This is a genomic window from Vibrio sp. ECSMB14106 (assembly GCF_000972265.1).
Taxonomy (GTDB): Bacteria; Pseudomonadota; Gammaproteobacteria; order Enterobacterales; family Vibrionaceae; genus Vibrio; species Vibrio kanaloae.
This window is the reverse complement of the sequence record NZ_LAUM01000009.1, coordinates 115,343-173,013: the sequence shown is the minus strand read 5'-3', so window position 1 is coordinate 173,013 and position 57,671 is coordinate 115,343. Positions and strand designations below refer to the sequence as shown.

Genomic DNA, 57,671 nt, shown 5'->3' with positions numbered 1-57,671 from the left:
ACGCTGGACACAGAGAAAACGAAATGTGTGATGATTTAGCACGGACCGCAGCTGAAAGTCCAACTCAAGAAGATACGGGGTATCAGCCAAGCTAACGACCTGCTTTAGTTAGTACACTGAGTTAGACACTCGCTTCAGAGCCATATTTAAAATGAGAAGCCGACTGCTAATCGGCTTTTTCTGTTTTTATCGGGTATGAAGTCTTAGCTGAACTCAACGTACGGCGACTGTGTGTTCTGAAGCTTGCTCCAACCGGAGAGAAACGTCGCTTGAGGTGCCAATGTGGCTTAATCGGTTTGAGTGGATAAGTACGCTTACGAGCGACAATAAAATATTGGCTTCCCGCAAATGATGCACAACCACCCAAACCGTTCTCCAGCCACGTCCATATTGCTCGATATTTACTCATAGGAAACAGTGCGTAAGTATCACAATGAATCACTTCATAATTAAGTACACCTAGCCAGTCTTTTACTCGACTTGGAGTGTACATACGGCCACTCCAAGGCAAGCTTTTCTTACGCCAAGGCATCAAACTAGCAAGGCCTATTAGGCTGAACGGGTTAAAACCTGTGATGATGATATAGCCATCATCCATCATCACTCGGTCAACTTCTCTCAATAATCTATGTGGGTCATTGCTATAATCTAATTGATGACTAAACACCACAACGTCGAAGCTTTTCTCTAAAAAGGGTAAATTATAGCCATCCGCTATCACATTATGTAATGGGTTCTGGATATCTAGGTTTACTTGATGTTGAATGTTGCATGTGCAGCTAGAAATCTCACTGCTGAGGCCTCCAAGTTTGAGCATATGGTAACCAAATAACTTAGGGCACCACTCATCCAGTCGAGTTTGAATTGATTCTCTCGACCAGTCTCCATTGTGCAACTGTGCCCAAGTGTAGGGACGCTCAAACTTCTTTCTGCTACGCGCTGGCTTCATCAATAATCTGTCTCACTTATTCTGTCTCACTAAAAGTGACTGGAGAACCAATAATGTTATATATCAAAAGCATACCTGCATTTAATGACAATTACATCTGGCTGATTGAAAATAGCGATCGCCGTTGTGCTGTCGTCGACCCTGGTGATGCATCTCCAGTATTAGAGTACTTAGCACACCATGAGCTAACTTTAGATGCAATCTTGATTACACACCACCACCACGATCACATTGGTGGCGTTCCAGAACTGGTAAGACAATTTCCAGATGTGGATGTCGTTGGCCCAAGAAATGAACCGATTCCGACATTGACCCACCCTGTTGATGACGGTGACCAGTTAGAGCTGTTTGATGAAATCTTCCTTGTGCTTGGACTGAGTGGGCATACTGCTGGCCACATAGGGTACGTAGGTGACGCCAAGTTATTTTGTGGCGATGTGTTGTTTTCAGCAGGCTGTGGCCGAATCATGGAAGGCACACCACAGCAAATGTTTGATGCACTCAATAAGGTAACCGCTCTTCCTCAAGAAACAGAGGTTTACTGTGCACATGAGTACACAGCGGCCAATATCGCATTCGCGCTTGCGGTTGAGCCTGATAACCAACACCTTCAGCAATATCGAGATCAAGTTAACCGACTGCGAGCACAAAATAAACCGACCATCCCCACAAATTTACGCCAAGAGAAATTAGTTAACCCTTTCTTGCGCTATACCGAGCCAAGTGTCGTGAAATCAGTGTCTAATCGCACCGAACAGACTGATGCTTTATCAGTTTTTACCGCTTTACGTACATGGAAGAACGAATTTTAACAAATACAGACTTGTCACTTATAGGGAGTGACAAGTATTATCAGCAGCCGTTTATTAAAAAGGCTGTAACATGCGAGTTAAGTACAGCTGGGCTTTGGTATTACTACTTTCTGGTTGCCAATTAACTCAGTCAGAGAATCCAGACCAAGCTCCCGAGCAAACCAACACATCACAGACTAAAGAAGCTTCGCAAACGAACGTTTCATCAGAAGCGACCAAAGAAGAACCAAAAGTTGAAGCACCTGTTGTTACTCCAAAAACACAAGAAGATGTTTGGAAACGTATTGCGATGCAACTTGAAATGGAAGTACCCGACCAAAAGAAGGTCAATTACTACCGAACTTGGTATCTAAAGCACCCTAGTCACCTCAAAACCGTCTCACAACGTGCTGAACCTTTTCTTTATCTGATCACGACTAAAATTGAAGAAAAAGGCTTACCACTAGAATTAGCACTATTACCCGTTGTAGAGAGTTCTTTCGATGCGTTTGCCTACTCACATGGTAGCGCTGCAGGTCTATGGCAATTCATTTCTGGCACAGGTAAAGACTACGGGCTAGAACAGAACTTCTGGTACGACGGCCGTCGTGATGTCGCCGCTTCTACCGATGCTGCATTAAATTTCCTATCAGATCTCAACAGACGTTTCGATGGCGATTGGAACCATGCCATTGCTGCCTATAACAGTGGCGGTGGTCGTGTGAACAGAGCAATCCGTAAGAACAAGAAACTTGGCAAGCCAATCGACTTTTTCTCTTTGGATCTACCAAAAGAGACCAGTAGCTATGTACCTAAACTGCTTGCCTTGGCTGATGTCATTGCTAACCAAGAAAAGTATGGCATCGACATTCCAGCAATTCCTAACAAGCCAGTATTGACTCTAGTTAACCCAGATGAACAACTTGATTTAGCTATTGCGGCTAATTACGCAGGCATTCCGGTAAAAGAACTGCAAGGTTACAACCCGGCTTACAACCAATGGGCCACAGCACCAGAGAAACACCAACAGCTATTACTTCCTTTAACTACCATTGATAAATTCAATAAAGAATTGGCAGCCAACAAAGGTAAGGGTATGAAGTTGGTGCGCTACAAGGTTCAGTCTGGTGACAGCATCAGCGTACTGGCAAGCAAATATAACACCACCAGCAAAGTTATCCGCACTGCAAACGGTTTGAGCAACAACAATATTCGTATTGGCCAGCACCTGCTTATCCCAACATCAACCAAAGACGACAAGACCTACGCATTAAGCGCATCAAATCGCCTAGCAAGCACACAGTCGAAGAGTCGGGGCCAATATAAGCTCAGCCATACAGTAAAAAGTGGTGACAACTTATGGACAATTGCACGCGCGAATAAGGTATCACACCAATCACTGGCTAAGTGGAATGGCATGGGGCCACGTGACACACTTAGAGTTGGCCAAGAATTGGTCATCTGGAAAAATAGCTCAGACGGCTCAATTATTCGCACTATCTTCTATAAAGTAAGATCTGGTGACACAGTCAGCGGTATTGCATCAAAGTTCAAAGTAAAAAGTGCAGATGTTGTAAAATGGAACACTTTACAGAACAAAAAATACCTACAGCCAGGACAAAAACTGAAGCTGTATGTTGATGTAACTAAGGTAAGTGTATGAACCCGTCAAGTAACCCACTCGTGATGCTGCTGGATATATTCCGATCACCAACAGCTTGTTTCTTAGCGCTTTATCAGCGAAGTGCTTGGGGATGGCAACCCTACGTCGTATTAATACTCAGTCCCTTTTTATTTTGGGGTGCCTATTTTTCGAATGTAGATTTTGCATGGTTAAGCGCAGAGTTGTCACAGCAACTCGCTCAAACTAACCCTGACCAATTGGCGTTACTTGATAGCAACACCCTGCTTGCAAGCGAGATCATCAGCGACGTGTTTGGCCGAACGTTAACCATCGTTTTGTTAGCGTTCTGGTTTAACCTAGCAACCAAACCAAGCCAACATCAGCATAGCTTTTGGCGATGGTTTGCAGCGGCATCGGTAGTGATATTCCCTGCGGTTTTAGGTGACGTAGCGAGCTACGCAAGCCTAATCCTAAAGCACGGTCAGGTGATGAACTACGCGGCAGACTTGAACAGCTTAAACGGCTTGATCAAGTTACCGCTGACCAATGACTGGTCTCAATTTGCTAGCTCATTACCACTGCTGCTTCCATGGTACATTGTACTAGGTTATGCAGCTGTACTGACTTGGACTGAATTTGAACGTGGGCAAGCACTAGTGATTTCAGGCTTGCCATGGGTTGGCTATTACCTAATCTGGGCTATCTACATTCTAGTTTCGTAGATAACCCATTCAATCTAATTTCTTAGATAACCAAGTTAGTAAGAGCTCGCGGCTATTTCACCTTAAAGGTGACTAACATTGGATTATGATCAGAAGCGTTCGTAAAGGGCGCTTTTGCTTTTTCTACCTCTAACCCTCGATAGAACACGTGGTCAAGTACCAATCCTGTCATAAACTGCGTGCGGTTATCGGGGTCAAAATCCACCTCAGTCAAACCGACCTTTTCCAGCGCATCCTTCAACACCGTAAAGCGAGATTTACTCCAACTGTTAAAATCGCCCGCAAAAAGCACGGGCCCGCGATACTGCTGCAGTTTGTCAGTTAAACTATTGAGTTGCGATGCGTAATCTACGGTGCCAAACGTAAAGTTCACGGCATGGATATTGATAACTGCCAACTCTTCCCCATTACTCAGTAGGTAACGAGACCACAGTGCTGATTTTGGCAGTTGAAGCCAAGGCTCTTCATGAGTATAGGCACAAGCTTCGATCGGTAAGTGAGTCGCTAAATTGAGTACACCCGAACTTTGCTTAAATGCTTCAAAAGCGTTAACGCGAATACTGCCCCACTGGCTACTTGTGACCCACAATCGAAAATCATTAGTCACACGTGCTTCTTGCAGTAATACTAAATCACTTCCTGCCGAAAGTTTGTTCAATTCGCTCTGCCAATTACTGCGGTTCTGCTTGTAGATGTTCCACACAGTGATGCTCAATCCATCAGACACATCAATCGCTTTCGGTGTTGAATTCTGGTAGCAGCTATAGATATCGCTGCTGATACTTTGAGAGGAAGTGATCAGGTTAGGCTGACTCGGGATCACGAAGATAAGATGAAAACTAGCAACAGCAAATGTCACCAATAATGTGATGACAATGGTGATTTTCTTAAACATACAACACCCTACCTAAAATGAAAAAGGAGCGATAAACGCTCCTTTTAGGGTAATCGCTTTTTTATACGGCGTCTTCGTCTTCTTCGCCAGTACGAATACGTACCACACGTTCAACGTCAGTAATGAAGATCTTACCGTCGCCAATTTTACCCGTTTGCGCCGTTTCGATAATGGTATCAACACATTGGTCAGCCACTTCGTCGGTCACAACAATTTCTAACTTCACTTTAGGTAAAAAGTCGACCATGTACTCAGCGCCACGGTATAACTCAGTATGGCCCTTCTGGCGTCCAAAGCCTTTCACTTCAGATACTGTCATGCCCGTAATACCCACTTCTGCAAGTGCTTCACGTACATCATCAAGTTTGAATGGCTTGATAATGGCTTCAATCTTTTTCATGTTCATCCCTTAAACTGTATGAATGACTCATTATCGGTTAGCTATAGTAAACATTCAATGAAAAAAGCCAGAGCTTTAAAGCTCTGGCTCGAAATTTATCATCTTGTTTGATCAGCGCTTTTAGAACACTTTACTTAAGACTTGCGTAGTAAGCCGCTAGATTCGCGATATCTTCATCATTCAGCATTGATGCTTGAGCCTGCATAACAGCAGCCAAGCCACCGTTACGCTGCTTTGTTTTGTACGCATTAATCGATGAAACAAGGTACTGCTCGTTTTGTCCTTTCAGGTTGGGATAACCTGGGATCACTGCGATACCATCTGCGCCATGACATGCCGCACAGATTGCTGCTTTAGCCTGACCCGCAGCAACATCCCCCGCCAGGGCGTTACCACTCAATAGTCCAAATCCAAGAACTAATCCTAGTGTAATTTTCTTCATTGCATATTCCATTAATTATTTTTATTAAAGTAACGTCGAATTGTGACACAAACTTTTTCTACTTGCTCCAAAGTGCTTCACAATCTTGACCTTGGTAATTTTTATCTACGAATAAGCCTAAAACAGCGATCACTCGATCACCATCCATTAATATTGGCGTTCTGCGCCGTAACCAGCTGGGCACTTGGTATTCCTGAAAGAGTTTTTTGAGCTTTCTACTGTGCCCACGCCCAATTGGATGAGCCGATAATCCTTCCGGGTTAAAGGTAATTCGTAGTACTCCACTTGTATCCTTCAAGCTGAAGTTTTGCGAATTACGACCATTCGATACTGCATCATTCGGTGACGACATTAACTGTAGCTTTCCTAAACTATCGGGCAACTCCAAGTTATCACCAAGCACAACATCAGCTTGCCAACACGACAAGTCTTTAGTCTCCTTCACTATGTACAGGTGATGATTAAAGCGTCTCACTTCGACATCGTTCAGTACTAGCTTAGGATTGGCATCCGCTTGAGCACATGCCACTTCATCCCAGATAAGCTTAAGCTGTTTTTTACTGGGCATCGATTGATTGCAATGGCTGAACCACATCCTTAACAAGCGTGCGCGTAATAGTTCGGAGTGCTGAGATAACGCCTCAATGCTTAATCTCTGGCTATCCCCTAAAGCTTGCTGGAAGTGTGACTCAAGCAACTCATCGAGCAATAACTCTTGCTCTGCACAGAGTTGGGCACTGCGACTGACCGACTCACGAAAGCTTGGCCAACGCTCGGTAAGAACTGGTGTCACTTGATGACGAATAAAGTTACGATCAAAGCGCACGTCCTGATTACTCTCATCTTCGACCCAAGTTAAGCCCATATAATGAGCAAACATTTCAATATCCGTTCGGGTCACTGACAACATAGGTCGAACAATAAAAGCGCCTGCAAACGGGCTCACTTGAGCCATAGAAGAGAGCCCTTTGGGGCCACTGCCTCGCTTTAACGCTAACAAGAACGTCTCCACTTGGTCGTCAATGTGCTGACCAGTAACAAGTAAGTCCCCCTGCCGAAGGTGCTTTTTAAAGACTTGGTATCTAGCATCTCGAGCGAGCTTTTCTACACTTTCTCCGCTGTTGAGATCCAACGACACTCGTTCTATAGCCAATGGAATAGACAAAGCATCACACCATGTTTGGCATTGTTCAGCCCAGAGATCAGCGTTCTTACTCAGACCATGATGTACATGTACCGCACAGCACTCAATGTGATGGGACCTAGCGTATTGCGCAGCCAACTCCAGCAAAACTCGTGAATCGACACCCCCACTGAAAGCGACGATCAATCGACAAGGCTTGAGCGCGCTTTGATTGAGTACAGATGTGAAGGTATCAATTAAGTGTGTCATGAGGCTAATAAACCAGAGATCGTGTGTGAAGGGATAATGTTTTAATAATAAAAAAGGGTTGGCACTGAGTCCAACCCTTTGATCAACTTGTTCGTATGGCTAGCTTTATCGCTAAGGTAATTTATCAGCAGTAGCCGTAGCTCATTAGACGCTGGTAACGACGCTCAAGCAGCGTTTCATTATCAAACTGCTCTAGCTCTTCTAGCTGTTTAACTAACATGTCTTTCATGTTCTGAGCGGTTTGTGCAGGGTCGCGGTGCGCGCCACCTAGAGGCTCAGGAATGATTTCGTCGATAAGCTCAAGCTCTTTAAGACGAGGAGCAATCAGGCCCATCGCTTCAGCGGCTTGTGGTGCTTTATCCGAATCGCGCCATAGGATTGAAGCACAACCTTCTGGAGAGATTACTGAGTACGTAGAGTACTGAAGCATGTTCACGTAGTCACCAACACCAATCGCTAGTGCACCACCAGAACCGCCTTCACCCACAACGTTACAGATAACAGGAACTGAAAGTCCTGCCATCACTTTTAGGTTTTTAGCGATAGCTTCAGATTGACCACGCTCTTCAGCACCAACACCTGGATATGCGCCCGCTGTGTCGATGAAAGTAATAATAGGCATGTTGAAACGCTCAGCGGTTTCCATTAGACGTAGCGCCTTACGGTAACCTTCTGGCTTTGGCATACCAAAGTTACGGATCACTTTCTCTTTCGTCTCGCGACCTTTCTGATGACCAATAACCATAACAGGACGGCCATTTAGACGAGCCATACCACCCACAATAGCTTTGTCGTCAGCGTAAGCGCGATCGCCCGCCATCTCTTCAAACTCTGTGAATGCATGCTCCAGGTAATCTTTGGTATAAGGACGTTGAGGGTGGCGAGCAAGTTGAGCTACCTGCCACGCACCTAAGTCACTAAAGATTTTCTGTTTAAGCTCTAAGCTTTTTTTCTCTAGTTGTTCGATTTCTTTGTCTAGATCTACCGCTGCGTCACCACCGTGACGTGAAACGTCACGTAGCGCTTCGATTTTTGCTTCAAGTTCAGCGATAGGCTTTTCAAATTCTAGAAAGTTCAGGCTCATCTATGAATCCTTGTTGATTCAGCTTCATATGCACGAAGCTAAATTTTAGTTAAATTCGAGTTCTACTTGGCTATTTCCAAGCAGCTGTTTTAATTCGTCTAGTAATGTATCACTTGGCGTCACGCGCCATTCTGTGCCCAATGTTAACCGCGCTCTAGCGTCGGCACGCTGGTAGTATACATTGACTGGGACCGTTCCGGCTCTATAAGGTTCTAAGATTTGACTAAAGCGTTCAAAAAATTGACCGTTAATTTGGGATTGGTCGATAGATATCGACACCCCACGAGCATATTTCTCACGGGCGCTTCCTAAGTCCATGACCTCGCGCGCGGACATTTTAAGCCCGCCATTGAAATCATCAAAGCTGACCTGTCCAGAAACGACCACAATTTTGTCTTTTTCGAGCAATTCAGCATAGCGATCGAGTGCATCAGAGAATAACATCACTTCCATTCGGCCCGATCGATCATCAAGTGTCATCAAACCAATTCGTGTACCACGTTTTGTGGTCATTACTCTCGCCGCAATCACCAAACCAGCAATCGTTAATGACTGGTCACGACGCGTTGGCGTGGCATCCTTCAAACGACAGCTGGTGTATTTCGCTAACTCTTTGATATAAGCATTAACGGGGTGACCCGTTAAATACAAACCAAGCGTTTCACGTTCACCCTCAAGCCAAACCTTCTCTGGCCACTTAGGCACTTGGGTATACTTATGTTCAACCTCTTCTGGAGCATCAGTCAACACACCAAACATATCAGATTGACCAAAAGACTCGGCGTGGTGATGTTGGCTCGCCGCTTTAACTGCATCTTTCAAAGATGCCATCATTGCTGCACGGTGAGGGCCTAATCTATCTAACGCACCGGATAGAATCAACTTTTCGATAACACGTTTGTTGACCTTTTTCAGATCAAGACGCGCGCAGAAGTCGAATAAATCTTTAAAATAACCGCCCTTATTGCGCGCTTCTATGATCGCTTCAATAGGGCCTTCACCTACCCCTTTAATCGCGCCAATGCCATAAACAATCGCGCCATCTTCATCAACATTAAAGCGATATAGGCCAGAGTTGATATCAGGCGGCAGCAGCTTGAGCTTCATACGGAAACACTCATCAACAAGGCCAATAACCTTCTCGGTGTTATCCATATCCGCCGTCATTACCGCCGCCATAAACTCAGCAGGGTAATGTGTTTTCAGCCATAGCGTTTGATAGGAAACCAGTGCGTATGCCGCTGAGTGAGATTTGTTAAATCCGTAACCTGCAAACTTCTCTACCAAGTCGAAGATTTTCATGGCCAGTTCGCCATCAATACCGTTAGCTTCCGCACCTTCTTTGAAAATACTACGCTGCTTTGCCATCTCTTCTGGCTTTTTCTTACCCATTGCACGACGCAACATGTCCGCTCCGCCAAGCGTATAGCCTGCGAGGATCTGTGCGATTTGCATAACCTGCTCTTGGTACAGGATGATGCCATACGTTGGTTCTAGCGTCTCTTTGAGTGAGTCATGTTGCCATGTTTCATCAGGGTACGATACCGCTTCTCGCCCGTGTTTACGGTCAATAAAGTTATCTACCATGCCCGATTGCAAAGGACCCGGACGGAACAGAGCTACCAATGCGATGATATCTTCAAAACAGTCGGGCTGTAGACGTTTGATCAAGTCTTTCATACCACGCGATTCCAGCTGGAATACCGCGGTAGTTTCAGAATTTTGTAATAGGTTAAACGACGCTTTATCATCAAGAGGTATCGACTCAATACGAACCGGCTCTTTGCCTTCTCTCTTCAAGCGAGGGTTGACTAGGCCTAACGCCCAATCAATGATGGTCAGTGTCCGTAAGCCCAAGAAGTCGAACTTAACCAAGCCAGCAGTTTCAACGTCATTCTTGTCGAACTGCGTTACTGGGAAGTGACCTTCCGCATCAGCATAAATGGGCGCAAAGTCGGTAATCGTGGTTGGTGAAATAACAACCCCCCCCGCGTGCTTACCTGCATTTCGCGTACAGCCTTCAAGGATACGACACTTATCAATTAGTTCGCGAACCTCTTCATCACCATCGTAAAGCTCTGGCAATGCAGGCTCAGCAAGGAAGGCTTTTTCTAGCGTCATACCCGGATCTGGCGGCACAAGCTTAGAAATTCGGTCCACAAAACCAAACGGATGACCAAGCACACGGCCGACGTCACGGATTACCGCTTTTGCCGCCATGGTACCAAAAGTGATGATCTGAGAAACCGCATCACGACCGTACATTTCAGCAACGTGATCAATAACTTGGTCACGCTTATCCATACAGAAGTCAATATCGAAATCGGGCATGGATACACGTTCTGGGTTCAAGAAACGTTCGAACAGCAAGTCGTATTCGAGTGGATCGAGATCTGTGATATCCAATGCGTAAGCCACTAGAGAGCCGGCACCAGAACCACGACCCGGACCTACCGGCACATCGTTATCTTTTGACCACTGGATGAATTCCATTACGATCAAGAAGTAGCCAGGGAAACCCATGTTGTTGACAACTTCGAGCTCGATTTTGAGTCGTTCATCGTACTCAGGACGACGCTCTGCTCGAACCTTTTCATCTGGGAATAGGAACGCTAGACGTCGCTCAAGGCCTTCTTCAGATTTCTTGATCAGGAAATCTTCAATCGCCAAACCTTCCGTTGGGAAGTTAGGTAGGAAATATTCACCTAGACGAACGGTTACGTTACAGCGCTTAGCAATCTCAACACTATTCTCAAGAGCTTCAGGAATATCAGAGAAAAGTTCACACATTTCCTCTTCGCTACGAAGATACTGTTGCGCGCTGTAGTTTTTAGGACGACGCGGATCGACCATGGTGTAGCCATCATGAATCGCAACTCGAATTTCATGAGCATCAAACAAGTCTTCAGTTAAGAACACAACTTCGTTGGTCGCTACAACGGGCAAGTCTGCTTGTTCAGCAAGTTCTAACGCAAAGTGTAAGTAAGACTCTTCGTCTGGACGTCCGGTACGAATCAGTTCCAGGTAAAAGCGGTCTGGGAAATACGTTTTGTAAAACTCGACATTACTTGCAACCAGTTCACGGTTACCTTTCAGTAGTGCCTTACCAATCTCGCCTTCTTTCGCGCCCGATAGGATGATCAGACCTTCAGCATGCTCAATTAACCACTCTTTATCAATAACAGGCTGATGCTGTATATGACCACGAAGGTAGGCTTTTGATATCAGCAGCGTTAGGTTGTTATAGCCTTTATTATCGGTTGCAATGACGGTGAGTTTCGTTAACTCATCACCGAAATCTGGAGACTGCATCAAGAAGTCAGCACCAATAATTGGCTTAACCCCGCATCCATGGGCAGTACCGTAGAACTTAACCAAACCACAAAGGTTGGTAAAGTCGGTAAGTGCTAGAGCAGGCATACCCATTTCAGCGACTTTTTTGACCAATGGCGGTACCTTAGATAGGCCATCCACCATCGAAAAGTCACTGTGTACGCGTAGGTGAACAAATTTTGGATCTGACATTATTTTCCCTGAATTCTAGGTTTTAGCCTAGGGTTACAACTGTGTGTATTCTATTTTTTTCTACCGCAAGTAAGCAACTTTAATCGATGCCAAGGATCCGCTTTACTGGCTTAAAGCTCTTACGGTAATGCTCAGTTACACCGTGTTTTTCAATCGCTTCAAAGTGTGCTTTGGTCGGGTAACCTTTGTGCTTAGCAAAACCAAACTCTGGATGTAGCTTGTCGAGCTCTTCCATCTCTTGGTCACGAACCACTTTAGCGATAATAGACGCAGCACTAATTTCAGCCACTCGCAAGTCACCCTTTACAATAGCCAGTCCGGCCATCGGTAGCTCAGGGACTCGGTTTCCATCGATTAGCGCCATATCGGGTTGAACGCTCAACCCTGCAATAGCTCGCTGCATAGCAACCATCGTCGCTTGCAGAATATTCAACTCATCAATTTCTTGTGGGGAACAACGGCCGACAGACCACGCCAAAGCTTTCTCTTTGATTTCAGGAAGCAACGCAAGACGCTTCTTCTCAGATAATTTCTTTGAGTCGTTCAAACCTTCGATCGGATTATTTGGATCGAGGATAACCGCAGCAGTCACAACATCTCCCACTAACGGTCCACGCCCAACTTCATCCACGCCAGCAAACAACTGGTAGCCTTGTGGGTACTCAAACGGAGGAAGCTCTTTTTTCTCTTTTACTGCCATGAAAATTCTCTTTGTAACCAATAAGTCAGTGCTTTATGGATCTGCATTTTATGATTCAATAAACTCTCGACCGATCAATTTCAGCACCGCGTTAGCAGCTTGCTTATCAGCGCCTTTACGGATCCAATGATGCATCTCGGTAAAACATTCGATCAAGCCATTGTTATCGGCAGACAGCATTTTATCGACAGATGGGAACAAGAAATCTGGATGGCACTCTTCAAGAATATGTTCTTTCACGATCTCTTCGCCCGCCAGAATATTCGGCAGTGATACAAACTCAGTGATAGCGAGCTTCTTGACAATGTAGCCCGTCAACTTATTCACTTTATAGCCAACAACCATTGGACGCTTTAGCAGCATACACTCAAGAGCAACAGTACCTGAAGCCAAAAGTACAGAATCAGCCGCAGTAATTACGTTTCTTGCAGTATCTTCCACTAACGTAAATTCAAGCTCTGGCGCTGTCGATTGCCAGATTTCAGTAAACTGTTTTTTACGCTGTTCATTAACGAGCGCAACAACAAAATTAATATCAGGGTATTTTTGCTTAATGCGCTGACAAGTCTCGATAAATGGTTGAGCAATCAACCCCATCTCACCACCACGACTGCCTGGTAATACAGCTAACCATTGCTTGTCTTGCTCTAAACCTAATAGCTCACGAGCGTCTTGTTTGCTTGGCTCCAAGGGAATTGCGTCTGCCAGTGTATGGCCAACAAACTCACAGGCAACGTTGTATTTATCGTAAAACGCTTTCTCGAATGGCAGAAACGCCAGTACCAAGTCGGTTGCTTTATCGATTTTAAAGATACGCTTAGGACGCCATGCCCATACTGAAGGACTCACGTAATGGACCGTTTTAATGCCTGTATTTTTAAGGTCTAGCTCAAGCCTCAGATTGAAATCGGGCGCATCGATACCAACAAATACATCGGGTGGGTTTTGAGTGAAATACTTCACCAGTTCCGCTTTCACTTTTAACAAGCGAGGTAAACGGCCAAGCACCTCAACTAAGCCCATAACAGCCAGCTCTTCCATCTCGAAAAGAGACTCACAGCCTAAGGCTTTCATTTTCGGCCCGCCTATGCCAACGAACTCAGCATTCGGGTATTGTGATTTAATCGCTTTGATAAAGCCTTCACCAAGCGTATCGCCAGACAGTTCGCCGACAACAATGCCTATGCGCAGTGGCTCATTCGAAATGAAGTCCGAGCTATTAGTTGCTGCTTCTTGCTGTGCCATAGTTTTCCAATTCCCGTCTTGCCTAAAACAAAAAAGACCGCCTAACGAGTAGCGATCTTTTTTTATACCAATCACACCAAGTATTAACGAATAATACCGCGCTCAGAGTTCTCTAGCATTTCTAGCATAGGGGCCACCGAAGTAAACTCTTTCGCCATTTCAACTAAAGCCGCTTTCGCTTCTTCAAGTGTTTTGCCTGAACGGTATAACTCTTTGTACGCTTTCTGTAGTGCTCGAATTTCTGGCTTCTCAAATCCGTTACGCTTCAAGCCCACTAGGTTAAGACCGAATGGAGCCGCGTGGTTACCCTGTGCAAGCACGTACGGCAGTACATCTTGAACAACTGCAGAACAGCCACCAATGTAAGCGTAAGAGCCAATCGAACAGAACGGGTGAATCGCAGAAAGTGCCATAACACCAGCGTAATCGCCAACAGTCACGTGACCACCAAGGATAGCGTTGTTACCAATATGAGTATGATTACCAACAATAACATCGTGCGCTACGTGAGCATTAACACAAAGTAAGTTGTCATCACCAATCACTGTGGTTGCTTTGTCTTGAACCGTACCACGGTGGATTTGAACCGCTTCACGAATCACGTTGCGATCACCGATCACAACGGTAGTCTCTTCACCGCCGTATTTCTTGTCTTGGTTTTCTTCACCAATAACAGCGTGTGGGAAGATACGGTTTTCTTTACCAATGGTTGTGTGACCTTTGATCACAACATGCGACATCACTTCAGTGTCGTCACCAATAGTCACGTTACCAGCAATGTAAGTGAAAGGCCCAACCGTCACGTTAGCACCGATAGTTACATCACCTTCGATTACTGCTGCCGGGTGAATTTTCGCTGTTTCATGAATCATATTAAAACTCTCTACGAGCACATTTAAGTTCAGCTGAACATACAACTACGCCATCAACTTTAGCAACGCCGTTAAACGATGCGATACCACGACGCTCTTTTAAGAATTCAACTTCGATAACCAATTGATCACCTGGTACTACTGGCTTACGAAATTTAGCTTTATCTACGCTAGCAAAATAGTAAAGCTCATTACCTGAAGGTGAACCAAAAGATTTAAATGCAAGAAGACCTGTTGCTTGTGCCATTGCTTCTAAAATCAACACACCTGGGAATACTGGAAGCTTTGGAAAGTGGCCCGTAAACTGAGGTTCATTAACAGAAACATTCTTAATCGCGGTGAGTGTTTTTGCTTTTTCAAAGCTAGTCACACGATCAACCATTAAGAATGGGTAGCGATGAGGTAATAGTTCCTGAATTTCAGTAATGTTCATCGTTGTCTGTTCAGTAGTCAAAGTCGTATTCCTATGTATATTCTTTATTTAATTAGAAGGATTATAAACGAAAAAGACTCGCTGTACGCGAGCCTTTTATTAGAAATGCTGGAATTATGATTCCGCACTCTTCTCGATAAGTTTTTCAACGGTTTTCAGACGCTTGTTCATTTCATCAATACGATGTACACGCGTTGCCGTTTTACGCCAATCTTTATTTGGCTGTAAAGGAATACCCGAAGAGTACATGCCTTTCTCAGTGATGCTGCGCATTACCATCCCCATACCGGTGATTGTAACGCCGTCAACGATTTCAATATGACCATTAATCACACAACCGCCACCAATAATACAGTACTTACCTATCGTCGTGCTGCCAGCCACAATAGTACCACCAGCAAGAGCTGAACCATATCCGATGTGAACATTGTGAGCAATTTGAAGTTGGTTATCTAAGATAACGTTATCTTCAATCACTGTATCGTCCAAAGCACCACGGTCGATAGTAGTACACGCACCGATTTCTACTCGGTTACCAATACGAACTGAACCGACTTGCGGTATCTTAACCCACTCACCTTTCTCGTTCGCATAACCAAAGCCATCAGATCCGATGACCGTGCTTGATTGAATCAGACATGCTTCGCCAATCACAACTTCATGGTAAATGCTAACATTAGCCCACAGCTTAGTGCCGGTGCCAATTTTTGCGTTTTTACCAATGAAGCAGCCAGCACCGATGCTTACGTCATCACCAAGTACCACACCAGACTCAATCACAGCATTCGCACCAATAGACACATGTTGTCCAATGATCGCATCACCTGAAATTGAAGCTGAATCAGCAATAGCCGCAGCAGGTGCAGGAGTAGTATCAAGCGCTTGAGCCACTTTAGCAAAAGCAACATATGGGTCATTAACCACAATTACGTTAGTCTTACAAAGTTCATGCTCACTCTCTTTGACCATAATAGCGGATGCTTTACAGTCACCTAAGTGCTTGCTGTACTTCACGTTAGAAAGGAACGTAATGTTACCTTCTCGCGCTTTATCCATAGGAGCAACTGCTGAAACGGTAATAGTCCCGTCTCCATGTAGCTCTCCACCGGTAATTGTTGCCAATTCGGCTAAAGTCAGGTTCTTCATAAAAACTTATTTCAGTGCTTTAATTACTTTCTCAGAGATATTGTATTCTGGCTTGCCGTATTGCAAAGCTTGAATATCAACGATCATGTCGTAGCCTTCTTTCTCTGCAACTTTTGTTACAGCATCTTGAATCACTTTGAATAGCTTCTGTTTCTCTTGTGCTTCACGACGTTGGCTTGCTTTTTCTAGTGCTTGAGCTTTGATTTTGTACTTGCTGTCTAGTTGACCGACTTCGATACGAAGCTTCTCAACTTCGTCAGGACCCAGTAGCTCGCCATCACGCTTAAGCTTTTCAATCTTCGTTTTGGCTTCAGCTTGAATACTTTGTAGCTCAGCCGCTTTGTCTTTAAACTCTTCCTGCATTTTTTGAAGAACAACTTCGCGCTGAGGTAGAGCCTGGAATACTTGTGCAGTGTTTACATAACCCACTTTTTGCGCAGCTTCTGCCGCTGTTGCAAAGAAAGAAGAGCTAAGAACTACAAGGCCTAAACCTGCTGCTTTAATCATATTTTTCAAAATATTGTCCTTTAAATATTAGAAAGTTCTACCAATGGTGAATGAAAAGAATTCTTCGTCATCACCTTCGTAAATTTTAATTGGTTTCGCTAGAGAGAAAACCAGTGGGCCCATCGGTGACATCCATTGAAGCGCAGCACCATAAGATGAACGGTAGTTTGTTGGATCAGAGTAGTCGTAGTAATACTGGCGGCCACTATTAGGTGCGCCGCGATCTACGAATTCAGTATCCCATACACTTGCCATGTCAAAGAAGACACTGGTTCTGATCTGACTACGAGCTTCGTCAGAAGCAAACGGTGTTGGTACGATTAACTCTAAACTTGCCAAAGCAACCGCGTTACCACCAACTGAATCATCGGTTGCAGAGCTATAAGTCGGGTTGTTCCCCGTACTGCTTCCGTAAACTGCTTTTGGGCCAGCTGAGTTAGAGCCAAAACCACGTAGGGTTGTAAAGCCACCCGCGTAGTAGTTCTCGTAGAATGGGAACAAGTTATCGTTACCATCCGTTTGACCATAACCATTACCATAGCCTAATCGGCCGCGCATCAATAGTGTGAACTCATGCTTTTTGGTCAGCGGTATGTAATGTTTTACATCGTACTGAGCTTTAAAGTACTTAGCATCAGAGCCTGGTACTGTCATTTTGGCGAAAGCACGTTGGTGATTACCCTCGGTAGGGAAGAAACCACGGTTAAGATTGTTACGAGTCCAAGAAATATTGATGTCAAAGTCATCAGTTAATATGTGTTCATCACCATATTGATCAATACTTCGTGCAAACTGTTCAACCTGAATATAAGTCGGAACATTACCGATCTTGTTGTGCGTGTAGCCGACACCAAACTCAATACGGTTCAGCTCATCCATAGGGAACCCCCATGTTAGGCTTGTACCATAACTTTGGTTAGTATAATCGACAATACCCGCTTCAGATGCTTCAAATTCGTTGTAGAAGATCTTACCACCTAAACTCACACCATCAAGATTCCAGTATGGGTCTCGGTAATCTAAGCTTATATTCTTTTGATAATCATTCATCATGGCGCTTACGCCAACTCGGTTACCTGAACCTGCAAAGTTGTCTTGTTGTAGGCCAACTTGGAAGCTCACACCTGACTCAGTACCATAACCGACACCAAAGTTAATGCTGCCCGAATTCGCTTCTTTAACGTTATAAACCAAATCGACTTGGTCTTCGCTGCCAGGAACACGAACCGTTTGTACATCCACGGTTTCAAAATAACCTAAACGGTTCAGGCGACTCTTACCGGTATCGATTGATTTCGAGTTGAGCCAGCTGCCTTCCATTTGACGCATTTCACGACGTAACACTTCATCTTTAGTTGAGTTGTTACCCGTAAAACGAATATCGCGCACGTAGATACGGCTACCCGCTTCTACATTGATAACGAGCGAAACTTCTTTCGTCTCGTCATTGAATTCTGGAATAGTACGAACTTGTGGGTAAGCATAACCAGACTCACCAAGAATACGTTTTACGCCTTCTTCTAGTGAAGTCACAGAGGAGCCGTTGTACGTATCGCCATCTTCAAAGGGTACTAGAGCATCAAAGTCCGCCTCACGGCCAATAAGCTCACCACGAAATGCGACATCTTTAACGGTGTAAGCTTCACCTTCATCAATACCCAGCGTGATATAAACGCCTTTCTTATCAGGAGAGATAGCAACCTGTGTTGAGTCCACTTTAAATTTAAGGTAACCACGATCAAGGTAGTACGATTTCAGCGCTTCTATATCGCCGGCTAAGACTTGCTTCTGGTACTTCTCATCCGCAAGGAAGTTCCACCATGAAACGTCTACATTGAGGTTGAAACGGCTAAGCAGGTCAGCATCAGAGAAAACTTCATTACCGATAAAGTTGATTTGCTGAATCTTAGCGGACACACCTTCAGTAAACACAAACTTAAGGTCTGAACGGTTACGCGGCAAAGGCGTGACTACCGCTTTAACTGTCGCGTTATATTTACCAACACTGTAGTAAAAGTCTTCAAGACCTTTCTCTATATTACTCAGCGTTGTGCGGTCAAGCGCTTCACCTTCACGAACACCAGACGCATCAAGGTTCTGCTGAAGCTGCTCTTCTTTGATCGCTTTGTTACCAGAGAATGAAATACTTGCAATGGTTGGTCGTTCTTGAACTTGAACAATCAATACACCTTCATCACGAAGTACTTTAACGTCCTCAAAGTTACCTGAAGCATACAATGCACGAATGATCTCAGATACGTCGCCTTCATCCACTTCATCGCCAATACGCACTGGCATTTTCAGTAGAGCAGCACCAAGTGCAACACGCTGTAAACCTTCGATCTTAATATCTTGAACTACAAAGTTTTGTGCTCCGTTCGCAGCCACACTAGTGGCCAATAGACTTGCGAACAGAATTTGCTTAATCGCCATACTTATTCTAATTATTCCTTGCTACTACCAATGCCTGTGAGAAACCATTCACAGACGAGTAAAATCGTTAAATATTGCCAGAGCCATCAAAGAGAAGAGGATTGCCCCTCCCACTCTGTATCCCATTTCCTGAACTCTCTCAGGTACCGGTTTACGAGTAACGGCCTCAATAGCGAAAAAGAGCAAATGTCCGCCATCAAGCATAGGCAGCGGAACTAAATTAATAATACCCAAGTTAACACTAATCAGAGCCAAAAAGCCTAAGAAGTAAACCAGACCGTAATCGGCGGTTGTACCTGCACCTTTAGCGATTGAAATAGGGCCACTCAAGTTATTTAAGCCAACATCGCCAACGATGAGCTTCTTAAGCATTGTCAGCGTCAAACCGATTATTTGACCTGTTTTATCAAATGCTTTTCCTACAGACTCAACTACACCAAATTGTAACTCAAAGCGATAATCTTCTGGCCATTCTGCGACTTCTGGAGCAATACCCGCATAGCCGATTGTAGAGCCGTCAGAAAGCTCTCGACTTTTTGGCGTCATAACTAATGACTTATCAATACCATTTCGCAACACCACCATCTCCAATGAGGTCACTGGGTTTGCACGAATAAGATCCACAACCGACTGCCACTGTTCAATAGATTGCCCGTTGATCTCAACAATTTTATCGCCGGCTTCTAGCCCTGCATGATATGCAGCACCATCATCAATTACTTGAGCAAGCACTGTCGATATCTCTGGAGAGTACGGTCTAAAACCAAGCGTTGTCATTGCAGATTCAGTTTCTGGGTTGAACGACCATTCTGAAATATCCAATGTCATTTGCTGTTCAAAGCCGATATCGTCTTGAGAAGCAACCGTTACTGTCATGGATTGATCACCTATATGAGATATCAACCCCATATTAACTGATTCCCAATCTGCGGTTTTGATTCCTGAAACAGATTTAAGTTCCATCCCAGTTTCAATTCCGGCTTGTGCGGCAATAGATTGTGGAGTCACTTCACCAATCACGGGCTTAACCGCTGGCACACCGATCAAAAATACCAACCAATATGCAAAAACAGCAAAGATAAAGTTAAATGCTGGACCTGCTCCTACAATCGCGGTTCGTTTCCAAAGTGGCTTTTTGTCAAAAGCGTACTGTTGTTGTCCTTCAGAGATATCATCAACACGGCCATCAAGCATTTTAACGTAGCCGCCCAGTGGGATCACTGAAAGGCTATATTCAGTACCATCACGGCCAACTTTGCTCCAGATTGATTTACCAAAACCGATCGAGAATTTTTCAACTTTTACACCACAACGACGAGCGACCCAGAAATGTCCAAATTCATGAACAGCGACCAGAATGCCAAGCGCTACAATAAAAGATGCGAAGTTCCACAGGATTCCACTCATGTTAGTTGCTCTTTAATAAATTGAATGGCTATTTGACGAGACATATTATCTAGCTCGAGAAGGCTTTCCAAGCTATCTAAGCTCTCAGAGTTATGTTGTTCACATACTTTGCTCATAACATGTTCGTTAATGACAGCAATATCGGTAAACTTCACTTGATTACTCAAGAAAGCGTCGACTGCAATTTCGTTTGCAGCGTTAATTGCCGTTGTTGCATGTTGCCCTAGATAGCAGGCTTCAATCGCTAACCTCAAACACGGATAACGACTAAAGTCTGGTTCTAAAAAGGTCAGCTCGCTCACTTTAGTGAAGTCCAAAGGCTTAACACCGGCTTCAGTACGAGCAGGGTAAGACATCGTCAAGGCGATTGGTGTCGCCATATCGGGTTCGCCCATCTGAGCAAGCACGGAACCATCCTTGTACTGGACCATAGAGTGAATCACAGACTGAGGATGAATGATGACCTTTAATTGCTCCTGAGAGGCATTGAATAACCATTTAGCTTCAATGTACTCTAAACCTTTGTTCATCATAGTCGCAGAGTCGACAGATATTTTAGGCCCCATAGACCAGTTTGGGTGTGCGATCGCTCTCTCTGGTGTCACAGACTCAAGCTCTTCAATATCGCTATAGCGGAAAGGGCCGCCAGAGCCCGTCAAGAGAATATGGTTGATACCGTTCTCTTCCAAGTCACAACGACCTAGATTAGTTTGTACGTTTTGCGGCAGACATTGAAAGATAGCGTTGTGCTCACTATCGACAGGAAGAAGCTCAGCACCATACTTTTCTACAGCGTCAATGAACAGTTGCCCAGACATTACCAAGGCTTCTTTGTTAGCCAGTAAAATACGCTTACCCGCTTCAACCGCAGACATCGTAGGAAGTAATCCCGCCGCACCAACAATCGCAGCCATTACTGTATCCACTTCATCTAAGGAAGCGACCTTACACATGCCTTCAGCTCCCGAAAGCACTTGCACGTTCGGGTAATCCGCAGACAACATTTCAACCAACAGAGACGCTGCATCAGGGCAAGCCATAGCAACATAGCTTGGTTGCCACTTTTCAACGAGTGCCAGCATCTTTTTAACATTCGAGCCAGCAGCCAATGCCACAACCGAATAGAGGTCTGAGTTTTGCTCAACGACTTTTAGTGTACTTTCACCAATTGAGCCGGTAGCGCCAAGGATAGTTAGATTTCGCATCACATATGACCGTAGAAATGTAATAAAGGGCAGAATCACTGCCCTTTTTATTAGAATGCTAAATAAAGCAGAGCAAAGACAGGGAATGCAGCCGTTAAGCTATCTATTCTATCAAGTATACCACCATGACCAGGAATCAGATTACTGCTGTCTTTCACCCCAGAAACACGCTTAAACATGCTTTCAACAAGGTCACCAAGAACAGAGATAACGACGGTCACAAGAGTAATAACAATCATGTGGAAAGGGCTTGTAAACTGGATGTCAAACAAATCAGCAAAGATCCAAGCCACGATCACCGCAGTAATAATGCCACCAACCAGACCTTCAATCGTCTTATTCGGGCTTACCGCTGGCGCCATTTTACGCTTACCAAAACTCTTTCCTGCAAAATAAGCACCACTGTCTGCAGCCCACACCAGTAAGCAAACGAACATCACTAATTTTGCTCCATGGTAAGGATCAACATCGATACCGTTAGCACGCAAGATAACCACGCTCCAGAAGAAAGGAAGCAGAGTCAGGACACCAAACGCATGACGGAGTAGCAATGAATCTTTCCATGCAGGCACAGACTTAGGGTAAGTCACTGCCATACCACTCGCTATAACCCACCAAATCGAGCCAATAGTTAGAATGGCGTAGTGAGCACTAGATAAGTTATTAAGGCTAAATGCATCAAAAGGAATAAAAGCAAAACTTGCAGCACTTATAACAACTGTTGGAATCAACGCTAAATAACGCGATTTACTTTCAACAAATTGAGTCCACTCCCAATAACCCAACAGTGCAATGACTGATAGTGAAAGAATAAAAGTGGGAAGTGATAACTCAAAAATACCTAGAATAACTAGGGGAGCCAAAATCAACGCCGTAATAATTCGTTGTTTCAAACCAAAAAATCCTTATTAACTGTCCATCAGAGCTTTAATTTGCTCGCCGGTGCATCCAAAGCGACGCTCACGGTTTACAAACCAAGTCACAGCTTCAACTAAGCTGTCTTCATTAAAGTCTGGCCAGAATTGTTCAGTGAAATACATTTCAGCGTAAGCCAACTGCCAAAGCATAAAGTTGCTAATGCGGCACTCACCACTGGTGCGAATAAGTAGATCAACCTCAGGAATATCAGACATCGTAAGGTGTTGTGTAATCATAGCTTCATCAATGTCTTCTACATTAATATTGCCAGACTTTACCTTTTGAGCAATAGAGGTCATTGCTTGCTGAATATCCCACTTTCCGCCGTAGTTAGCCGCAATATTAATAACCATACCGGTATTAGTGCTAGTCAAAGCTTCCGCTTCTTCTATCTTCTTTTGTAGTCGATCATTAAAACGACTTTTATCACCAATAACACGAAGTTGTAGATTATTCTTATGAAGCTTTTTCACTTCGCTCGACAGCACTGAAATAAACAGTTCCATCAAGATTCCGACTTCTTCTTCAGGGCGACGCCAGTTTTCACTACTAAATGCAAATAACGTAACGGCTTTAATGCCAAGTCTGGCAGCAGAAGAGATGGTTTTACGAACAGCCTGAACGCCGTTTTTATGGCCAAAGACGCGAGGTTTGCCCTGAGCTTTTGCCCAGCGGCCATTGCCGTCCATGATGATAGCAATGTGTTTAGGAAGAGAGTCTGTGAACGCTTGAGAATTATGCATAAAAGAGTGAATCAAATTCTAATAGTCGAACAGAGTAGCATAAAAAAACGCTGAACAGTGAGTACAGCGTTTTTCCGGAAAGAAAAGAATATGTGAAGTTAAACTTCCATCAACTCTTTTTCTTTAGTTGCTAGAACTTCATCTACGTTCTTAACCGCAGCGTCAGTTAGCTTTTGAATTTCGTCTTGTGCTTTACGATCTTCGTCTTCAGAGATTTCTTTATCTTTAAGAAGCGCTTTTAGATCGCCATTCGCGTCACGACGGATATTACGGATAGCAACACGGCCACCTTCAGCTTCGCCACGAACAATTTTTACGAGGTCTTTACGACGCTCTTCCGTTAGCGGTGGAAGTGGAACACGAATAACTGTACCAGCTGACATAGGGTTTAAACCCAGGTCAGATGTCATGATCGCTTTTTCTACTAGAGGCGTCAGTGTTTTATCAAACACTGTAATTGCTAGTGTTCGTGCATCTTCTGCAATCACGTTCGCCACTTGAGTCAAAGGCGTTGGTGCACCGTAGTACTCCACAGTAATGCCAGAAAGTAAGCTAGGGTGAGCACGACCCGTACGAATCTTTTGCAGGCTGTTTTTTAGTGCATCAACACTTTTTACCATGCGCTCTTGAGCGTCTTTTTTAATTTCGTTAATCACAATTTCACCTTGATTATGTTCTTTCTTCAAGAAAGCTTTTTATTTGGAGTGATAAGGATAAGCTTACTGAAGTACAACACATCAGTAAGCCCGAAAAATTAGTCAGCGTCGCTGATTAATGTACCTTCAGTTTCACCCATAACCACGCGACGTAGTGCGCCTGGTTTATTCATGTTAAATACACGGATTGGCATTTTGTGATCACGTGCTAGCGTAAATGCAGCCAAATCCATTACTTTAAGTTCTTTATCAAGAACCGTATTGTAAGACAACGTATCATACAGCTCTGCTTCTGGGTTTGCTACAGGGTCAGCAGTAAATACACCATCTACCTTTGTCGCTTTTAGAACAACGTCAGCTTCGATTTCGATACCACGTAAACATGCAGCAGAATCCGTAGTAAAGAATGGGTTACCAGTACCAGCAGAGAAGATCACAACACGACCTTGACGTAGTTGACTGATTGCGTCTGCCCAGTTGTAGTCGTCACACACACCTTTAAGAGGGATTGCTGACATTACACGTGCATTCACATAAGCACGGTGTAGAGCGTCACGCATTGCAAGGCCGTTCATTACCGTTGCAAGCATACCCATGTGGTCACCAACAACGCGATTCATACCGGCTTCAGCAAGACCAGCACCGCGGAAAAGGTTACCGCCACCGATAACAACACCGACTTGAACACCTAGTTCAACCAATTCTTTTACTTCTTGAGCCATACGATCCAAGATCGTCGGGTCAATACCAAAACCTTCTTCGCCTTGTAGTGCTTCACCGCTAAGTTTTAACAGAATACGTTGATACGCTGGTTTAGGGTTCGTAGTCATGGAGTTTACCTTCCAAAGAGTTGTGATTAACAGTCATGGATAAAAACTGAAGGTGTCAGTTCGCATTCATAACCGCTAACATTGCGAGCAAAAAATAAGTCACTATTCATAAAAAGACCGCAGCAATTGCCACGGTCTTTTTTCAAACAATACGCTAAGGATTAACCTTTTTGTACCGCTGCAACTTCGTCAGCGAAGCTCATTTCAGCAGTTTTCTCGATGCCTTCACCAACTTCTAGACGTACGAAGCTAGATACTGAAGCGCCTTTCTCTTTAAGGATAGCGCCAACAGTTTGCTTAGGCTCCATGATGAAAGCTTGACCAGTTAGAGAGATTTCGCCCGTGAATTTCTTCATACGGCCAACAACCATTTTCTCTGCGATTTCAGCTGGTTTGCCTTCGTTCATAGCGATTTCAACTTGAACTGCTTTTTCTTTCTCAACTACGTCTGCAGGTACGTCTTCTGGGTTTAGGAACTCAGGACGTGATGCAGCAACGTGCATTGCAACATGCTTAAGAGTTTCAGCTTCGCCTTCACCAGCAACAACAACACCGATTTTCTCGCCGTGACGGTAAGAAGCTAGTGCAACACCTTCAACGAATTGTACGCGACGGATGTTGATGTTTTCACCGATTTTAGTTACTAGTGCGATACGCGCTTCTTCAAATTTAGCTTGAAGATCAGCGATTTCTAGACGTTCTGCTAGAGCAACTTCAGCAACTTCGTTAGCGAATGCAAGGAAACCTGCATCTTTAGCTACGAAATCAGTTTGGCAGTTAACTTCAAGAAGAGCAGCTGCGCCGTTTGCTTCTTTGATGATGATTGCGCCTTCAGCAGCAACGTTACCAGCTTTCTTAGCTGCTTTTGCTGCGCCAGATTTACGCATGTTTTCAATTGCTAGCTCGATGTCGCCTTCAGCAGCAACAAGCGCTTTTTTACATTCCATCATGCCCGCAGCTGTGCGTTCACGAAGTTCTTTAACTAGAGCTGCAGTTACAGTTGCCATTCTCTATTCCTCAGTAAATTCTAAAAAAGATAAAAAACAGGGGCCTCATTAATTGGCCCCTGATATTGACTGTATTCAGTTCCTCAAGCCATCTATTATGATTACTTAATGTGAACTAAATATGGCTCAGAGCCGCTATTATTCAGCTTCTACAAAACCGTCTTTTTCAGCAGCTACAGCAGCAACATCTTTGTTACGACCTTCTTTAACCGCGTCTGCAGCAGCATTTAGGTAAAGCTGTACTGCACGGATTGCATCATCGTTACCTGGGATAACGAAGTCAACGCCGTCTGGGTTAGAGTTAGTATCAACAATAGCGTAAACTGGGATACCTAGGTTGTTTGCTTCTTTAACTGCGATGTGTTCGTGATCAGCATCGATTACGAATAGAGCGTCTGGTAGTCCGCCCATGTTCTTGATACCACCAAGAGACTTCTCTAGCTTCTCCATTTCGCGAGTACGCATTAGAGCTTCTTTCTTAGTAAGCTTGTCGAAAGTACCGTCTTGAGCTTGTGCTTCAAGTTCTTTCAGACGCTTAATAGACTGACGAACAGTTTTGTAGTTCGTTAGCATACCGCCTAACCAGCGGTTGTTAACGTAGAACTGGTTGCTGTTGATAGCAGCTTCTTTAACAGCTTCAGATGCAGCGCGCTTAGTACCAACAAAAAGAACTTTACCTTTCTTCTCGCCAACTTTAGCGATTTCAGCTAGAGCGTCGTTGAACATTGGTACAGTTTTTTCTAGGTTGATGATATGTACTTTGTTACGAGCACCAAAGATGAATGGCTTCATTTTTGGGTTCCAGTAACGAGTTTGGTGACCGAAGTGAACACCAGCTTTAAGCATATCGCGCATTGATACAGTTGCCATTTTAAAATCCTCTATGGGGTTAGGCCTCCACATCCCCCATGAATCCGACCCCTAACAACTAACCACTTTTCAGCCGTTATCTGCGTTGTTGAGGCACCCCGGAACATGTGTCGGAATGTGTGTGATTTAAAGAAATAAGTTAGTGGACACAAGCTTGTTTCGCCAATTGGAGAAAACAGTCCTGACGTCCGGCGCGCTTTATACCATATTTTGTCTATCTGTGGCTAGCAAAAATTCTAAAAATGGCAACGACTATAATGAACGTTATCATCCGTTTTTACCTATAAATAGCGGCCTAAACCATTCACATCAACATCATCAAACAGAACGTTATTAACTTAGTTTGGAGTGTTTCCACCAGCATTGAATGGGTATGGGAATGTTGCGCTAAAATGCTGCACTGCTAGAATAGCCCAAATATGCACACTTAGGTGCTACCCAATTAAGAGATATGCAATGGCTGTAAAAATTAAAACTGCTGAAGAAATTCAAAAAATGCGCGTCGCTTGTAAGCTGGCTTCTGAAATTCTAGAGATGATCGAACCTCATATCCAAGTAGGTACAACGACAGAAGAGCTAAACCAAATCTGTCACGACTACGCAATGGAAAGAGGCGCATACTCAGCACCACTTGATTACCACGGTTTCCCTAAGTCAATCTGTACGTCCATCAACCACATTGTGTGTCACGGTATTCCAGCATCACAAGACGAGACGGGTAGCACGGGTCAATTCAAACCTGCGGTACTAAAAGATGGCGACATTCTGAACGTTGATATCACGGTAATCATACCTGATGACGAAAACGCAGACCTAAGCGTTCGTCCGCAAGGCTACCATGGTGACACATCTAAGATGTTCTTAGTTGGTGATGTATCACCGGCAAACAAACGCTTATGCATGGTTGCTCAAGAAGCCCTTTACGAAGGCATGCGTCAAGTTAAGCCTGGAGTTCAACTTGGTCAAATCGGTACTGCTATCGAGAAGTACATCAAAACAAACAATAAGAATAATCCACGCGCTAAGTTCTCGATCGTAAAAGATTACTGTGGCCACGGCATTGGTTCTGAGTTCCACGAAGATCCACAAGTGGTTCACTACAAAAACAACGACCGTACAGTGCTAAAAACGGGGATGTGTTTCACTATCGAGCCGATGATCAATGCGGGTAAGTTTGGTTGCCGCCTAGATGACGAAGACAGCTGGACAGTTTATACGGCAGACAGCAAGAACTCTGCTCAGTGGGAACACACTCTCGTTGTTACCGATACTGGCTGTGAAGTACTAACACTACGCAGCGATGATACCATTCCACGTATCATGAAAAACGCTTAGCTCATCAAACCGAGCGCACCAACCAGCCTTTTAAAAGTATCCTCGCGTTGTCGGGGATATTTTTTATCCGCTCAATTTCGATTTTCCATCAGCTTCTGTTAAATTGTTTACTATTCTCATTTGCTTGCACGGATAGCAGACTATGCCTTATCAATGCCCTCTTACGTTCAATGACGAACAAATTGAAATCTGCGAATTAAAAAATCAGCTCGAAATCTTCACGCAGTATCAAAAAAATGAATTTCTAAATCATCATCCAGTCACCGACTTAGTATTCTTACGATCCGAGTACATGGACTTGCTCCTCAATCGATTGTGGGAACATTTCGGATTCAATAAACTCCCACATATATCACTCGTAGCGGTAGGTGGCTATGGCCGTGGTGAACTACACCCTTTATCCGACATTGATATCTTAGTCGTTTCGCAAAAGACACTACCAAATGCATTTGGTGAAAAAGTCAGTCAATTCATCACCCTACTTTGGGATTTGAAACTCGAAGTCGGCCATGCAGTACGAACAGTTTCAGAGTGTATTGAGATTGGTATCGACGATTTAACGGTTGCAACCAATCTACAAGAGTCGCGTTTACTGTGTGGCAGTGAAGACACTTTTCAAGAACTGAAATTGAAGATTCATTCCGATTCTTTTTGGCCAAGTGAGAACTTTTATAAAGCCAAGATTCAAGAACAAAGAGAGCGCCATGCTCGCTACCATGACACCACTTACAATCTAGAACCTGATATTAAATCGACCCCTGGAGGCTTGAGAGATATCCATACGCTAAGCTGGGTTGCGCGTCGACACTTTGGTGCAACTTCTTTATTAGAGATGAGTAAGTATGGCTTTCTTACCGATGCCGAATATCGTGAGTTAGTCGAGTGCCAAGATTTCTTGTGGCGCATTCGCTTTGCACTTCATATTGAATTACGCCGTTACGACAATCGCCTCACGTTTGCACATCAAGCTCAAGTCGCTGAACATCTAGGTTATACCGGTGAAGGAAACCGTGGTGTCGAGATGATGATGAAAGAGTTCTATCGAACCCTTCGCCGCGTAGCAGAGCTCAACAAGATGCTGCTTAAACTGTTCGATCAGGCAATAATCAATGGCGGTGAGACACAAGAAGCTGAGATTCTCGATAATGATTTCCAACGTCGAGGGACATTGATCGAAGCGCGCAAGCCAGCCCTATTCCAGGCTCGACCGGAAACGATTCTCGATATGTTCATCCATATCGCGAACGACTCTTCCATCGAAGGGGTTAGCCCACCGACATTGCGACAGCTACGTACTGCACGCCGTCGACTAAACCGTTTCTTGCACACCATTCCTGTAGCTCGTGAAAAGTTTATGTCGTTGGTTCGCCACCCTAACGCACTGCATAAAGCATTTAGCCTGATGCATAATTTAGGGGTGCTCTCGGCATACTTGCCGCAGTGGAGCCAAATCGTTGGTCAAATGCAGTTTGACCTTTTCCATGCTTACACCGTGGATGAACACAGTATTCGTCTTCTCAAGCACATCAACCGTTTCAGTCAAATTGAGAACCATGACAAACATCCTATTTGCTGCGAAGTGTATCCACGAGTTCAGAAGAAAGAGTTACTCATTCTTGCTGCTATCTTCCATGATATAGGTAAAGGGCGTGGCGGAGATCACTCAGAGATTGGTGCCGTCGAAGCTTACTCTTTCTGTATTGAGCATGGATTATCTAAACCAGAAGCCAAGCTAGTATCGTGGTTAGTACAAAACCACCTATTGATGTCTGTCACCGCTCAACGCCGTGATATTCAAGATCCTGACGTGATCACAGAGTTCGCCAAAAAAGTGCGCGATGAAGAGTCCTTAGAGCTGTTGGTTTGTCTAACCGTCGCAGACATTTGTGCAACGAATCCAGATCTATGGAACAGTTGGAAACGCACTTTATTGGCTGAATTATTTCATTCAACACAACGAGCACTACGCCGTGGTCTAGAAAACCCGGTCGATGTCAGAGACCGTATTCGTCACAATCAACAAATGGCTTCCGCATTGCTGCGTAAAGAAGGATTCACCGCTCGTGAAATTGAAGTACTTTGGCAGCGTTTCAAAGCCGACTACTTCTTACGTCATACGCACAATCAAATCGCTTGGCACTGTGAACACCTGCTTCGCCTCGAAGACCCAAGCCAACCCTTGGTGCTGATCAGCGAAAAAGCGACTCGTGGTGGTACTGAGGTGTTCGTTTACTGTAAAGACCAAGCAGCACTTTTTGCAACTGTGGTTGCAGAACTCGATAGACGCAACTTTAATGTTCACGACGCGCAAGTCATGCTCAGCAAAGATGGTCACGTTTTGGATACCTTCGTTGTGTTAGATCAGCATGGTGAGGCCATTGATGAAGCAAGGCATAAAGCGGTCGCCAAACACTTAACCCATGTTCTATCTGATGGGCGTCCTACTAAGATAAAAACACGTCGTACACCACGTAACTTGCAGCATTTTGAGGTAAAAACTCGAGTTGAGTTCCTACCAACTAAAAGTAAAAAGCATTCCTTGATGGAACTGAAAGCATTAGACACTCCAGGGTTGTTGGCTCAAGTCGGTGCAACCTTTGCAGAACTAGATATCAATTTGCACGGAGCGAAAATCACCACCATAGGTGAACGAGCAGAAGATTTGTTTATTCTAACCAGTGAAGCAGGAGGAAGGCTTTCTGAAGAACAAGAACAAGCGCTAAGAGAAAGATTAACTGAACATGTTTCTGAACTCGCACCTTAGAAACTCAATTTAGCTCCAAAAATAAGCAATCCGAGAAATCAGATTCAATAACCTATTGAGTGTGGGTAAAGATAGAGAGCGATCTTGCCCACAACTTACAATCAATTCCCAGATATCAACTATCTAGCTTATCGTTAGGCTGCTACATTGATTAAGTCAATTACATAAAAGTACTACACTCATAAACTAGAGGTCACTTATGTATCCAAACCTCACTGGCTTAGGTATCCACGAACCTAAGCAGATTGAACGTTACTCCCTTCGCCAAGAAGCACACAAAGATATTCTCAAGATTTACTTCCGTAAACAGAAAGGCGAACTGTTTGCAAAAAGCGTTAAGTTTAAATACCCAAGACAAGTAAAAAGTGTGCTTGTTAGCGGTGGTAACAATCAATACAAAGAAGTAACAGAGATAAACCGTAATCTCACGCTTGTGATTGATGAACTGAACAAGATCACCAAACCAACACCAACCACTGAGATGGATGTGAAGCAGAAAATTCTGACTGACTTACGCCACTTAGAGAAAGTGGTCTCGAGTAAGATCTCAGAAATCGAAGCCGATCTAGAAAAGCTAAAATGATCCCCGCAAGGGCTGTTAGCCTATAACACTCAGGCTTCACCGTTCGATTGCACAGAAGTTAAAAAGGGTTGATATTCCTATCAACCCTTTATTTTTATTCGTCTTTTATTTGAACACTCAAGCTTGAGCATCTAATAACTCGATATCCCAATCAAAGGTTTCAAACAACCTTAGCCACGTTTCATCAAGGTTAGCCTTCATCACTAACTCTTCTTGGGTAAAAGGATTAATGAATCGCAACTCAGAAGCATGCAGTAACAAACGATGCGAATCGAGGTCATCACGAAACAGTCGGTTATGCTTACCATCACCATGGGAAGTATCACCAACAATTGGGTGCCTTAAGTGCGCCATATGACGGCGCAGTTGGTGCTTACGCCCTGTCTTTGGCAGCATCTTAACAAGACAATAGCGACTCGTTGGAAAACGCCCCGTTGAATATGGCACTTCTACTTTTGCTAACGGTTCATAGACCGTCACCGCCTCTTGCGCTTCTTTGTCTTCTTTCGCGAACTTATCCGCGATTTTATCCAATTCGACCTTGAGTGCATAATCGAGCGTGTCGCCTTCTTCTATCCAACCACGAACAATCGCATGATAGGTTTTTTGCATCTCATGGTTAGCGAACATCGGCATCACCTGTGAAGCAACCTCGCTCGACAACGCAAACACCAATACACCAGATGTTGGTCGGTCTAAACGGTGCAGAGGAAATACGTGCTGACCAATTTGATCACGCAGTGTTTGCATCACAAATTGAGTCTCATGCTTATCCAACCATGAACGATGCACTAGCATGCCCGCAGGTTTATTCACCGCGACAAAATACTCATCTTGATAAATGATCTCTAACATTACGCGCATACCTCATCAATTCTCTGAATCGTCACTAGCAATTCGGCCTTACCTGCTTCATTTTTCCACACTTCACCAAAGTAAGGATGAATCGCGAAGCCTTTTGGTAGACTCATTTGTGCATTCACCATTGCGTTGATCTTAACGATGAAGATCCACTGCAACCACTCTTCCGGTTGCAGAGAATCAATCGCGAAAGGCTCAACACTGGCTAGAGCTTCGTCCGAAGGTGGAACATCACTCCACAGCGAACATTGGCGCATTTGTCGTTCTAATTGTTGAAGTAAAATAGGTAACTTTGTGGCTGCTGTCATTTTTCACCAAGTTATTTATCTAGTGACCTTGAAATTGGGGCATAGAGTACCATCTATTGAGGAAAGAAAGTTAGGAGCTTTATTGCTATGGAAACAATTCACACGCTCACTCAGTTGCTTAAAAATAGCGGTTGCCAATACGATATCTACGACCTAGGTCGTCGCATTCAGAAGATCGACAACACCTTATTTTCTGATGTTGAGCAAGGGAAACAGCCGTACCCGTTTCCACTTCAAAAACAAGCTCACTTAGCCATTAGCTACTGGAACGAACACAAGCAACCTTGGATCTGGTTCCTAAAATTCAAACTGGATGAAAGAGGCCTGTTGCATCAAGGTGATGTGGGTAATTTCCTGAAGTTTGTTATCGAAGCAATGGGCACTCGTTTAAACGGCGACATCAGCGAGGAGCAACAACAAAAGCTGTCAAATAACCCTTATACCTTCAAGCCTTCTGAAGACAAAATGGCCGTGTTCCATAGCCAAGTAAGAGCAGGTTTAGACCTGGCGACGAGCCAATATTACGAACACGCTCAACACTACTTCACTGGCGAACTCGGTTGGGACAACTGGAAAACCGTTGGCCTACAAGGCATCACTGATATGTGCGCTCGCTCAGGCAGCCAACAAAATGGTGTCGCGATTCGCAAAGCATTGAATAAACTGCCTTCAGAACCTTTATACGCAACACTAGGGGCGCTTGAGCATACGCAAATCAATGACAAGCTCGCTCAACGCTTACAAGAAATGGCAGAGAGTGAGATTAACAGTCAAGAGCCAGATCTGTTCTTACTGTCAGCACTGGTACGTGCTCTTTCTGGCGCAGAGCAAACCACTACTAACGCCGTGATTCATCAAGTCTTGGCTAGCCCGCGCTTAAGTCACCAAGAAGTATTGATTGGTTTGGCTGGTCGCAGCTGGCATGCGCTACAAGATCCTGCGATTGCTGAGCAATTCTTGTTACGTCTCGCACAAACGGGCAACCAAAACCTATTCAACCAATTATTTGCAGATTTAGTGATGATTCCGACGTTGAGAATGGTATTTTTACCTTTACTGAACTCAAACCCATCGCCTGAGCTTGCTAATGCCTTAGTTGAACTACAGCAAGCGGCAAAGGCTCAATAACTCGTAAAAACAAGATCAAATCACGATTGGAATAAAGAGATAAAAGGAAGTATGGATTAAATGATAGATAACTTATTGGCTATTTTAATGCTGTGCTTCTTTTGCTTTTTATTTTGGCAACAGCGCAGGCAATCAGAGCTTGCGAAAACTGCCATTGCGAGAAAGTGTAAAGAGCTAGACTTACAGTTGCTAAGTGTCGCTTTCAGTGGTCATAAGCTTAAGATGCGCCATGAATTGACCACGATTTGGCGCTGGCACACCGTGTATCAATTTGAGTTTTCAGCGTTAGGTGATGACTGCTACAAAGGCAAACTGACCATGGTAGGATTCCGCTCGATGCGGTTTGAGCTACAGCCTCATCGAATGTAACGTCACAATACGCTGTATAGCGATACTCAGATAAAGAAAAGCCCCGACACCGAAGTGTCAGGGCTAGGGTCTTACTCGCAGCAGTCCGGCTACTAATTAATGCTCCATGCATCATCCATAATAGTGGCTGTAATCCTTCAGCTCTTTCCTTTACTTCGCCATCCTAGCGGTGTCCAATCATCCTGAAAGCTAACAATCCTAGTTAGCGCACATAACTTGTTCCCTGAGCGGTGTCCTTTGCATCGTCCTGATGCGAATCCAACCCTTTAATCCCAAAGGTGTCCATTGTCATTCCGTTGCAGCTAACTTCCTGTCAACTCACTGTCTCCCTACAATGTCCTACGCTCCATGCTTGATCATTCAATCCTAAATGACCAAATCTTCATCCTGAAGATAACCAAATCCTTGGTGCTTTCCTGTTCCGTGTCAGCATCCTTCCGACAAGGTTTAATTTACGCGATTTACGATTTCGGACAATAGATTCTCATCACATTTCACATCTAACTGAGTTGTTAATTATATAAAACAAATAAAATTCAAAAACTTACCTATATGCATATCAATCTCTCTAGAAATATATTCGTGTTATCTCACAGCGCTTGTAAGAGATCTCTCACACGCTATGGGCTGTTTTATGATTCGCTATCATCTGCTGGAGCGAGTAAAATGCACAAAGACTAAAAATGGAGGTCAACATGCTGACAAAAGATGTTTCTGAAGAGTTGAAATCGGTGCTTGAAGGACTGCAAGCACAAGGGAAAGAGCCAACCGTTGCTTTAGTTAAAGCTCGTATGAGCACATCCGTTCCTATGCCAGCTTTAATCACAACGATCAAAAGTTGGAAAAGCGCCAATCGTGTCCCTAAGGTTGAAGTGGCGACACAAAAAGAGCCGGAGCTTGATCGTGTGAGCCAACTGGAAAAGCAAATCCTTGAACTTACCGCTCGAGTGGCCACGCTTGAAGCTAAGTTAACGGAACAATAAGTTAACTGGTCAATTAGGCAACAGAGCAATAAGTGACAGATAACAAGCTAACAGAGAAATAGAACACTATGAAGATATGGGTTGATGCGGACGCTTGTCCTAAAGTTATCCGTGAAACAATCGTACGTGCAGCAGAGCGCACAGGTGTTGAATGCACCTTTGTGGCAAACCATTTAGTTCCCGTACCTAAGCGCAATAACATTCACTCAATTCAAGTGCCAAGCGGATTTGATATTGCAGATGATGAAATCGTAAAACGCACAGAGCCCGGTGACCTCGTGATTACATCAGACATTCCTTTAGCGGATGAAGTGATCACGAAGGGTGGTCAAGCACTCAGCTCTCGTGGTGAGCTTTACACCAAAGAGACCATTAAAGCGCGGCTCAACATTCGTGATTTTATGGATACCATGCGTTCAAGTGGCATCCAAACGGGCGGACCAAACACCCTTTCTCAAACCGACCGTCGTGAGTTCGCGAACCACTTAGATAGAATTCTAGCCAAACGCTAGCAGGCTCATCCGAGCTTAACCTAGTTCTATCTCTCCATAAAAAAAAACCTGCAAACAATGCAGGTTTTTTTAATATCAATTAAGAGAAGGTTCCCCCTACTCTACAACTAAGGCGTGTAGTACGTCGCCGCACCAGGGCCAACAGGTAGGCCAAATACGAATACCCAGATATAGAACATTAAGCTCCAACCAACCAAGAAAACGATTGAGTATGGAAGCATTGTAGCAATCAGGGTACCAATACCTAGGTTCTTCATGTAACGCGTTGCTACAGCAAGGATAAGACCGAAGTAGCTCATCATTGGTGTAATGATGTTCGTTGTTGAGTCACCGATACGGTAAGCCGCTTGAATCGTTTCAGGTGCGTAGCCTACTAGCATTAGCATTGGAACGAAGATAGGTGCTGTAACTGCCCACTGAGCAGAAGCCGAACCGATCATCAGGTTAATGAAACCACACATTAAGATGAATGCGAAGAACAACATTGGACCAGTTAGGCCGATATCTTGTAGGAAAGTCGCGCCTGCAACTGCAAATACTTGACCGAAGTTAGTCCACTTGAAAAAAGCAACAAACTGAGCAGCAAAGAATACAAGTACGATGTACATGCCCATAGAGGACATAGACTTCGACATTGCATTGATAACGTCACGGTCAGTTTTCATTGAGCCGGTAACTTTACCGTAAACAAAACCAGGAACCGCGAAGAAGACAAAGATAAACGCTACGATACTTTTTAGGAATGGAGAACCTGAAACCGTACCAGCCGCTGAACGCAGAACACCATCAGCAGGAACAATCGTCCACGCAAGAAGAGCAGAAACGGCTAGCACAGCGATGCCCGCCAGCTTAAGGCCTTTCTTCTCAATTTCCGTTAGCTTGCCCATTGAATCGTTTGATAAATCTTCAGACGCTTCTTCGTCGTTGTATTTACCCAGTTTTGGTTCAACAATCTTCTCAGTTACAAATGCACCGGTAATTGCAATGAAGAAAGTAGAAACAAACATGAAATACCAGTTTGATTCAGGACCAACGCTGTAAGTCGGGTCGATCATTTGCGCTGCTGCTTGGGTAATACCAGAAAGCAGTGGATCAACCGTACCGATTAGAAGGTTTGCAGAGTAACCACCAGATACACCAGCAAATGCTGCCGCTAGACCCGCCAATGGGTGACGACCCAAAGAGTGGAAAAGCATTGCCGCAAGAGGGATAAGCACAACATAACCAAGCTCAGAGGCCGTGTTAGAGATAATACCGGCAAATACTACGGTTACTGTAACCATACGCTTAGATGCGCCCATTACCATGCCACGCATCGCCGCAGATAGTAGACCTGAGTGTTCAGCAATCGCAACACCTAGCATTGCAACCAGCACAGTACCTAGTGGCGCAAAGCCGACAAAGTTTTTAACGAGATTAGTGACTATGAGTTGTAAGCCTTCAGCGTTAAGTAAGCTTACAACGTGAATCATGCCGTCAGCAGCACGACCTGGCGCACCGTCTGGACGAGGATCCATAACAGACACCTCAAAATATCCAGCGATACCTGAAGTAACTAAAATTGCGACACAGAAGATTGCAAAAAGAGTAATTGGGTGGGGTAAAAGGTTCCCCAAATATTCAACGCCATCGAGAAAGCGGGTAAAAATAGGTTTCTTTGGCGAGTTGTTTTTTATTGAATCTGATGAACTCATCAGTTCCCTCCTTGTAGTGATTCCTGTGCAATTGTGACAAAAATGTTCAAATTGCCAGCGAAGGGTACGCGACAAAATTATCAATTAGAAATTCAAAATGTTACAAAATGTGTAATAACTGATGATTTTTAACTCTATTTGAACGTTTAACTAGCAAATAAATCCACACAGGGGACTAAAACTAGATTTATAATTCAAAAGAACATATTCACTACAAATATAATTGACGATATAAGCCATTGATTAATTTAAAAACAAAGTTCGCCGTACTATAAAAAACACTTGATATTTAATAACCTTCCTCTCGAAGGAAAAGAAAAACTGACAAATGAATGAAGTTTGACTTTCCCCTCGTTTTTAAAGCTGTGTCACGTCGTATGACTGACTATTTTTGAACCGCTTTGAATCTCGGGTTGGACTTACAGATGACATAGAGGCGACCTCTGCGCTTCACAACCTGACAATCTGGGTGACGACTTTTTGCACTCTTAAGAGATTTAACCACTTTCATCTACTTATTCCCTTTACCTAATTGACCAAAACGACGAGTGAAGTTCGCAACGCGTCCCTCTTTATGTAGCACTCTCTGTTTACCGGTATAGAAAGGGTGCGACTTTGACGACACTTCAATAGTGAAGTAAGGATAAGTATTGCCATCTTCCCATTCGATAATTCGATCTGTTTTCAGCGTAGAGCCTATTAAGAAGTACTCATCAACGCTGGTGTCATGGAATACCACTGTGCGGTAGTCCGGGTGGATATTCGGTTTCATTATGTTTCCCTAAAATAATTAAATTGATATGTTATAACATACTGGATGGTAATTATTATCAAAAGAAAGACAAGCGATTTTATGGTATTTTTTCGCCATAGATCGAAATTAGAGAGTGTCCGTCCATGTACTCCATTGAACCTATTGGCTTTATAGAGTCTCCTTATAAAGAGAAGTTCGCGGTACCAAGGCAACCTAGATTAGTACCAACATCCAGCTCAAGAATAAGACTCGTTGACTCAGCAAACTGCCTTGAGTCCGTCCGTAATATTGAGCAATTTAGCCATGTTTGGTTGTTGTTCATGTTCGACAAAAACCTCGAAGCAGGATGGAAACCAACCGTAAGACCACCTCGACTTGGTGGTAATGAACGTATTGGTGTATTCGCATCTCGCGCGACATTTAGGCCCAATGGAATTGGCATGTCCGCGGTTGAGCTCAAAGGTGTGTCTCAAGAAAAGGGGCAAACTTGGGTAGATTTGGGCAGTGTCGATCTGGTTGACGGCACGCCAATTATCGATATCAAACCTTATATCCCCTACTCCGATTCGATTCCTGATGCATTAGGAGGGTTTGCCGCTGATGAACCAGAAGTGCTAGAAGTTAACTTTTCACAGCAAGCCCAAGCGAAGCTGGTACAACACCCACAGGGGCACCACATCATTCAGGTAATCAAAGAAGTTCTTGGCCAAGATCCTCGCCCTGCCTATAAAAAAGGCAAACCAGACAGTAAAGAATATGCGGTAAATTTGTTCGATCTTAACGTGAAATTCGTTGTTGAAACGCTTTTCATCAATGTTACTGACATTGAGCGCTTTTGAGAACTCAAATAGGCTGATATTATATACGGCTATATCAGATTTGCTGACGCCACTAAGCTCGGCAAATTTTCTTTTATCAATGATGAAACGGATACCACAGAATGCGTACCAGTAACTACCTTCTTTCTACTCTGAAAGAGACTCCAAACGACGCAGAAGTAATCAGCCACCAGCTGATGCTACGTGCAGGTATGATCCGTAAGCTAGCTTCAGGTTTATATACTTGGCTACCTACTGGTCTACGTGTACTGCGTAAAGTCGAAAATATCGTTCGCCAAGAGATCGATAATGCAGGTGCCGTTGAAATCTTGATGCCCGTAGTTCAACCGTTTGAGCTTTGGGAAGAGACTGGCCGTTCTGAAAAGATGGGCCCTGAGCTACTTCGTTTCACAGACCGTCACTCTCGTCCGTTCGTTCTTAGCCCAACAGCTGAAGAAGTGGTGACGAGCCTAGTACGTAACGAGATTAGCTCTTACAAACAGCTTCCTCTAAACCTGTTCCAAATCCAGACTAAATTCCGTGATGAACGTCGCCCTCGTTTTGGCGTAATGCGTGCACGTGAATTCTCTATGATGGATGCGTACAGTTTTGATATCGACAAAGAAGGCTTAGAAAAGTCTTACCAAGCGATGCACGATGCTTACTGTAAAGCATTCGACCGCATGGGTCTTGAGTACCGTCCAGTATTGGCAGACTCTGGTGCAATCGGCGGTAGCGGCTCTCAAGAATTCCACGTTCTTGCTGAAAGCGGCGAAGATCTAATCGCATTCTCTTCTGAATCTGATTACGCAGCGAACATCGAGAAAGCAGAAGCACTAGCTCCTACAACTGAAGCGGCAGCGCCAACTCAAGAGATGGAACTGGTTGATACGCCAAACGCAAAAACAATTGCTGAGCTTGTAGAGCAGCACGGTCTAGCAATCGAGAAGACCGTTAAGACTCTATTCGTTAAAGCGTCTGATGAAGTAGATGCAGACATCATTGCACTGATCATCCGTGGCGACCACGAACTGAACGAAGTGAAAGCAGAGAACCTTCCACAAGTTGCTTCTCCGCTAGAGATGGCTTCTGAAGAAGAAATCCGTGCACTCGTTGGTGCAGGTCCTGGTTCACTTGGCCCTGTTGGCCTAGAGCTACCATTCATCGTTGACCGCTCTGTTGCTGTAATGAGCGACTTTGGCGCTGGTGCAAACGTAGACGGTAAGCACTACTTCGGTATTAACTGGGGTCGTGACGTTGAGCTTGCTCAAGTTGAAGACCTACGTAACGTTGTTGAAGGCGACCTTAGCCCATGTGGTCAAGGTACTATCCAACTTAAGCGCGGTATCGAAGTTGGTCACATCTTCCAACTGGGTAATACTTACTCTAAAGCAATGAACTGTAACGTGCTTGGTCCTGATGGTAAGAGCGTAATCCTAGAAATGGGTTGTTATGGTATCGGTGTTTCACGTGTTGTTGCATCTGCTATCGAGCAAAACCACGATAAATTCGGTATCACTTGGCCAGACGCACTAGCGCCGTTCCAAGTTGCTATCGTACCAATGAACATGCACAAATCTGAGCGCGTTAAAGAAGCAGCTGAGAAGCTATACGCTGAATTAACCGCTATGGGTATCGAAGTACTATTTGATGACCGTAAAGAGCGCCCTGGTGTAATGTTTAAAGATATCGAACTAGTGGGTATTCCTCACACTATCGTTATCGGCGATCGCAGCATGGACGAAGGCAACTTCGAATACAAAAACCGTCGTACTGGTGATAAAGAAGCTATCGCAATGGACACGGTGATCGAGCACCTTAAAGCTCAACTGGCTAAGTAATCCGATTACTTTTGCTTGCAAGCTGATAGATAAACATTGAAAGGCTGCCATTCGGTGGCCTTTTTTGTGCCTGTCGTTTCCCTTCAAACTCCCTTCTATTTATCAGTAGAGTTAATAACGTAAGTTAATCCCCTGTTCATCTTCAAATCCGTATATTGGTGTTATCAACTTTTTGGACATGCTCACCATTGGAGGTATCGATGGATATCAAAAGCTTACTTAACCAAGCACTTAATTCAGATCTCGTTAAACAAGGCACTCAGAAGCTTTCCCAAGGGTCTTCAAGTTTAAGCAGCCTCTCTCAAGGCAGTAGCAGCAATGACAAAGGTATCAACAAGAGCACACTTGGCGCTTTCGGTGCAGGCGCTGTTGGTGGTGGACTGTTAGGGACGTTAATGGGCTCTAAAAAGACCAAGAAAATGGGTAAGAAAGCAGCCGGCATTGGTGGCGCAGCAGCTCTTGGTGCTCTCGCTTATAAAGTCTACAACGACTACCAATCTAAACAAGGCCAGACACCCAATGTCGAACAGGCTCAATTTGATGAAAATGATGCTAATCACGGTGTTCTTATTCTACGATCGATGATAGCCGCGTCTAAAGCTGATGGTCATGTTGATAAAGAAGAGATGGCTAAGATAGAACAAGCAGTAGAAAACATGGGCGCTGATTATCAACTGACGAAATTGGTATCTGAAGAACTGCACAAGCCACTAGACCCAAGTGAGATTGCGCAACTAGCCACTTCACCTCAGCAAGCGAGCGAGATCTACTTAGCCTCTTTGATTGTTGCCGACGAACAGAATTTCATGGAAAAGGCGTACCTGAAAGAGCTCGCGAAACAACTAAACCTTGCTGATGAAGTCACTTATCAACTTGAACAACAAGTATCTGGCTAATCGGTAAATACCAAACGAGTCAGTAAAGAGAAGCCTAAGCCGCAGGCTAACTAAGTAATATATTGAGCAAAGACAAACTAACTCTGCTCTTGAGCAGATCCACTTTGTTTTTGCTTATCTCTATGTGTATATTGATATCAGTTATCATTTGGTTAGGTATAAAAATGAAAGTATACGATTGTTGTGATTTAGTGCGTGAACTGTATTCTCAAATTGGCAGTGGCGACCAAGGCTATATCCCTAAAGCGATCACCTGCGCAGTAAAAACATTGAACGACCTTGCTGCCGATGAATCCCTTGCTAAAGACGCTCGTGAACGTGCAGCATTTGCCGCTGCGAACCTACTGATTTCAGATTTCGAGGACTAGTATGAATCTCGCTAACTTTGAAAAGATGGATCCAGTGATGTTGATGAGCATCGTCAATATGAAGCTTCGCGATGACTTCGGCGGCAATTTGGATCGAGTAGTCAACTTCTACGAAATTGACAAAGCTGCATTGATCGCTAAGCTCGCGTCTGCTGGTTTTGAGTATCTTCCAGAAGCCAAACAGTTTCGATAATGATTTAAAACGAGCTTCCTATTAATAGACCAACCTCTGTGTTGGTCTTTTTTGTTGGTGATACGTAATAAGTAAACATGCAACAAACCCGTTATAAATTATCTGTCTACATCTATACTTTTATATCTTAGAGTCAACGAACGCTCCTTGAACCGAAGCGTATTGTTGTATAGGCTACCTCAAATAGCATATAAAACTCATCACCCAATCTGATGATAGCGAAGGATTAACAATGAAAAGACTCGGACTTTTGGCAGTTTTCGCTGCAACACTGACTGCAGGTTGCGCTTCAAATACACAGCAAGACAACTTTCGTGAAGCCTCTTTTGAGCTGTGTAATACCGAAGTCGATATTTACTCAGTAAGCCATGATGAGCGAATTCGTATCGTCTGTTCTGATGGTTCTAAATTCGCTTTGAACAGTGAAGATACGCTAGAAGTAATGCGTGATATCAACATAGACTACTGCGATGGCGAAGGCTTAGGCAAATTCAACGAGAGTCGCAGCTACTACTCGTTTAGATGTAAGTCAGGAACTTTACTGAGCATCAAAAAGTAAAACCGATACCAACAAACAGCAAAGGGTTGATGTGCAAACATCAGCCCTTTTTAGTACCTGCCTTTCTGTATTCTCAGATAACCCAACTCTCATACCGACAAATACAAAAAAGGGACTCAATGAGCCCCTTTAAAAGTATTTTTCAAAGTAGATGAGCGAAGTTCAAGGAGCTCACACGGAGTGTGCGCTAGCAAATGAGTATGTGCGACACAGAAATTCGTTCACTCTACGCAGAAAAAATTAAGCGTAAACCGGTAGACGCTTACATATGTTTAGTACTTTTGCTTTCGTTGCTTCGATAACAGACTCATCACCCATGTTATCTAGGATGTCACACATCCAACCTGCTAGCTCTTTCGCGTCTGCTTCTGAGAAACCACGACGAGTGATAGAAGGAGAACCGATACGGATACCTGAAGTAACGAACGGGCTACGTGGATCGTTTGGTACTGAGTTCTTGTTCACTGTGATGTTAGCTGAACCTAGTGCTGCATCTGCTTCTTTACCTGTGATGTCTTTGTCGATTAGGTCAACTAGGAACAGGTGGTTCTCTGTAGAACCTGAAACGATGTTGTAACCGCGTGCTAGGAATTCAGCAACCATTGCTTTTGCGTTAGCAACAACGCGAGCTTGGTATTCTTTGAACTCTGGCTCTAGAGCTTCTTTGAACGCTACTGCTTTACCAGCGATAACGTGCATTAGAGGACCACCTTGGCCGCCTGGGAATACTGCTGAGTTCAGCTTCTTATAAAGATCTTCGCCTTCGTTAGAAAGGATAAGACCACCACGAGGGCCAGCAAGCGTTTTGTGCGTGGTTGTTGTAACAACGTGAGCGTGTGGAACTGGGTTCGGGTAGACACCTGCCGCGATTAGACCCGCAACGTGAGCCATATCTACGAAGAAGTAAGCACCTACTTTGTCAGCGATTTCACGCATGCGCTTCCAATCACAAACTTGAGAGTAAGCTGAGAAACCACCGATGATCATCTTAGGTTTGTGCTCGATAGCTAGCGCTTCCATCTCTTCGTAATCGATTTGACCAGCTTCATCGATACCGTAAGGAATGATGTTGTAAAGCTTACCAGAGAAGTTTACTGGAGAACCGTGAGTTAGGTGACCACCGTGCGCAAGGCTCATACCTAGAACGGTATCGCCAGCATTCAGTAGTGCCATGTATACAGCGTTGTTTGCTTGAGAACCTGAGTGAGGTTGTACGTTTGCGTACTCTGCACCAAATAGTTCACATGCACGTTCGATTGCTAGAGTTTCAACTTTATCTACGTACTCACAACCACCGTAGTAACGCTTACCTGGGTAGCCTTCAGCGTATTTGTTTGTAAGTTGAGAACCTTGAGCTTCCATTACACGTGGGCTTGTGTAGTTTTCTGAAGCGATAAGTTCGATGTGCTCTTCCTGACGAAGAGTTTCTTCTTGGATAGCTGCGAATAGATCCGCATCGTAATCAGCAATGTTCATGTCACGCTTAAGCATCTGTATCTCCTGACTCAGATTGTACTGAAAGTTTCAAAAAAACCACACAACGACCGAAAGCAAACGTTTCCGTCACCGTTTTGATGTGACGCATTCTACATAATTTGATTTAGGTCATAAAGAGCTAATTGCAATTTTATCATGCAGTTTTTTCATAATCACAAATAAGGTTCATCATGGTTATAAAGCTTATCCAACCAAAGATGGTACTTACTGTCAATTTTACGCTTTACACCCTGTAAAACGCAGATTACATAGGTTTACCTTAATTTTCCCCCTCTAGCTACCGAAAGCTAAGGTTTTTCTCTACTATGCACGCCTTTATTGGTTAGGTAATTATAAAAACGATGGAAAAACACTCACGTAAAGAAGATTGGGTAGCGATCCTCACTGGTACGTTTTTAGTCGCATTAGGCGTCTTCTTTTTACAGTCAGCAAACCTGCTTACTGGTGGCACGACAGGCTTGGCACTGCTTTTGAGTCAATTTACACCAGTAACCTTTGGTATTTTGTACTTTATTGCCAACTGCCCATTCTACTTATTGGCATGGAAACGATTTGGCCGTCACTTTGCGATAAGCAGTGCCATTTCTGGCGCTTTAGTGTCTGTGTTTGCCGATCATTTATACTTGGTGATTTCGTTAGACGTTCATAATGAGATTTACTGTGCGGTAGCTGGCGGCTTGTTAATGGGCTTAGGCATGCTAATCCTATTCCGTCACCGCTCAAGTCTGGGTGGTTTCAACGTACTGTGCTTGTTTATCCAAGACCGCTACGGTATCTCGGTAGGTAAAACACAAATGGGTATTGATGCGTGTATTCTTTTTGCATCGTTCTTCTTTGTGTCACCTTGGGTAATTGCCGTATCTGTATTAGGCACCGCAGTATTGAACATAGTATTGGCAATGAACCACAAACCAACTCGCTACTCGGTGAATTACGCGTCTTAGCGTTCATTACCTGCTCTGTCATTGCTGGCTACTCGATGCTCAAACTTCTCGCAAGTAGACTCGAGGCACGATATTCCAGACATCACTAAAACAAAAAGGCTTTGGGGAGCACTCCAAAGCCTTTGTAAAAGCCCAACCCTTTAAGGGGAATAAGAATCAGGCTTGTGAAAATGAAACAAGGTTAACCTTCAATCAAGAGAATACGAGTCTCATAAGGACGTAAGACTTGATGATGTAATGCTGCTGAAGTGTTCGCTTCTTGATAGTTAGACAACAAACTCTTCGCCTTACTCATATCAAAACGTTCCGGTAAAACGCATTCCGCCTCTTCACCATAGTAGTTGTTAATACACAACAAAGTCTGACTATCCGTCTCACGAGAATACGCAAATACCGATGGGTGCTCAGGCAATAAATCTTTGTAGCTACCATGAGTAATCACTGGCACTTCTTTACGTAACTCAATCAAGCTCTTGTAGAAGTAAAAAACAGAGTCTTTATCTTCTAGCGCTTGCTCAGCGTTGATCTCAGTGTAGTTATTCGCAACATCTAGCCACGGCTGAGCTTGTGAGAAGCCTGCATGCGCTTCGCTATTCCATTGCATTGGCGTACGAGAATTATCACGTGATTTCTGCGCCAGAATCGCCATCATATCTTGATGCGCTGCACCATCACGGTTCACCATGATGTCATACATATTGGTGCTCTCTACATCACGATACTGGCTGATATCGGTATAGCCAGGGTTGGTCATGCCAATCTCTTCACCTTGATAGATATACGGCGTACCTTGCATCATATGTACAGACGCAGCCAACATCTTGGCCGATTCAACACGATATTGCTGATCATCACCTAAGCGACTCACCACTCGCGGTTGATCGTGGTTACACCAGAACAATGCGCCCCAACCTTTGCCGTTCAAGCCCGTTTGCCAATGATTGAAGATCGACTTGAGCTGTAAGAAATCAAACGGCGCATTGGTCCACTTCTCACCATTGGTGTAATCGACCTTAAGGTGATGAAAATTAAACACCATCGATAGCTCACTGTTATCAATATTTGAGTATTGCTGACAATGTTCCAGTGTCGTTGAAGACATCTCGCCAACCGTCACGCTGCCGTATTTCTGGAATACTTCTTCACTGATCTCTTGCAGGTATTCGTGTACACGTGGACCATCGGTATAAAAGCGACGACCGTCACCAATATCATCGTTAGGAAAGTCTTGCTGCTTTGAAATTAAATTAATGACATCAAGGCGGAAACCATCAACGCCTTTTTCAGCCCAGAAGCTGATAACGTCTTTCACTTCACCACGTACAACCGGGTTCTCCCAGTTCAGGTCGGCCTGCTCTTTGGCGAATAGATGAAGGTAGTATTGACCTGTGGCTTCATCGAGAGCCCATGCATTACCGCCAAACTTAGATTGCCAGTTAGTGGGTGCTTGGCCGTTTACTGGGTCTTTCCAGATGTAGTAATCGCGGTACGGGCTGTTTTTGTCGCCCAAAGCAGATTGGAACCATGCATGCTCTGTCGAGGTGTGGTTTACCACTATATCCATTACAATACGGATACCACGTTGGTGCGCTTCAGATAGTAATAAGTCGAAATCTTCCATGGTGCCGAATTGAGGATTAATCGCGTAGTAGCCTGAAATATCGTAGCCGTTATCGATCATTGGTGATGCGTAAACTGGGGTTAACCAAATTGCATCCACACTCAAGTGTTTAAGATAACCCAGCTTTGAAATGATCCCTTTGATATCGCCAGTACCTTTACTGCCACTGTCACAAAAGCTCTTTGGGTAGATTTGATAGATGGTTGCGGTTTTCCACCAACTTTTATCATGCTCAGTCATCGCCATCTCTAACACTCACTTACCAGAAAATATAAAATAAAAATCACCATGTGAATCATGGTCGAATAGCCGTTATAACTAAAAGAAAAAGCTATAACTAAGAGAAAAAGCGATGGCTCACTTTGGAGTCATCGCTTATTTAATGCATTACGCGTTGGCGGTTTCTAGCTCGCCTTTCATCTGTGCTCGTTTATAGAAGAACAGTGTTAACGTGACGGGTAGTACAATCGCCACCAGCATCGCAATTAAGTAAACAGACCAATATTGCGGTTGAATCGATAAGATGCCCGGCAAACCACCAACACCTATTCCATTCGCCATCACACCTGCACTACCACAGATTGCAGCCGCTGCGGCACTGCCGATCATTGCGCTCAGCATTGGGAATTTGTATTTAAGGTTGATGCCATACATCGCTGGCTCTGTCACACCTAAGTAGGCAGAAATTGCAGCTGGAACCGAGATATCTCGTTCGCCTTCACGCTTGCTTAAGATGATGATGCCGACAACCGCTGAAGCTTGCGCAATATTTGATAAAGCAATCAAAGGCCAGATTGGCGTACCGCCTAAGTCTTGCATCAATTGTAGGTCGACGGCGTTGGTTGTGTGGTGAATACCTGTAATTACCAAAGGTGCGTATAGGAAGCCAAATACCACTGAACCAAGAATCGCAAAATCACCAGTCATTGCCGCTTTAGCCGCGAATGCCACACCATCGCCTAACATGCGGCCAAATGGACCAATGAAAGCGTGTGCTAGAATCACAGACAAAATAATCGATACAAATGGCACGACAACAAGATACAGATAAGAAGGAACAATACGCTTAAGGTTAGTCTCAATGAACGCCAGAGCTACACCCGCTAGCATCGCAGGTATCACCTGAGCTTGATAACCGACCTTCTCAATCACGAACAGCCCAAAATCCCATACCTCAGGTACCGATTTGCCTATCATGTATGCGTTCATCAGTTGTGGGGAAACCAAGGTCACACCGAGCGTGATGCCCAAAATAGGGGTTCCACCAAGTTTCTTAACCGTTGCCCAACACACACCAACTGGTAGGAAGAAGAAAATCGCTTCGCCAATCAACCATAAGAAAGAATGAACGGTTGCCCAGAACTGGCTGATCTCAACCAAGGTTTTGCCGTCGAACATGCGAATGTCGCCAATCACATTACGGAAACCAAGAATCAAACCACCCGTAATGATGGCGGGCAGCAGTGGTACAAAAATTTCGGCTAAATGGGAGATACCACGCTCAAGGAAGTTCATATTTTGACGAGCAGCCAGCTTCGCCTCATCTTTTGATGATGCCTCTTTACCTGTCTGTTCAATCAGAAGTGCGTACACTTCATCAACTTCAGTGCCAATCACAACTTGGAACTGGCCTGCGTTCGTAAAACAGCCTTTTACTAGCTTCAGTTTTTCGAGTTCAGCTTTGTTTGCTTGTTCCGTATCGTTCAATACAAAACGTAGTCGAGTCAAACAATGGCTGACACTCGCAATATTTTCTTTGCCACCGACTAACTCGATAAGACGCGCAACGTCTTGCTTCGCTATCTTACTCATACTACCCCACCCTGGTTTCATTCAATTACTCATCTAAACCATTCAGCGATAACCACTCAGGATTTAGATTAATGGGAACATTCCCAACAACGATTATTATAATGCCCGTATGAATAATAAATTAAAATGGGAACAGTCCCAATAATTGAAAGAGATCACACTCTAATTTTAATCCAAGCGGTTCAATTTTGCTTAATTGAGTAGATTATAGAATCGGAGGTTGGGTGTGATGAGAGATCTCAGAGTTACCTAAAAGCTGGGAAATCAATAGATTAGCCGCTAATTTCCCTGCGGATTGATAGCCGGGGTCAATGCTGAATACACGAGGAAACAAAAAAGAGAGCAAAGTGTTGCCACCAACGCCTGTCACGACCACATCTTCGCGTTGTCGCTCTTGTAGACGTTTGATCACGCCAAGGGCCAGGGTATCACTGGCACAAACAATCGCTTGAGTTGCAGGAGTCAGTATCTCATCCACTAGCTGATAAGCACTTTCATGATGAAGTTGACCAGTACGATAATTCGCAATCACTCCGGTGCTTTCACACCAATCTAGATAAGCCTTAAGACGCAGTTCACCGGTTGATTTATCACTAGGATCAACACCAATAAAGCCGACATCTGAGATCCCTTGATCCGATAGATGCGCGAGAGCACGATCAATAACCTGTTGGTTATCATAGTTAATCGACGTCACGTTCTCGGTATCCAGAGCAATAACCACAGCTTTGTGTTCCCATGTTTCGATCGCTGGGATATCACAGTCAGTAAAGCCAAACACAATGATGCCATCCACATTACGTCGCTTCAGAACTTGCAGGTGCTCATTGGCTTTTTCTCTGTCGAGCTGACTTTCCATAATCACCACATCGTAATCCGCTCGATACAACTCGGCCAACATGGTACTAACGGCTTTGTTTTCAGAGGGAGAATCTAAACGAGAGATGATCACGCCGATGACTTTTTGACTGCCACCACGCATTGATTGCGCAGACTTTGAAGGTGTGTACCCAGATTCTTGAATTACTCTTTCCACCCTTTCACGGGTCTCAGGTTTCACTTTAGGGTCGTTGGTCAGAACGCGAGATACGGTTGACTTACCAACACCGGACAGCTTAGCAATATCGAGAATAGTGAGTTTTTTGCTCATAAAAAGTCTAACGTTAAAAGGGAAGAGAGAGAAAGTGAGGGTAGATTCCCTCACTTAACTGTATGTAAATCCTAGTCGTTCTTACGATGACTTACTTTTGACAATTTCGATACACAACACGACCAAGTTCTAGACGTGCATTGTCACCTTTAGTACGCAAAGTGATGTTGTTAACGACCTCTGCAGTGCCATCATCTAGAATATATTTGGTTCCTGAACCTGCCGGTACCTGAGTCAGACGATATTCATCGTCAAGCAAACGTAAGACCGCTTTTTCATTATCAAGGTAAGCTACTTCAAACGAAACATCAGACTCACATTGATAAGTCATGAACTGATTATTCGATGCTTCACTATCAGGGGCTGCTGACTTAGAGCACCCGATTAATGCTACCGTACATAGAGATGCTACTAACATAGCTTTCATACTTCGTTCCTCATCTTTATATAGACACGATACTTATCTTCTTAAACAGTATAAACCCTAGTAACAATTAGGTGCTTTTTAAGGATAGGTACATGACCTTAGTGCTCAATGAAACGCTTAACCTTTTAAGAAAGCGGGTACGTCTTTAATGCTATCAAGTACTACGCTAGCTAGCGCTTCACCCTTTTCAGTGATTGGCTTGCCGGTTCTCACCAATACTTTAGTGGCAACTCCTGCAGCCTCTGCAGCCATCATGTCTTCAGCTTTATCGCCGATCATGACTGAATTAGCCATATCAATTTTCAGAAAGTCACGAGCAGAAATGAACATGCCTGGCTTTGGTTTACGACATTCACAATCTTGCTTGTAGTCACCGATACCGTGTTCAGCGTGGTGAGGACAGTAATAGATGCCATCAAGCTCGACACCATTATCAACAAAGTTCCAATCCATCCACTGCGTCAGAGAAAGAAAACGGTCTTCGCTAAACATGCCACGAGCAATACCTGACTGGTTAGTCACTAGCACCAATAAATAACCCATATCTTTAAACGCTTTCGCCGCTTCAAACACACCGTCGATGTATTCAAAGTCATGCTCATCATGTACGTAGCCGTGATCAACGTTAATCACACCATCACGATCTAAAAAAACAGCAGGTTTAGACAAAATTCAGTTCTCTATCAACGCTCTATTAATCATTAATTATTACACGCTTTATTTGCTTCATCACTATCTATTTATTTCTGCACTTGTTAAAAAACGGTTTCCACCTTAAATAACACCACTTACGTTTAGCCGTCTAGACGTAAAAATATCTATTGACTTAGATCATAGAACACCATAGCATCGTCTGTAAATCGAGCGAGCTATCGACATATTATTCTGTTCTATCTGCACGGGTTTCTCTATGATTAAAGTGAATCAAGTCAATAAGGTTTTTTATCAAGGCACTAAAGAAATCAATGCCTTAATTGATATCAACCTCCACATACCTCAAGGTCAAATCTTCGGAGTCATCGGCTCTTCAGGTGCAGGTAAAAGCACCCTGATCCGTTGTGTAAACATGTTAGAAGCCCCGACTTCAGGTGAAGTGATTGTTGACGGTATCGACCTAACAAAACTCAGCAAGTCTGAACTAAGCGAAGCGCGCCGTAACATAGGTATGATCTTCCAGCACTTCAATCTGTTGTCTTCTCGTACTGTATTTAACAATGTAGCACTGCCTTTAGAGCTTGCCGGTAGAGATAAAGCGGCTATTGAAGCGAAAGTGAGTGAGTTACTCGATCTTGTTGGCCTTGCAGACAAACGCGATACTTATCCAGCGAATTTAAGTGGTGGTCAAAAGCAACGTGTCGCGATTGCTCGTGCATTAGCATCAGACCCAAAAGTACTACTTTGTGATGAAGCAACCAGTGCTCTGGATCCAGCAACCACTCAATCGATTCTTGAGCTGCTACGAAAAATCAACCGTAAGCTAAGCATCACGATTCTATTGATTACTCACGAAATGGATGTGGTTAAAAACATCTGTCACGAAGTCGCCATCATTGGTGGCGGCGAGCTTGTAGAAAAAGGGACTGTGGGTGACATATTCGCACACCCTAAAACAGAACTGGCGCATCAATTTATTCGTTCAACGCTGGATCTGACGATTCCTGAAGATTACCAAGCGCGTTTGCAAGAGACTCGTGTAAACAGCAGCTATCCACTGGTGCGCCTAGAGTTTACGGGCGCAACGGTTGATGCTCCGCTGATGACGCAGATTGCACGAAAATTTAATATCGATGTCAGTATATTAAGCTCTGATCTTGATTACGCTGGCGGTGTAAAATTCGGCATGATGGTTGCCGAGCTGTTCGGTAATGAAGCTGATGATAATGCTGCTATCCAATTCCTACGCGACAACAATGTAAAAGTAGAGGTGCTTGGTTATGTCCTTTAGTTTCAACGAGATTGCTGACTGGATCAGCTTGAACGGTAACCTTCTATTAGGCGCAACAGGCGAAACGCTGTACATGGTTGCTGTTGCTGGCATTGTTGGTTTTGCTGTCGGTATCCCATTAGGCGTGATTCTACACACAACCAAGAAAGGTGGTTTACTTGAGAACACCAAGCTAAACAAGACTCTAGGTGCAGTTGTCAACGTAGGTCGTTCAGTGCCTTTCTTAGTGCTGATGGTGGCGATTATCCCACTGACTAAGATGTTGATCGGTACCTTTATCGGGACAACAGCAGCAATTGTTCCATTAACAATTGGTGCTATCCCATTCGTAGCTCGACTTATCGAGAGTGCACTACTTGAAGTGCCAACAGGTCTAGTGGAAGCTGCTCAGTCAATGGGCGCAACACCAACACAAATAATCAATAAGGTTCTGCTTCCTGAAGCACTACCGACGATCATCAACTCAGTCACCATCACACTAGTAACGCTTGTGAGTTACTCAGCAATGGCAGGTACTGTGGGCGGCGGTGGCCTGGGTGATGTTGCCATTCGTTACGGATTCCACCGCTACGATGTCACCATCATGGCTGTGACGGTAGTGATGTTGATTGTGCTGGTACAAATTATTCAATCAATCGGTGATTCATTAGTTCGCCGCGTTGACCACAGATAAAGACTCAGCGTTTAAACGCAAACAATCTAAGACCAAGCGTCGTTTGAACCAAATTAAATAGATTTATTAAAAGGAGATTATTATGAAATTTAACCTTAAAGGTTTACTTACTATCGCAGCAGCAGCTTCAGCGCTAGTACTAGCAGGTTGTGGCGATAAAGAAGTCGACACTTCAAAAATCAAAGTCGGCGTAATTGCAGGGGCTGAAGCACAAGTTGCTGAAGTTGCAGCGAAAGTAGCGAAAGAGCAATACGGCTTGGATGTTGAGTTAGTGACTTTTACTGATTATGTAACACCAAACGCAGCGCTAGATGACGGCTCTATCGACATCAATGCATTTCAACACGCACCATACCTAGAACAACAAGTTGCCGATCGTGGTTACAAACTGACTATCGCTGGTAACACCTTTGTTTATCCAATTGCTGGCTACTCAAAAGAAGTGAAATCAGTAGACGACATTCAAGATGGTGCTCGTATCGCAGTACCAAACGATCCTACAAACCTAGGTCGCTCTCTCCTGCTTCTTGAGCAACAAGGTCTGCTTGAGCTTAGCGAAGATGCCGGTCTTCTCGCGACAGTTCGTGACATAGTTAGCAACCCTAAAAACCTAACGATTGTTGAACTAGACGCTGCGCAGCTACCGCGCTCTCTGGATGATGTAACTCTATCTATCATCAATACAACTTACGCAAGCTCAATCAACCTAACTCCACAAAAAGATGGTGTATTTGTTGAAGACAAAGATTCACCATACGTAAACCTAATTGTTTCTCGTGAAGAGAACCTAAATGCGGAAAATGTACAAAACTTCGTAAAGGCTTACCAAACTGAAGAAGTGTACAACGCTGCTTATGATATTTTCCAAGGTGGTTTAGTTAAAGGTTGGTAGTTACCGACACTTAGCACCGCACTATAACAAAGACCCAAAAGGGCTGACTTAGCGTCAGCCCCTTTTTTAATGATAAAGATTTGCTAGAAAGTAAAGCATCTCAGGTTTAAGCGAAACAAAGTCGATTACTTCAGGTGATCCCAAGAGATGTTTGACACCAACCGGCAATCATCACACTTGAAATAGAAAACATCGTGGATCGGCGCATCTAGCAACCATTCACCACCACATTGCGGGCATTTGCGCTCTTTTTCACCTTTCAGGCTGATCCCACCGACACGGTATAAGTAGTAGTAGGTTGGAACCTTAGTCAGATATTCAATGCGCCCTCTTAGACCCCAACCGCGTTTAAACAGCACACTCTTCGTGTCACTGATCTCGGTTAGCGTTGCATGTTCCGCGCGGCAACCACCGCCCATTTGAACTTCATCACAGGCTTGCCATTCTGTCTGCCATTTCAATACCGCTTTATGGTCGCCATTGAATGTAGGTGGATTACGATACAAAGGGATTGGTAGCAAGCTATCGCCACTACGCAACGGTGAACAGGTATGAACGAACGTCGTGTAAAGCACCTGCCAGCTAGGCGCTTCGTCTTCAGCCACTTCTTCAGAGTTAAGGTCTCGACCAAGCAAGCGCATTTTAGGCGCAAGCAAGCTCGCGTTAGACAAGCGCTCAAAACAGACTTTTACGAAGTCTGAATGGTTACGTGGGTGTAAACTATCTTGTTCTGGGCAGACAACGCGAACATAAAATTCGCCATCACCCATCACGATAGGAAACTCACGACCCAACACTTGACCGTTGTAACGAAGTGCATCCATTAAGCCATTAACAGCCTTGTCGACAGCGCTTACCGTTGTGTTATCAAAACACTCAAATTGAAGTTCTAGTACGTACATCTATTTATACCGCTGGTTGTAACTTTGCTAAAAACGCTGCCAATGTCTCGGCTAATACATCACGATTTTTGGTGCCTAAGCGCTCTAGAATCACGTTGCCCGTTAGGTTGCAGATAGAGATAACATCCAGTTCAGCGTCGGTTGCTGCGATGAAAACCGTAGGCTTTAGCTTTAAGCGACGTTGAGTCACTAGGTGACCTAAGATGTTTTCTTGTAGGCATTCGAAGTCTTCATCACTCCAAATCTGTAATAAAGTCAGCTCATTACCGTCAAAGGTCGCATTCATATCCGCACTGTATTGCGAACCGTAGAAAGTTTTGATGTCTTCATGTAACGTCAATTCAATGCCGGTTTCAACGTTGGTGAAATCAGCGAACTGATCACGTGGATAGTGCTTCCACAACACGGCGTCGCCGCTCTTTTCTTCTACACATGGCGATACCACGTCCACCAGTTCCTCATTGCGAGGTAAACTTTGGTGTTGCTGTTGCCACGCGTCAACGTATCGCTGACTAAAAGAAAGTAGTGCGTCTTGAGCACGTTGAGTCATGAAAATCTCCTAAACACAAAATAATAAATAGAATCCGAACCCTTTCCGTGCCGATTAAGCGATGACATAATGACAGGGTAATGGGGATTCAGTAAAATCGTCCCCATTCTAATCGAATTTGAAACGAAAGTATGAGCAAATATTCTGACGCAAAAGAGCTAACGGGTTTAACCCTAGGTGAAAAAACTGAGTACGCTAACCAATACGATGCAAGTTTATTGCAACCAGTACCTCGCAGCCTAAATCGTGATGATCTTGCGCTAAACGGTGAGTTGCCTTTTGTTGGTCATGATATTTGGACGATGTACGAACTTTCGTGGTTAAACAGCAATGGCCTACCACAAGTGGCCGTAGGTGAAGTTTTCATCCCAGCAACGAGTCCAAATTTAATTGAATCAAAATCTTTCAAGCTGTATCTAAACAGCTATAACCAGACTCAATTCGAAAACTGGAATCAAGTGACAGAGCGTCTAACTCAAGATTTGTCAGCATGTGCAGGCGAGACGGTGACTGTGAATGTAAACTCGGTCACCGACTACACTAACCAGCCTATCGTAACGATGAAAGGTGACTGTATCGACAACCAAGACATCAAGATCACCAGCTATGATTTTGACGCCTCATTGCTTGAAGGCGCTGCTGGCGAACAAGGCGTTGAAGAAACACTGCACAGCCACCTATTGAAGTCGAACTGTTTAATCACCAATCAGCCCGATTGGGGTAGCGTTGAGATCGAGTATTCAGGTAAGCAAATTAATCGTGAAGCACTGCTACGCTATTTAGTTTCTTTCCGTGAGCACAACGAATTCCACGAACAATGTGTTGAGCGTATATTTACTGATATTATGAAACACTGCGAACCCTCGAAGCTAACTGTGTTTGCACGTTACACACGTCGTGGCGGCCTAGATATCAACCCATATCGTTCAACTGAGCAAGATAGACCAAGTCACAATAAACGTATGGCACGCCAATAATCAGGCGTGAACCACCCACACTTACTTGAACCTAACTAATTATTAAAGGGACATTGAAATGCGTTGGTTATACGTTGTTAGTCTATTTATTTTAAGCTTAAGTACATCGGTTAATGCATCGATTTATTCGTCAGCGCTGCTCAATGAAGCCAATAACTTGGTCGAGATCGAGCCAAACCAAGCAAAAAAAATGGCTAACAGCTACCTAACACTGCGTGTCCTTTCAGATCAACGCGAAAAAAGCCCTTCGGCGATTTCTGGTGAAGAAACAGATTCTTCGATTAGAACACCAAATAGCAGTATCGATGCCTATAAGATCTTAGCAAAAGCAGAGTACAACCTTGGTAACAGTCGTACTGCGATTCAGCATATAGACAAGGCGTCTGGGCTCGCAAAAACCTATAAACTTGAGTACCTCAAACTGGATCTTCAAATCTTAAAAGTTAAGTTACTCTGGCTCAGTGATAGAGAATCAGCCAAAGCAAAAGCTGAACTTACTAGCATCGAAGCGAACCTAGAGTCGGAAAATAAAACGTTACTCTTAGCAGAAGGCATCACCTATCGTTTGATCATGTTGAAAGCCGATATCGCCTCGTACGACAACAAAATCGACGAAGCTGAGAAGTTCTACCAAGAAGCAAAAGCCAATCTAGATCAGCGCTATTCTGAAAAGGTTACCATCGACTATCACATCGCAGTCGGAGAGTTTTATCTAACTCACAAGGAATATAACCACGCACTATCAGAATTGCTGTATGGCTACTGGAAATCAATAGAAGGAAACCTAAGCGCACGCTTGGCCAAAGTAAACCGCCTACTTGCACAACTTTTCTTTGAACGCCAAGTGCTAGACAAGGCATTAGAACACCTTTCTCAAGCCGCTGACTTCTATGACAACTTTGAAAACTCACCGGTGTTGGCACAAGTGCTTAATCAAATGGGAGATGTATACTTCTTGCAAGGTAAATATAACCTGGCTCTCGTGCATTTTTTTAATGTTCTTGATCACGAGAGTACCGAGCGAGATATCTACCAAGTCATTGAGATTCGTCTAAGTTTATCGGCAACCTACTTACGTCTTTATAACTACCCTCTTGCAGAGCAGTACCTAACCCGTGCCCTTGAACTGTTAGAATACACCGACATTCCAAACCTGGAAGGTCGCGCTGCCCTACTCTCGGCTGGATTGGCTTACCACCTACAAGAGAGCGAAGATGTGATCAAACATGCAACGCGTGCACTTGAGATCTCGCGCCAAGTAGAGAACATGCACTTGTCACAACGCTCATACTACTTACTCTCTTTAGGTTATGAGCAAGCAGGCCACCCTCAACAAGCCTTAGCAAACCTCAAGCAATATAATAGTCTTGTCTCTTTAGAGCAGCAACAACTCAACCGTGTTGGTGAAGATGCATTCCGCCAACAGAAAGAGTTTGCAGAACAAACCCTTCACTATGCAGGCCAAGAGCAGGAGCTAGATAAATTCAAATTGGAGCATCGTAAGTTCCAGAAAATATC

At 44.1% G+C, this 57,671-nt stretch carries 58 protein-coding genes (2 of these 58 running past the window's edge); 23 read left to right on the top strand and 35 right to left on the bottom strand.

The window, feature by feature from the left end:
• On the top strand, positions 1-95 hold the 3' end of the coding sequence (gene rnhA / locus WR49_RS08610; protein WP_017056326.1) for a ribonuclease HI. It extends 370 nt beyond the left edge of the window; 95 of the gene's 465 nt are visible here — the last part of the coding sequence; its start codon lies beyond the left edge, outside the window; the stop codon is at positions 93-95.
• 71 nt (positions 96-166) lie between these two features.
• Here the strand turns inward: rnhA and WR49_RS08605 are convergent, their stop codons facing one another.
• The gene (locus tag WR49_RS08605; RefSeq protein ID WP_017056325.1) at positions 167-949 is read right to left on the bottom strand and encodes a class I SAM-dependent methyltransferase; all 783 of its coding nucleotides are present in this window, start codon (positions 947-949) and stop codon (positions 167-169) included.
• Positions 950-1,002: 53 nt separating this feature from the next.
• Here WR49_RS08605 and gloB point away from each other — a divergent pair, with 53 nt between their 5' ends.
• The 3 genes from gloB to WR49_RS08590 all read left to right on the top strand — a co-directional run bounded on the left by gloB (position 1,003) and on the right by WR49_RS08590 (position 4,086).
• The gene (gene gloB / locus WR49_RS08600; protein WP_017056324.1) at positions 1,003-1,761 is read left to right on the top strand and encodes a hydroxyacylglutathione hydrolase; all 759 of its coding nucleotides are present in this window, start codon (positions 1,003-1,005) and stop codon (positions 1,759-1,761) included.
• Positions 1,762-1,831: 70 nt separating this feature from the next.
• Positions 1,832-3,403: a LysM peptidoglycan-binding domain-containing protein gene (locus WR49_RS08595; protein WP_017056323.1), complete on the top strand. Its 1,572-nt coding sequence runs from the start codon at positions 1,832-1,834 to the stop codon at positions 3,401-3,403.
• Positions 3,400-4,086, top strand: a complete 687-nt coding sequence (locus WR49_RS08590; protein ID WP_017056322.1) for a YIP1 family protein — start codon at positions 3,400-3,402, stop codon at positions 4,084-4,086. Before WR49_RS08595 ends, WR49_RS08590 begins: the two co-directional genes overlap by 4 nt.
• A gap of 52 nt (positions 4,087-4,138) precedes the next feature.
• On the opposite strand, the gene WR49_RS08585 is transcribed toward WR49_RS08590, so the two are convergent.
• The 21 genes from WR49_RS08585 to rpsB form a co-directional block, all read right to left on the bottom strand.
• A complete protein-coding gene (locus tag WR49_RS08585) occupies positions 4,139-4,981 on the bottom strand; it encodes an endonuclease/exonuclease/phosphatase family protein (RefSeq protein ID WP_046223721.1) in 843 nt (280 codons plus the stop codon).
• 61 nt (positions 4,982-5,042) lie between these two features.
• Positions 5,043-5,381 carry a nitrogen regulatory protein P-II gene (glnB, locus tag WR49_RS08580; RefSeq protein ID WP_004738609.1) on the bottom strand — a complete coding sequence of 113 codons (339 nt, stop codon included), beginning with the start codon at positions 5,379-5,381 and terminating at the stop codon, positions 5,043-5,045.
• A 130-nt stretch (positions 5,382-5,511) separates the two neighbouring features.
• Positions 5,512-5,823 (bottom strand): c-type cytochrome, encoded by a 312-nt coding sequence (locus WR49_RS08575; RefSeq protein WP_017056320.1) that lies wholly within the window; start codon positions 5,821-5,823, stop codon positions 5,512-5,514.
• Positions 5,824-5,881: 58 nt separating this feature from the next.
• Complete coding sequence (gene tilS, locus WR49_RS08570) at positions 5,882-7,216, bottom strand: tRNA lysidine(34) synthetase TilS (RefSeq protein ID WP_046223720.1); 1,335 nt, start codon at positions 7,214-7,216, stop codon at positions 5,882-5,884.
• A gap of 124 nt (positions 7,217-7,340) precedes the next feature.
• Complete coding sequence (gene accA / locus WR49_RS08565) at positions 7,341-8,300, bottom strand: acetyl-CoA carboxylase carboxyl transferase subunit alpha (protein ID WP_017056318.1); 960 nt, start codon at positions 8,298-8,300, stop codon at positions 7,341-7,343.
• Positions 8,301-8,345: 45 nt separating this feature from the next.
• Positions 8,346-11,825 (bottom strand): DNA polymerase III subunit alpha, encoded by a 3,480-nt coding sequence (gene dnaE / locus WR49_RS08560; protein WP_046223719.1) that lies wholly within the window; start codon positions 11,823-11,825, stop codon positions 8,346-8,348.
• Positions 11,826-11,904: 79 nt separating this feature from the next.
• Complete coding sequence (rnhB, locus tag WR49_RS08555; protein WP_046223718.1) at positions 11,905-12,525, bottom strand: ribonuclease HII; 621 nt, start codon at positions 12,523-12,525, stop codon at positions 11,905-11,907.
• A gap of 48 nt (positions 12,526-12,573) precedes the next feature.
• Positions 12,574-13,770: a lipid-A-disaccharide synthase gene (gene lpxB, locus WR49_RS08550; RefSeq protein ID WP_046223717.1), complete on the bottom strand. Its 1,197-nt coding sequence runs from the start codon at positions 13,768-13,770 to the stop codon at positions 12,574-12,576.
• Between the two features lie 83 nt (positions 13,771-13,853).
• Complete coding sequence (gene lpxA / locus WR49_RS08545; RefSeq protein ID WP_017056314.1) at positions 13,854-14,642, bottom strand: acyl-ACP--UDP-N-acetylglucosamine O-acyltransferase; 789 nt, start codon at positions 14,640-14,642, stop codon at positions 13,854-13,856.
• A gap of 1 nt (position 14,643) precedes the next feature.
• Positions 14,644-15,096, bottom strand: a complete 453-nt coding sequence (gene fabZ / locus WR49_RS08540) for a 3-hydroxyacyl-ACP dehydratase FabZ (RefSeq protein WP_029626974.1) — start codon at positions 15,094-15,096, stop codon at positions 14,644-14,646.
• A gap of 93 nt (positions 15,097-15,189) precedes the next feature.
• Positions 15,190-16,221 (bottom strand): UDP-3-O-(3-hydroxymyristoyl)glucosamine N-acyltransferase, encoded by a 1,032-nt coding sequence (gene lpxD, locus WR49_RS08535; RefSeq protein ID WP_046223716.1) that lies wholly within the window; start codon positions 16,219-16,221, stop codon positions 15,190-15,192.
• Positions 16,222-16,227: 6 nt separating this feature from the next.
• Entirely contained in the window at positions 16,228-16,728 is a 501-nt protein-coding gene (locus WR49_RS08530) for an OmpH family outer membrane protein (protein ID WP_017056311.1), read from the bottom strand.
• A 27-nt stretch (positions 16,729-16,755) separates the two neighbouring features.
• Entirely contained in the window at positions 16,756-19,161 is a 2,406-nt protein-coding gene (gene bamA / locus WR49_RS08525) for an outer membrane protein assembly factor BamA (RefSeq protein ID WP_046223715.1), read from the bottom strand.
• A gap of 48 nt (positions 19,162-19,209) precedes the next feature.
• On the bottom strand, positions 19,210-20,568 hold the full coding sequence (gene rseP / locus WR49_RS08520) for a sigma E protease regulator RseP (RefSeq protein ID WP_046223714.1): 1,359 nt from the start codon (positions 20,566-20,568) through the stop codon (positions 19,210-19,212).
• Entirely contained in the window at positions 20,565-21,773 is a 1,209-nt protein-coding gene (ispC, locus tag WR49_RS08515; RefSeq protein WP_046223713.1) for a 1-deoxy-D-xylulose-5-phosphate reductoisomerase, read from the bottom strand. Before ispC ends, rseP begins: the two co-directional genes overlap by 4 nt.
• 50 nt (positions 21,774-21,823) lie before the next feature.
• A complete protein-coding gene (locus WR49_RS08510) occupies positions 21,824-22,666 on the bottom strand; it encodes a phosphatidate cytidylyltransferase (protein ID WP_046223712.1) in 843 nt (280 codons plus the stop codon).
• A 15-nt stretch (positions 22,667-22,681) separates the two neighbouring features.
• The gene (locus tag WR49_RS08505; RefSeq protein WP_017056306.1) at positions 22,682-23,434 is read right to left on the bottom strand and encodes an isoprenyl transferase; all 753 of its coding nucleotides are present in this window, start codon (positions 23,432-23,434) and stop codon (positions 22,682-22,684) included.
• Between the two features lie 98 nt (positions 23,435-23,532).
• On the bottom strand, positions 23,533-24,090 hold the full coding sequence (frr, locus tag WR49_RS08500) for a ribosome recycling factor (RefSeq protein ID WP_017056305.1): 558 nt from the start codon (positions 24,088-24,090) through the stop codon (positions 23,533-23,535).
• A gap of 98 nt (positions 24,091-24,188) precedes the next feature.
• Positions 24,189-24,920, bottom strand: a complete 732-nt coding sequence (gene pyrH, locus WR49_RS08495; protein ID WP_017056304.1) for a UMP kinase — start codon at positions 24,918-24,920, stop codon at positions 24,189-24,191.
• A 161-nt stretch (positions 24,921-25,081) separates the two neighbouring features.
• Complete coding sequence (tsf, locus tag WR49_RS08490) at positions 25,082-25,927, bottom strand: translation elongation factor Ts (protein WP_046223711.1); 846 nt, start codon at positions 25,925-25,927, stop codon at positions 25,082-25,084.
• A 138-nt stretch (positions 25,928-26,065) separates the two neighbouring features.
• On the bottom strand, positions 26,066-26,797 hold the full coding sequence (rpsB, locus tag WR49_RS08485; protein ID WP_032547899.1) for a 30S ribosomal protein S2: 732 nt from the start codon (positions 26,795-26,797) through the stop codon (positions 26,066-26,068).
• Between the two features lie 456 nt (positions 26,798-27,253).
• Here rpsB and map point away from each other — a divergent pair, with 456 nt between their 5' ends.
• The 3 genes from map (at position 27,254) to WR49_RS08470 (ending at position 31,479) form a co-directional block, all read left to right on the top strand.
• Positions 27,254-28,132, top strand: coding sequence for a type I methionyl aminopeptidase (map, locus tag WR49_RS08480; protein WP_046223710.1), 879 nt, complete (start codon positions 27,254-27,256; stop codon positions 28,130-28,132).
• A 142-nt stretch (positions 28,133-28,274) separates the two neighbouring features.
• Entirely contained in the window at positions 28,275-30,896 is a 2,622-nt protein-coding gene (gene glnD / locus WR49_RS08475) for a bifunctional uridylyltransferase/uridylyl-removing protein GlnD (protein ID WP_046223709.1), read from the top strand.
• A 199-nt stretch (positions 30,897-31,095) separates the two neighbouring features.
• Positions 31,096-31,479, top strand: coding sequence for a DUF3461 family protein (locus tag WR49_RS08470; protein WP_017056299.1), 384 nt, complete (start codon positions 31,096-31,098; stop codon positions 31,477-31,479).
• Positions 31,480-31,596: 117 nt separating this feature from the next.
• Here the strand turns inward: WR49_RS08470 and truC are convergent, their stop codons facing one another.
• On the bottom strand, positions 31,597-32,343 hold the full coding sequence (gene truC / locus WR49_RS08465) for a tRNA pseudouridine(65) synthase TruC (RefSeq protein WP_082082754.1): 747 nt from the start codon (positions 32,341-32,343) through the stop codon (positions 31,597-31,599).
• A complete protein-coding gene (locus WR49_RS08460; RefSeq protein ID WP_046223707.1) occupies positions 32,334-32,648 on the bottom strand; it encodes a YqcC family protein in 315 nt (104 codons plus the stop codon). The genes truC and WR49_RS08460 overlap by 10 nt, the downstream gene beginning before the upstream one ends.
• Before the next feature lie 87 nt (positions 32,649-32,735).
• On the opposite strand from WR49_RS08460, the gene WR49_RS08455 reads away from it, so the two are divergent.
• From WR49_RS08455 to WR49_RS08440, 4 genes are all read left to right on the top strand, one after another.
• Positions 32,736-33,776 carry a DUF3549 family protein gene (locus tag WR49_RS08455; RefSeq protein WP_046223706.1) on the top strand — a complete coding sequence of 347 codons (1,041 nt, stop codon included), beginning with the start codon at positions 32,736-32,738 and terminating at the stop codon, positions 33,774-33,776.
• Between the two features lie 60 nt (positions 33,777-33,836).
• Positions 33,837-34,145: a DUF3301 domain-containing protein gene (locus tag WR49_RS08450; protein ID WP_046223705.1), complete on the top strand. Its 309-nt coding sequence runs from the start codon at positions 33,837-33,839 to the stop codon at positions 34,143-34,145.
• Between the two features lie 695 nt (positions 34,146-34,840).
• Positions 34,841-35,128, top strand: coding sequence for a hypothetical protein (locus WR49_RS08445; RefSeq protein ID WP_017056294.1), 288 nt, complete (start codon positions 34,841-34,843; stop codon positions 35,126-35,128).
• Positions 35,129-35,196: 68 nt separating this feature from the next.
• Positions 35,197-35,640: a YaiI/YqxD family protein gene (locus WR49_RS08440; RefSeq protein ID WP_046223704.1), complete on the top strand. Its 444-nt coding sequence runs from the start codon at positions 35,197-35,199 to the stop codon at positions 35,638-35,640.
• A 107-nt stretch (positions 35,641-35,747) separates the two neighbouring features.
• Here the strand turns inward: WR49_RS08440 and WR49_RS08435 are convergent, their stop codons facing one another.
• The 3 genes from WR49_RS08435 to WR49_RS08425 form a co-directional block, all read right to left on the bottom strand.
• A complete protein-coding gene (locus WR49_RS08435; protein WP_046223703.1) occupies positions 35,748-37,334 on the bottom strand; it encodes an AbgT family transporter in 1,587 nt (528 codons plus the stop codon).
• Positions 37,335-37,719: 385 nt separating this feature from the next.
• Complete coding sequence (gene ykgO, locus WR49_RS08430; protein WP_017056291.1) at positions 37,720-37,845, bottom strand: type B 50S ribosomal protein L36; 126 nt, start codon at positions 37,843-37,845, stop codon at positions 37,720-37,722.
• Positions 37,846-38,106, bottom strand: coding sequence for a type B 50S ribosomal protein L31 (locus WR49_RS08425; RefSeq protein WP_017056290.1), 261 nt, complete (start codon positions 38,104-38,106; stop codon positions 37,846-37,848). It abuts the gene before it with no gap.
• A gap of 125 nt (positions 38,107-38,231) precedes the next feature.
• Between WR49_RS08425 and tsaA the strand changes: the two genes are divergently transcribed.
• From tsaA to WR49_RS08395, 6 genes are all read left to right on the top strand, one after another.
• Positions 38,232-38,927 (top strand): tRNA (N6-threonylcarbamoyladenosine(37)-N6)-methyltransferase TrmO, encoded by a 696-nt coding sequence (gene tsaA, locus WR49_RS08420; protein ID WP_046223702.1) that lies wholly within the window; start codon positions 38,232-38,234, stop codon positions 38,925-38,927.
• A gap of 101 nt (positions 38,928-39,028) precedes the next feature.
• A complete protein-coding gene (locus WR49_RS08415; RefSeq protein ID WP_046223701.1) occupies positions 39,029-40,747 on the top strand; it encodes a proline--tRNA ligase in 1,719 nt (572 codons plus the stop codon).
• Positions 40,748-40,947: 200 nt separating this feature from the next.
• Positions 40,948-41,643, top strand: coding sequence for a tellurite resistance TerB family protein (locus WR49_RS08410; RefSeq protein ID WP_017056287.1), 696 nt, complete (start codon positions 40,948-40,950; stop codon positions 41,641-41,643).
• Between the two features lie 164 nt (positions 41,644-41,807).
• Positions 41,808-42,011, top strand: coding sequence for a YaeP family protein (locus WR49_RS08405; protein ID WP_046223700.1), 204 nt, complete (start codon positions 41,808-41,810; stop codon positions 42,009-42,011).
• Position 42,012: 1 nt separating this feature from the next.
• Positions 42,013-42,204 (top strand): DUF4250 domain-containing protein, encoded by a 192-nt coding sequence (locus tag WR49_RS08400; RefSeq protein ID WP_017056285.1) that lies wholly within the window; start codon positions 42,013-42,015, stop codon positions 42,202-42,204.
• Between the two features lie 232 nt (positions 42,205-42,436).
• A complete protein-coding gene (locus WR49_RS08395; RefSeq protein ID WP_004736794.1) occupies positions 42,437-42,763 on the top strand; it encodes a hypothetical protein in 327 nt (108 codons plus the stop codon).
• Positions 42,764-43,003: 240 nt separating this feature from the next.
• Here WR49_RS08395 and glyA read toward each other — a convergent pair whose 3' ends face one another.
• Positions 43,004-44,254, bottom strand: a complete 1,251-nt coding sequence (gene glyA, locus WR49_RS08390) for a serine hydroxymethyltransferase (RefSeq protein WP_046223699.1) — start codon at positions 44,252-44,254, stop codon at positions 43,004-43,006.
• A gap of 347 nt (positions 44,255-44,601) precedes the next feature.
• On the opposite strand from glyA, the gene WR49_RS08385 reads away from it, so the two are divergent.
• A complete protein-coding gene (locus WR49_RS08385; RefSeq protein ID WP_046223698.1) occupies positions 44,602-45,204 on the top strand; it encodes a YitT family protein in 603 nt (200 codons plus the stop codon).
• A 181-nt stretch (positions 45,205-45,385) separates the two neighbouring features.
• Here the strand turns inward: WR49_RS08385 and treC are convergent, their stop codons facing one another.
• The 5 genes from treC to gmhB all read right to left on the bottom strand — a co-directional run bounded on the left by treC (position 45,386) and on the right by gmhB (position 50,883).
• Positions 45,386-47,071: an alpha,alpha-phosphotrehalase gene (treC, locus tag WR49_RS08380; RefSeq protein ID WP_046223697.1), complete on the bottom strand. Its 1,686-nt coding sequence runs from the start codon at positions 47,069-47,071 to the stop codon at positions 45,386-45,388.
• 141 nt (positions 47,072-47,212) lie between these two features.
• Entirely contained in the window at positions 47,213-48,637 is a 1,425-nt protein-coding gene (treB, locus tag WR49_RS08375; protein WP_017069492.1) for a PTS trehalose transporter subunit IIBC, read from the bottom strand.
• Between the two features lie 205 nt (positions 48,638-48,842).
• Entirely contained in the window at positions 48,843-49,787 is a 945-nt protein-coding gene (gene treR / locus WR49_RS08370) for a trehalose operon repressor TreR (RefSeq protein ID WP_046223696.1), read from the bottom strand.
• A gap of 91 nt (positions 49,788-49,878) precedes the next feature.
• A complete protein-coding gene (locus tag WR49_RS08365) occupies positions 49,879-50,214 on the bottom strand; it encodes an MliC family protein (RefSeq protein WP_046223695.1) in 336 nt (111 codons plus the stop codon).
• A gap of 117 nt (positions 50,215-50,331) precedes the next feature.
• Positions 50,332-50,883 carry a D-glycero-beta-D-manno-heptose 1,7-bisphosphate 7-phosphatase gene (gene gmhB / locus WR49_RS08360; protein ID WP_017056278.1) on the bottom strand — a complete coding sequence of 184 codons (552 nt, stop codon included), beginning with the start codon at positions 50,881-50,883 and terminating at the stop codon, positions 50,332-50,334.
• A gap of 241 nt (positions 50,884-51,124) precedes the next feature.
• On the opposite strand from gmhB, the gene metN reads away from it, so the two are divergent.
• The 3 genes from metN to metQ all read left to right on the top strand — a co-directional run bounded on the left by metN (position 51,125) and on the right by metQ (position 53,724).
• Complete coding sequence (metN, locus tag WR49_RS08355) at positions 51,125-52,159, top strand: methionine ABC transporter ATP-binding protein MetN (protein ID WP_017056277.1); 1,035 nt, start codon at positions 51,125-51,127, stop codon at positions 52,157-52,159.
• Complete coding sequence (locus WR49_RS08350; RefSeq protein WP_017056276.1) at positions 52,149-52,832, top strand: methionine ABC transporter permease; 684 nt, start codon at positions 52,149-52,151, stop codon at positions 52,830-52,832. Before metN ends, WR49_RS08350 begins: the two co-directional genes overlap by 11 nt.
• A gap of 82 nt (positions 52,833-52,914) precedes the next feature.
• On the top strand, positions 52,915-53,724 hold the full coding sequence (gene metQ, locus WR49_RS08345; protein ID WP_046223694.1) for a methionine ABC transporter substrate-binding lipoprotein MetQ: 810 nt from the start codon (positions 52,915-52,917) through the stop codon (positions 53,722-53,724).
• A gap of 125 nt (positions 53,725-53,849) precedes the next feature.
• Here the strand turns inward: metQ and WR49_RS08340 are convergent, their stop codons facing one another.
• The gene (locus tag WR49_RS08340) at positions 53,850-54,626 is read right to left on the bottom strand and encodes a Zn-ribbon-containing protein (protein ID WP_046223693.1); all 777 of its coding nucleotides are present in this window, start codon (positions 54,624-54,626) and stop codon (positions 53,850-53,852) included.
• Between the two features lie 4 nt (positions 54,627-54,630).
• Positions 54,631-55,176 carry a SecY-interacting protein gene (gene syd / locus WR49_RS08335; protein WP_017056272.1) on the bottom strand — a complete coding sequence of 182 codons (546 nt, stop codon included), beginning with the start codon at positions 55,174-55,176 and terminating at the stop codon, positions 54,631-54,633.
• 131 nt (positions 55,177-55,307) lie between these two features.
• Here syd and queF point away from each other — a divergent pair, with 131 nt between their 5' ends.
• Positions 55,308-56,153 (top strand): NADPH-dependent 7-cyano-7-deazaguanine reductase QueF, encoded by an 846-nt coding sequence (gene queF / locus WR49_RS08330; RefSeq protein WP_017056271.1) that lies wholly within the window; start codon positions 55,308-55,310, stop codon positions 56,151-56,153.
• Between the two features lie 58 nt (positions 56,154-56,211).
• A protein-coding gene (locus tag WR49_RS08325; protein WP_046223692.1) for a tetratricopeptide repeat protein crosses the window boundary here: on the top strand, positions 56,212-57,671 show its 5' portion. 799 nt of this gene lie beyond the right edge of the window; 1,460 of the gene's 2,259 nt are visible here — the first part of the coding sequence; it begins with the start codon at positions 56,212-56,214; its stop codon lies off the right edge, out of view.

What these genes read in the sequence shown, in the direction of transcription:
- WR49_RS08350 (WP_017056276.1), top strand. Translation starts at nt 52,149, where the DNA reads ATGTCCTTTAGTTTCAACGAGATTGCTGACTGGATCAGCTTGAACGGT.
- metN (WP_017056277.1), top strand. Translation starts at nt 51,125, where the DNA reads ATGATTAAAGTGAATCAAGTCAATAAGGTTTTTTATCAAGGCACTAAA.
- WR49_RS08400 (WP_017056285.1), top strand. Translation starts at nt 42,013, where the DNA reads ATGAATCTCGCTAACTTTGAAAAGATGGATCCAGTGATGTTGATGAGC.
- WR49_RS08505 (WP_017056306.1), bottom strand. Translation starts at nt 23,434, where the DNA reads ATGCATAATTCTCAAGCGTTCACAGACTCTCTTCCTAAACACATTGCT.
- treR (WP_046223696.1), bottom strand. Translation starts at nt 49,787, where the DNA reads ATGAGCAAAAAACTCACTATTCTCGATATTGCTAAGCTGTCCGGTGTT.
- WR49_RS08440 (WP_046223704.1), top strand. Translation starts at nt 35,197, where the DNA reads ATGAAGATATGGGTTGATGCGGACGCTTGTCCTAAAGTTATCCGTGAA.
- WR49_RS08410 (WP_017056287.1), top strand. Translation starts at nt 40,948, where the DNA reads ATGGATATCAAAAGCTTACTTAACCAAGCACTTAATTCAGATCTCGTT.
- WR49_RS08415 (WP_046223701.1), top strand. Translation starts at nt 39,029, where the DNA reads ATGCGTACCAGTAACTACCTTCTTTCTACTCTGAAAGAGACTCCAAAC.
- ispC (WP_046223713.1), bottom strand. Translation starts at nt 21,773, where the DNA reads ATGCGAAATCTAACTATCCTTGGCGCTACCGGCTCAATTGGTGAAAGT.
- tsf (WP_046223711.1), bottom strand. Translation starts at nt 25,927, where the DNA reads ATGGCAACTGTAACTGCAGCTCTAGTTAAAGAACTTCGTGAACGCACA.
- WR49_RS08595 (WP_017056323.1), top strand. Translation starts at nt 1,832, where the DNA reads ATGCGAGTTAAGTACAGCTGGGCTTTGGTATTACTACTTTCTGGTTGC.
- rpsB (WP_032547899.1), bottom strand. Translation starts at nt 26,797, where the DNA reads ATGGCAACTGTATCAATGCGCGATATGCTTAAAGCTGGTGTTCACTTC.
- WR49_RS08425 (WP_017056290.1), bottom strand. Translation starts at nt 38,106, where the DNA reads ATGAAACCGAATATCCACCCGGACTACCGCACAGTGGTATTCCATGAC.
- WR49_RS08445 (WP_017056294.1), top strand. Translation starts at nt 34,841, where the DNA reads ATGCTGACAAAAGATGTTTCTGAAGAGTTGAAATCGGTGCTTGAAGGA.
- ykgO (WP_017056291.1), bottom strand. Translation starts at nt 37,845, where the DNA reads ATGAAAGTGGTTAAATCTCTTAAGAGTGCAAAAAGTCGTCACCCAGAT.
- WR49_RS08460 (WP_046223707.1), bottom strand. Translation starts at nt 32,648, where the DNA reads ATGACAGCAGCCACAAAGTTACCTATTTTACTTCAACAATTAGAACGA.
- accA (WP_017056318.1), bottom strand. Translation starts at nt 8,300, where the DNA reads ATGAGCCTGAACTTTCTAGAATTTGAAAAGCCTATCGCTGAACTTGAA.
- lpxD (WP_046223716.1), bottom strand. Translation starts at nt 16,221, where the DNA reads ATGAAGAACCTGACTTTAGCCGAATTGGCAACAATTACCGGTGGAGAG.
- WR49_RS08470 (WP_017056299.1), top strand. Translation starts at nt 31,096, where the DNA reads ATGTATCCAAACCTCACTGGCTTAGGTATCCACGAACCTAAGCAGATT.
- rseP (WP_046223714.1), bottom strand. Translation starts at nt 20,568, where the DNA reads ATGAGTGGAATCCTGTGGAACTTCGCATCTTTTATTGTAGCGCTTGGC.
- dnaE (WP_046223719.1), bottom strand. Translation starts at nt 11,825, where the DNA reads ATGTCAGATCCAAAATTTGTTCACCTACGCGTACACAGTGACTTTTCG.
- WR49_RS08385 (WP_046223698.1), top strand. Translation starts at nt 44,602, where the DNA reads ATGGAAAAACACTCACGTAAAGAAGATTGGGTAGCGATCCTCACTGGT.
- WR49_RS08450 (WP_046223705.1), top strand. Translation starts at nt 33,837, where the DNA reads ATGATAGATAACTTATTGGCTATTTTAATGCTGTGCTTCTTTTGCTTT.
- WR49_RS08585 (WP_046223721.1), bottom strand. Translation starts at nt 4,981, where the DNA reads ATGTTTAAGAAAATCACCATTGTCATCACATTATTGGTGACATTTGCT.
- syd (WP_017056272.1), bottom strand. Translation starts at nt 55,176, where the DNA reads ATGACTCAACGTGCTCAAGACGCACTACTTTCTTTTAGTCAGCGATAC.
- pyrH (WP_017056304.1), bottom strand. Translation starts at nt 24,920, where the DNA reads ATGACTACGAACCCTAAACCAGCGTATCAACGTATTCTGTTAAAACTT.
- WR49_RS08405 (WP_046223700.1), top strand. Translation starts at nt 41,808, where the DNA reads ATGAAAGTATACGATTGTTGTGATTTAGTGCGTGAACTGTATTCTCAA.
- WR49_RS08575 (WP_017056320.1), bottom strand. Translation starts at nt 5,823, where the DNA reads ATGAAGAAAATTACACTAGGATTAGTTCTTGGATTTGGACTATTGAGT.
- glnD (WP_046223709.1), top strand. Translation starts at nt 28,275, where the DNA reads ATGCCTTATCAATGCCCTCTTACGTTCAATGACGAACAAATTGAAATC.
- WR49_RS08395 (WP_004736794.1), top strand. Translation starts at nt 42,437, where the DNA reads ATGAAAAGACTCGGACTTTTGGCAGTTTTCGCTGCAACACTGACTGCA.
- tilS (WP_046223720.1), bottom strand. Translation starts at nt 7,216, where the DNA reads ATGACACACTTAATTGATACCTTCACATCTGTACTCAATCAAAGCGCG.
- treC (WP_046223697.1), bottom strand. Translation starts at nt 47,071, where the DNA reads ATGGCGATGACTGAGCATGATAAAAGTTGGTGGAAAACCGCAACCATC.
- lpxB (WP_046223717.1), bottom strand. Translation starts at nt 13,770, where the DNA reads ATGGCACAGCAAGAAGCAGCAACTAATAGCTCGGACTTCATTTCGAAT.
- WR49_RS08455 (WP_046223706.1), top strand. Translation starts at nt 32,736, where the DNA reads ATGGAAACAATTCACACGCTCACTCAGTTGCTTAAAAATAGCGGTTGC.
- queF (WP_017056271.1), top strand. Translation starts at nt 55,308, where the DNA reads ATGAGCAAATATTCTGACGCAAAAGAGCTAACGGGTTTAACCCTAGGT.
- map (WP_046223710.1), top strand. Translation starts at nt 27,254, where the DNA reads ATGGCTGTAAAAATTAAAACTGCTGAAGAAATTCAAAAAATGCGCGTC.
- glnB (WP_004738609.1), bottom strand. Translation starts at nt 5,381, where the DNA reads ATGAAAAAGATTGAAGCCATTATCAAGCCATTCAAACTTGATGATGTA.
- treB (WP_017069492.1), bottom strand. Translation starts at nt 48,637, where the DNA reads ATGAGTAAGATAGCGAAGCAAGACGTTGCGCGTCTTATCGAGTTAGTC.
- WR49_RS08530 (WP_017056311.1), bottom strand. Translation starts at nt 16,728, where the DNA reads ATGATTAAAGCAGCAGGTTTAGGCCTTGTAGTTCTTAGCTCTTCTTTC.
- truC (WP_082082754.1), bottom strand. Translation starts at nt 32,343, where the DNA reads ATGCGCGTAATGTTAGAGATCATTTATCAAGATGAGTATTTTGTCGCG.
- glyA (WP_046223699.1), bottom strand. Translation starts at nt 44,254, where the DNA reads ATGCTTAAGCGTGACATGAACATTGCTGATTACGATGCGGATCTATTC.
- WR49_RS08435 (WP_046223703.1), bottom strand. Translation starts at nt 37,334, where the DNA reads ATGAGTTCATCAGATTCAATAAAAAACAACTCGCCAAAGAAACCTATT.
- rnhB (WP_046223718.1), bottom strand. Translation starts at nt 12,525, where the DNA reads ATGGCAGTAAAAGAGAAAAAAGAGCTTCCTCCGTTTGAGTACCCACAA.
- WR49_RS08365 (WP_046223695.1), bottom strand. Translation starts at nt 50,214, where the DNA reads ATGAAAGCTATGTTAGTAGCATCTCTATGTACGGTAGCATTAATCGGG.
- bamA (WP_046223715.1), bottom strand. Translation starts at nt 19,161, where the DNA reads ATGGCGATTAAGCAAATTCTGTTCGCAAGTCTATTGGCCACTAGTGTG.
- gloB (WP_017056324.1), top strand. Translation starts at nt 1,003, where the DNA reads ATGTTATATATCAAAAGCATACCTGCATTTAATGACAATTACATCTGG.
- WR49_RS08605 (WP_017056325.1), bottom strand. Translation starts at nt 949, where the DNA reads ATGAAGCCAGCGCGTAGCAGAAAGAAGTTTGAGCGTCCCTACACTTGG.
- tsaA (WP_046223702.1), top strand. Translation starts at nt 38,232, where the DNA reads ATGTACTCCATTGAACCTATTGGCTTTATAGAGTCTCCTTATAAAGAG.
- metQ (WP_046223694.1), top strand. Translation starts at nt 52,915, where the DNA reads ATGAAATTTAACCTTAAAGGTTTACTTACTATCGCAGCAGCAGCTTCA.
- WR49_RS08590 (WP_017056322.1), top strand. Translation starts at nt 3,400, where the DNA reads ATGAACCCGTCAAGTAACCCACTCGTGATGCTGCTGGATATATTCCGA.
- lpxA (WP_017056314.1), bottom strand. Translation starts at nt 14,642, where the DNA reads ATGATTCATGAAACAGCGAAAATTCACCCGGCAGCAGTAATCGAAGGT.
- WR49_RS08340 (WP_046223693.1), bottom strand. Translation starts at nt 54,626, where the DNA reads ATGTACGTACTAGAACTTCAATTTGAGTGTTTTGATAACACAACGGTA.